General features: G+C 57.9%; 55 protein-coding genes (1 of these 55 cut by a window edge). 33 read left to right on the forward strand and 22 right to left on the reverse strand.

The features are described from left to right. Positions 1–39 precede the first annotated feature (39 nt). From MHM86_RS01655 to MHM86_RS01680, 6 genes are all read left to right on the forward strand, one after another. The gene (locus MHM86_RS01655; RefSeq protein ID WP_239195099.1) at positions 40–651 is read left to right on the forward strand and encodes a holin-associated N-acetylmuramidase; all 612 of its coding nucleotides are present in this window, start codon (positions 40–42) and stop codon (positions 649–651) included. After that, positions 642–1193 carry a holin family protein gene (locus MHM86_RS01660; RefSeq protein ID WP_239195100.1) on the forward strand — a complete coding sequence of 184 codons (552 nt, stop codon included), beginning with the start codon at positions 642–644 and terminating at the stop codon, positions 1191–1193. Before MHM86_RS01655 ends, MHM86_RS01660 begins: the two co-directional genes overlap by 10 nt. A gap of 85 nt (positions 1194–1278) precedes the next feature. Then, entirely contained in the window at positions 1279–3243 is a 1965-nt protein-coding gene (locus MHM86_RS01665) for a heme lyase CcmF/NrfE family subunit (RefSeq protein ID WP_239195101.1), read from the forward strand. Further along, positions 3240–3725, forward strand: coding sequence for a cytochrome c-type biogenesis protein (locus MHM86_RS01670; protein WP_239195103.1), 486 nt, complete (start codon positions 3240–3242; stop codon positions 3723–3725). Before MHM86_RS01665 ends, MHM86_RS01670 begins: the two co-directional genes overlap by 4 nt. A 76-nt stretch (positions 3726–3801) precedes the next feature. After that, positions 3802–4581, forward strand: a complete 780-nt coding sequence (locus tag MHM86_RS01675; RefSeq protein ID WP_239195105.1) for an enoyl-CoA hydratase-related protein — start codon at positions 3802–3804, stop codon at positions 4579–4581. A 160-nt stretch (positions 4582–4741) separates the two neighbouring features. Next, on the forward strand, positions 4742–5161 hold the full coding sequence (locus MHM86_RS01680) for a hypothetical protein (protein WP_239195107.1): 420 nt from the start codon (positions 4742–4744) through the stop codon (positions 5159–5161). 112 nt (positions 5162–5273) lie between these two features. Here MHM86_RS01680 and gltA read toward each other — a convergent pair whose 3' ends face one another. Further along, entirely contained in the window at positions 5274–6569 is a 1296-nt protein-coding gene (gene gltA / locus MHM86_RS01685) for a citrate synthase (RefSeq protein ID WP_239195109.1), read from the reverse strand. 106 nt (positions 6570–6675) lie between these two features. Beyond that, positions 6676–8076: a glutamate--tRNA ligase gene (gene gltX, locus MHM86_RS01690; protein ID WP_239195111.1), complete on the reverse strand. Its 1401-nt coding sequence runs from the start codon at positions 8074–8076 to the stop codon at positions 6676–6678. A gap of 77 nt (positions 8077–8153) precedes the next feature. On the opposite strand from gltX, the gene MHM86_RS01695 reads away from it, so the two are divergent. Beyond that, the gene (locus MHM86_RS01695) at positions 8154–10190 is read left to right on the forward strand and encodes a ComEC/Rec2 family competence protein (protein WP_239195113.1); all 2037 of its coding nucleotides are present in this window, start codon (positions 8154–8156) and stop codon (positions 10188–10190) included. Between the two features lie 6 nt (positions 10191–10196). On the opposite strand, the gene lexA is transcribed toward MHM86_RS01695, so the two are convergent. From lexA to MHM86_RS01725, 6 genes are all read right to left on the reverse strand, one after another. Beyond that, on the reverse strand, positions 10197–10895 hold the full coding sequence (gene lexA, locus MHM86_RS01700; RefSeq protein ID WP_239195115.1) for a transcriptional repressor LexA: 699 nt from the start codon (positions 10893–10895) through the stop codon (positions 10197–10199). A gap of 82 nt (positions 10896–10977) precedes the next feature. Next, positions 10978–12162: a gephyrin-like molybdotransferase Glp gene (gene glp, locus MHM86_RS01705; RefSeq protein WP_239195117.1), complete on the reverse strand. Its 1185-nt coding sequence runs from the start codon at positions 12160–12162 to the stop codon at positions 10978–10980. A gap of 7 nt (positions 12163–12169) precedes the next feature. Next, a complete protein-coding gene (gene moaC, locus MHM86_RS01710; RefSeq protein ID WP_239195120.1) occupies positions 12170–12646 on the reverse strand; it encodes a cyclic pyranopterin monophosphate synthase MoaC in 477 nt (158 codons plus the stop codon). Between the two features lie 2 nt (positions 12647–12648). After that, a complete protein-coding gene (gene trpC, locus MHM86_RS01715; RefSeq protein ID WP_239195122.1) occupies positions 12649–13464 on the reverse strand; it encodes an indole-3-glycerol phosphate synthase TrpC in 816 nt (271 codons plus the stop codon). A gap of 14 nt (positions 13465–13478) precedes the next feature. Beyond that, entirely contained in the window at positions 13479–14501 is a 1023-nt protein-coding gene (trpD, locus tag MHM86_RS01720; protein WP_239196868.1) for an anthranilate phosphoribosyltransferase, read from the reverse strand. Positions 14502–14503: 2 nt separating this feature from the next. Continuing rightward, complete coding sequence (locus MHM86_RS01725; protein WP_239195124.1) at positions 14504–15085, reverse strand: aminodeoxychorismate/anthranilate synthase component II; 582 nt, start codon at positions 15083–15085, stop codon at positions 14504–14506. A 143-nt stretch (positions 15086–15228) separates the two neighbouring features. On the opposite strand from MHM86_RS01725, the gene MHM86_RS17125 reads away from it, so the two are divergent. Then, the gene (locus MHM86_RS17125; RefSeq protein WP_239195126.1) at positions 15229–16638 is read left to right on the forward strand and encodes a divergent polysaccharide deacetylase family protein; all 1410 of its coding nucleotides are present in this window, start codon (positions 15229–15231) and stop codon (positions 16636–16638) included. 71 nt (positions 16639–16709) lie between these two features. Here MHM86_RS17125 and MHM86_RS01735 read toward each other — a convergent pair whose 3' ends face one another. From MHM86_RS01735 to MHM86_RS01755, 5 genes are all read right to left on the reverse strand, one after another. Then, positions 16710–18056, reverse strand: coding sequence for a branched-chain amino acid ABC transporter permease (locus tag MHM86_RS01735; protein ID WP_239195127.1), 1347 nt, complete (start codon positions 18054–18056; stop codon positions 16710–16712). Then, positions 18053–19063: a branched-chain amino acid ABC transporter permease gene (locus MHM86_RS01740; RefSeq protein WP_239195128.1), complete on the reverse strand. Its 1011-nt coding sequence runs from the start codon at positions 19061–19063 to the stop codon at positions 18053–18055. The genes MHM86_RS01735 and MHM86_RS01740 overlap by 4 nt, the downstream gene beginning before the upstream one ends. A 3-nt stretch (positions 19064–19066) precedes the next feature. Beyond that, positions 19067–19789 carry an ABC transporter ATP-binding protein gene (locus tag MHM86_RS01745; RefSeq protein WP_370643987.1) on the reverse strand — a complete coding sequence of 241 codons (723 nt, stop codon included), beginning with the start codon at positions 19787–19789 and terminating at the stop codon, positions 19067–19069. Further along, on the reverse strand, positions 19786–20568 hold the full coding sequence (locus MHM86_RS01750; protein WP_370643988.1) for an ABC transporter ATP-binding protein: 783 nt from the start codon (positions 20566–20568) through the stop codon (positions 19786–19788). Before MHM86_RS01750 ends, MHM86_RS01745 begins: the two co-directional genes overlap by 4 nt. Before the next feature lie 96 nt (positions 20569–20664). After that, positions 20665–21855, reverse strand: a complete 1191-nt coding sequence (locus tag MHM86_RS01755) for an ABC transporter substrate-binding protein (protein WP_239195129.1) — start codon at positions 21853–21855, stop codon at positions 20665–20667. A 292-nt stretch (positions 21856–22147) separates the two neighbouring features. Between MHM86_RS01755 and MHM86_RS01760 the strand changes: the two genes are divergently transcribed. Further along, positions 22148–23338 carry a PQQ-dependent sugar dehydrogenase gene (locus MHM86_RS01760; protein ID WP_239195130.1) on the forward strand — a complete coding sequence of 397 codons (1191 nt, stop codon included), beginning with the start codon at positions 22148–22150 and terminating at the stop codon, positions 23336–23338. A 32-nt stretch (positions 23339–23370) separates the two neighbouring features. Here the strand turns inward: MHM86_RS01760 and MHM86_RS01765 are convergent, their stop codons facing one another. Continuing rightward, the gene (locus tag MHM86_RS01765; RefSeq protein WP_239195131.1) at positions 23371–24375 is read right to left on the reverse strand and encodes a GlxA family transcriptional regulator; all 1005 of its coding nucleotides are present in this window, start codon (positions 24373–24375) and stop codon (positions 23371–23373) included. Between the two features lie 293 nt (positions 24376–24668). Here MHM86_RS01765 and MHM86_RS01770 point away from each other — a divergent pair, with 293 nt between their 5' ends. Then, positions 24669–26036 carry a class II 3-deoxy-7-phosphoheptulonate synthase gene (locus MHM86_RS01770; RefSeq protein ID WP_239195132.1) on the forward strand — a complete coding sequence of 456 codons (1368 nt, stop codon included), beginning with the start codon at positions 24669–24671 and terminating at the stop codon, positions 26034–26036. Positions 26037–26110: 74 nt separating this feature from the next. On the opposite strand, the gene MHM86_RS01775 is transcribed toward MHM86_RS01770, so the two are convergent. Beyond that, a complete protein-coding gene (locus tag MHM86_RS01775) occupies positions 26111–26863 on the reverse strand; it encodes a PAS domain-containing protein (protein WP_239195133.1) in 753 nt (250 codons plus the stop codon). Between the two features lie 299 nt (positions 26864–27162). Between MHM86_RS01775 and MHM86_RS01780 the strand changes: the two genes are divergently transcribed. The 10 genes from MHM86_RS01780 (at position 27163) to phoB (ending at position 36981) form a co-directional block, all read left to right on the forward strand. After that, the gene (locus tag MHM86_RS01780; protein ID WP_239195134.1) at positions 27163–28053 is read left to right on the forward strand and encodes a YicC/YloC family endoribonuclease; all 891 of its coding nucleotides are present in this window, start codon (positions 27163–27165) and stop codon (positions 28051–28053) included. A 6-nt stretch (positions 28054–28059) separates the two neighbouring features. Then, positions 28060–28719: a guanylate kinase gene (gene gmk, locus MHM86_RS01785; protein WP_239195135.1), complete on the forward strand. Its 660-nt coding sequence runs from the start codon at positions 28060–28062 to the stop codon at positions 28717–28719. Next, positions 28716–29243 (forward strand): gamma carbonic anhydrase family protein, encoded by a 528-nt coding sequence (locus tag MHM86_RS01790; RefSeq protein ID WP_239195137.1) that lies wholly within the window; start codon positions 28716–28718, stop codon positions 29241–29243. The genes gmk and MHM86_RS01790 overlap by 4 nt, the downstream gene beginning before the upstream one ends. A 33-nt stretch (positions 29244–29276) precedes the next feature. After that, positions 29277–30332 (forward strand): cell wall metabolism sensor histidine kinase WalK, encoded by a 1056-nt coding sequence (locus MHM86_RS01795; RefSeq protein ID WP_239195139.1) that lies wholly within the window; start codon positions 29277–29279, stop codon positions 30330–30332. 422 nt (positions 30333–30754) lie between these two features. Beyond that, positions 30755–31804, forward strand: a complete 1050-nt coding sequence (locus tag MHM86_RS01800) for a substrate-binding domain-containing protein (protein ID WP_239195142.1) — start codon at positions 30755–30757, stop codon at positions 31802–31804. A 99-nt stretch (positions 31805–31903) separates the two neighbouring features. Further along, positions 31904–33376: a phosphate ABC transporter permease subunit PstC gene (pstC, locus tag MHM86_RS01805; protein ID WP_239195144.1), complete on the forward strand. Its 1473-nt coding sequence runs from the start codon at positions 31904–31906 to the stop codon at positions 33374–33376. After that, positions 33373–34719 (forward strand): phosphate ABC transporter permease PstA, encoded by a 1347-nt coding sequence (gene pstA / locus MHM86_RS01810; protein WP_239195146.1) that lies wholly within the window; start codon positions 33373–33375, stop codon positions 34717–34719. The genes pstC and pstA overlap by 4 nt, the downstream gene beginning before the upstream one ends. A 25-nt stretch (positions 34720–34744) precedes the next feature. Continuing rightward, positions 34745–35542, forward strand: a complete 798-nt coding sequence (gene pstB, locus MHM86_RS01815) for a phosphate ABC transporter ATP-binding protein PstB (RefSeq protein ID WP_239195147.1) — start codon at positions 34745–34747, stop codon at positions 35540–35542. Positions 35543–35571: 29 nt separating this feature from the next. Then, a complete protein-coding gene (phoU, locus tag MHM86_RS01820) occupies positions 35572–36288 on the forward strand; it encodes a phosphate signaling complex protein PhoU (RefSeq protein WP_239196872.1) in 717 nt (238 codons plus the stop codon). A 3-nt stretch (positions 36289–36291) separates the two neighbouring features. Continuing rightward, positions 36292–36981: a phosphate regulon transcriptional regulator PhoB gene (gene phoB / locus MHM86_RS01825; RefSeq protein WP_239195148.1), complete on the forward strand. Its 690-nt coding sequence runs from the start codon at positions 36292–36294 to the stop codon at positions 36979–36981. A gap of 77 nt (positions 36982–37058) precedes the next feature. Here phoB and MHM86_RS01830 read toward each other — a convergent pair whose 3' ends face one another. After that, on the reverse strand, positions 37059–37979 hold the full coding sequence (locus MHM86_RS01830; RefSeq protein WP_239195149.1) for a LysR family transcriptional regulator: 921 nt from the start codon (positions 37977–37979) through the stop codon (positions 37059–37061). Positions 37980–38086: 107 nt separating this feature from the next. On the opposite strand from MHM86_RS01830, the gene MHM86_RS01835 reads away from it, so the two are divergent. Next, positions 38087–39307: an acyl-CoA dehydrogenase gene (locus MHM86_RS01835; RefSeq protein WP_239195150.1), complete on the forward strand. Its 1221-nt coding sequence runs from the start codon at positions 38087–38089 to the stop codon at positions 39305–39307. A 696-nt stretch (positions 39308–40003) separates the two neighbouring features. After that, the gene (locus MHM86_RS01840) at positions 40004–40759 is read left to right on the forward strand and encodes an autoinducer binding domain-containing protein (protein ID WP_239195151.1); all 756 of its coding nucleotides are present in this window, start codon (positions 40004–40006) and stop codon (positions 40757–40759) included. 556 nt (positions 40760–41315) lie between these two features. Here the strand turns inward: MHM86_RS01840 and tsf are convergent. Together tsf and rpsB are read right to left on the reverse strand one after the other, a co-directional pair. Continuing rightward, positions 41316–42194: a translation elongation factor Ts gene (gene tsf, locus MHM86_RS01845; protein WP_239195152.1), complete on the reverse strand. Its 879-nt coding sequence runs from the start codon at positions 42192–42194 to the stop codon at positions 41316–41318. A 78-nt stretch (positions 42195–42272) separates the two neighbouring features. After that, positions 42273–43043, reverse strand: coding sequence for a 30S ribosomal protein S2 (gene rpsB / locus MHM86_RS01850; protein ID WP_239195153.1), 771 nt, complete (start codon positions 43041–43043; stop codon positions 42273–42275). Positions 43044–43430: 387 nt separating this feature from the next. On the opposite strand from rpsB, the gene MHM86_RS01855 reads away from it, so the two are divergent. The 3 genes from MHM86_RS01855 (at position 43431) to MHM86_RS01865 (ending at position 46052) form a co-directional block, all read left to right on the forward strand. Next, on the forward strand, positions 43431–44336 hold the full coding sequence (locus MHM86_RS01855; RefSeq protein ID WP_239195154.1) for a PfkB family carbohydrate kinase: 906 nt from the start codon (positions 43431–43433) through the stop codon (positions 44334–44336). Next, a complete protein-coding gene (locus MHM86_RS01860; protein WP_239195156.1) occupies positions 44333–45250 on the forward strand; it encodes a pseudouridine-5'-phosphate glycosidase in 918 nt (305 codons plus the stop codon). Before MHM86_RS01855 ends, MHM86_RS01860 begins: the two co-directional genes overlap by 4 nt. 112 nt (positions 45251–45362) lie before the next feature. Then, positions 45363–46052 carry a DUF502 domain-containing protein gene (locus MHM86_RS01865; RefSeq protein WP_239195158.1) on the forward strand — a complete coding sequence of 230 codons (690 nt, stop codon included), beginning with the start codon at positions 45363–45365 and terminating at the stop codon, positions 46050–46052. Positions 46053–46062: 10 nt separating this feature from the next. Here MHM86_RS01865 and MHM86_RS01870 read toward each other — a convergent pair whose 3' ends face one another. Together MHM86_RS01870 and MHM86_RS01875 are read right to left on the reverse strand one after the other, a co-directional pair. Next, the gene (locus tag MHM86_RS01870; RefSeq protein WP_239195160.1) at positions 46063–47103 is read right to left on the reverse strand and encodes a patatin-like phospholipase family protein; all 1041 of its coding nucleotides are present in this window, start codon (positions 47101–47103) and stop codon (positions 46063–46065) included. Positions 47104–47128: 25 nt separating this feature from the next. Next, on the reverse strand, positions 47129–47899 hold the full coding sequence (locus MHM86_RS01875; protein ID WP_239195162.1) for a 3-hydroxybutyrate dehydrogenase: 771 nt from the start codon (positions 47897–47899) through the stop codon (positions 47129–47131). 422 nt (positions 47900–48321) lie between these two features. Here MHM86_RS01875 and MHM86_RS01880 point away from each other — a divergent pair, with 422 nt between their 5' ends. Together MHM86_RS01880 and MHM86_RS01885 are read left to right on the forward strand one after the other, a co-directional pair. Beyond that, positions 48322–50136, forward strand: a complete 1815-nt coding sequence (locus tag MHM86_RS01880; RefSeq protein WP_239195163.1) for an extracellular solute-binding protein — start codon at positions 48322–48324, stop codon at positions 50134–50136. 5 nt (positions 50137–50141) lie between these two features. After that, positions 50142–50255 (forward strand): entericidin EcnA/B family protein, encoded by a 114-nt coding sequence (locus tag MHM86_RS01885; RefSeq protein WP_239195164.1) that lies wholly within the window; start codon positions 50142–50144, stop codon positions 50253–50255. 104 nt (positions 50256–50359) lie between these two features. Here MHM86_RS01885 and MHM86_RS01890 read toward each other — a convergent pair whose 3' ends face one another. Further along, a complete protein-coding gene (locus MHM86_RS01890; protein WP_239195165.1) occupies positions 50360–50986 on the reverse strand; it encodes a helix-turn-helix domain-containing protein in 627 nt (208 codons plus the stop codon). 65 nt (positions 50987–51051) lie between these two features. On the opposite strand from MHM86_RS01890, the gene MHM86_RS01895 reads away from it, so the two are divergent. The 5 genes from MHM86_RS01895 (at position 51052) to MHM86_RS01915 (ending at position 55796) form a co-directional block, all read left to right on the forward strand. Next, positions 51052–52581, forward strand: a complete 1530-nt coding sequence (locus MHM86_RS01895) for a class I adenylate-forming enzyme family protein (protein WP_239195166.1) — start codon at positions 51052–51054, stop codon at positions 52579–52581. Positions 52582–52693: 112 nt separating this feature from the next. Then, on the forward strand, positions 52694–53356 hold the full coding sequence (locus tag MHM86_RS01900) for a DsbA family oxidoreductase (RefSeq protein ID WP_239196874.1): 663 nt from the start codon (positions 52694–52696) through the stop codon (positions 53354–53356). Between the two features lie 178 nt (positions 53357–53534). After that, complete coding sequence (locus MHM86_RS01905; RefSeq protein ID WP_239195167.1) at positions 53535–54767, forward strand: multidrug effflux MFS transporter; 1233 nt, start codon at positions 53535–53537, stop codon at positions 54765–54767. Positions 54768–54827: 60 nt separating this feature from the next. After that, the gene (locus tag MHM86_RS01910; protein ID WP_239195168.1) at positions 54828–55445 is read left to right on the forward strand and encodes a YitT family protein; all 618 of its coding nucleotides are present in this window, start codon (positions 54828–54830) and stop codon (positions 55443–55445) included. 15 nt (positions 55446–55460) lie between these two features. Next, positions 55461–55796, forward strand: a complete 336-nt coding sequence (locus tag MHM86_RS01915) for a multidrug efflux SMR transporter (protein WP_239195169.1) — start codon at positions 55461–55463, stop codon at positions 55794–55796. Between the two features lie 111 nt (positions 55797–55907). On the opposite strand, the gene MHM86_RS01920 is transcribed toward MHM86_RS01915, so the two are convergent. After that, on the reverse strand, positions 55908–56780 hold the full coding sequence (locus MHM86_RS01920; RefSeq protein WP_239195170.1) for an NAD(P)-dependent oxidoreductase: 873 nt from the start codon (positions 56778–56780) through the stop codon (positions 55908–55910). Positions 56781–56873: 93 nt separating this feature from the next. On the opposite strand from MHM86_RS01920, the gene MHM86_RS01925 reads away from it, so the two are divergent. Next, positions 56874–57066 carry the 5' end (the start) of a penicillin acylase family protein gene (locus MHM86_RS01925; RefSeq protein WP_239195171.1) on the forward strand. 2273 nt of this gene lie beyond the right edge of the window, so only the first 193 of its 2466 coding nucleotides appear in the window; its start codon is at positions 56874–56876; the stop codon falls past the right edge of the window.

Consider the following 57066-nt stretch of genomic DNA (forward strand, 5'->3'; position numbering starts at 1 on the left):
AGCCCCCAGTTTGAGAGCGCACTCAATCTGGGGGTTTCTATGCTGGACGTCAAACAAATCGCCAAGGATATCGTCGCCCGCGAGGGGGGGTATGTGAATGATCCCGATGATCCGGGGGGGATGACCAAACACGGGGTGACGCTGGGCACTCTGCGCAGGCTGGGGCTTGATTTGGATAGTGATGGCGACGTGGACGGTAGCGATCTGCGCCGCATCACTAAATCCCGTGCGGTCGAGATTTATCTGGATCATTACTACGCGCGCCCGCGCATTGACCAATTGCCAATGGTCATTCAGGCCAGCGTATTTGATATGTATGTGAACGCGGGCGCTAATGCGGTGAAGATCCTGCAGCGGCTGCTCAGTCAAATGGGCCAGACGGTCAGCGTCGATGGCGCCATCGGTCCGCAAACCATCGCTGCCGCGGAGGCCGCAGCCAAGATCGCACCGCAGCATCTGGCGGATGCCTATGGCATTGCGCGGCGCAATTATTACTTCCGTCTGGGGGATCAACGACCACAGTCGCGCAAATTTGCCCGCACGCGTACAGGGCAAAAAGGTGGCTGGATCAAACGCGCGGAGGAGTTCATTGACCACCGTTATCACCTGACCGACGCAGAGTTCCAGCAACGGGTGGCGGCATGGGTGTGATCTCTCATCTTCTCAACGCGCTTTTCGGTGGTGGCCTGTCAGAGGTGCGGCGTACGGTGGAGGTGTTTCGCGAGAACGCTGAAGCGGGGGCAGAGCGCGGCCATGATCTGCAACGTGCTGCGCTGGAACAGCTGACGCAGGAATTTACCCGTGATCAACGCGGGGTGTTTGATCGGATCATGGATGGGCTGAACCGCCTGCCGCGTCCCGGTCTGGCGCTCGGCACGCTGGGGTTGTTCATCGCGGCGATGGTCGACCCGGTGTGGTTTGCGGCGCGGATGCAGGGGATTTCACTGGTTCCGGAACCACTGTGGTGGCTCTTGGGCGTGATCGTCAGTTTCTATTTCGGCGCCCGTCATCAAGCCAAAGCGCAGGCGTTTCAGGTCCAACTGGGCCACAGCATGGCACGTCTGCCGCAGGTCATTGCGCAGATTGACACGCTGGAGGGGCAGGTCAAAAGGGCAGCGCCGCCGCCGCAACAGGTTGACGACCAAAATCCCGCGCTGACAGCATGGCTCCAGGTCGCAAAGGGCGCCCGTTGAACAGCGCCCAGCCCCGCGACAATGTGAACCCGTGGTTCTGCCGATTGCGATTGGCCGACTGCGCAGATCGCGATATATGAACCCCATGTTTACAGAGCTCGGTCACTTCGCCCTCATCCTAGCCTTTCTGGTCGCCATCGTGCAGGCCACTGTTCCCCTTATCGGTGCCGCGAAGCGCTGGCCCGGTTGGATGGCTATCGCGGAACCTGCTGCCAATGCGCAGTTCCTGCTGACGTCCTTTGCCTTCGTGGCGTTGACATATGCCTTTGTCACCTCCGACTTCTCGGTGGAGTTGGTGGTGTTGAATTCTCACTCGCTCAAGCCGATGCTCTACAAAGTGTCGGGCGTCTGGGGCAACCATGAGGGCTCTATGCTACTGTGGGTGCTGATCCTGACACTGTTTGGCGCCTGTGCCAGTTGGTTTGGCGGCAACCTGCCGCCCACTTTGCGGGCGCGGGTTCTGGCGGTGCAGTCGGCGATTTCGGTAGCCTTCTTTGCCTTTATCCTGTTTACCTCGAACCCGTTCCTGCGCCTGATGGCACCGCCGTTGGATGGCCAAGATCTGAACCCGCTGTTGCAGGACCCCGGTTTGGCCTTCCACCCGCCGTTCCTGTATTTGGGCTATGTGGGCCTGTCGATGACCTTCTCCTTCGCTGTTGCCGCGTTGATCGAGGGGCGCGTGGACGCGGCTTGGGGCCGTTGGGTGCGGCCTTGGACACTGGCAGCGTGGCTGTTTTTGACCATCGGCATCGCCTTGGGCAGCTGGTGGGCCTATTATGAACTGGGCTGGGGCGGTTTCTGGTTCTGGGATCCGGTGGAAAACGCATCCTTCATGCCGTGGCTGATCTCGGCCGCACTGCTGCATTCTGCCATCGTGGTGGAAAAGCGTGAGGCGCTGAAAAGCTGGACCATCCTTTTGGCGATCATGGCCTTCGGTTTCTCGCTGATCGGGACGTTCATTGTGCGCTCTGGCGTCATCACTTCGGTCCATGCCTTTGCAAATGACCCTGAACGCGGTGTGTTCATCCTCGCGATCCTTGCCGTCTTCATGGGCGGTGCGCTGACGCTTTACGCCGCGCGCGCCAGTGTGATGGAGGCGAAGGGCGTCTTTTCCGTGGTCAGCCGTGAAAGCGCGCTGGTGATCAACAACGTCCTGCTGGCTGTCAGCTGTTTTGTGGTCTTCATCGGCACGATCTGGCCTTTGGTGGCGGAATTGGGCATGGGACGCAAACTGTCTGTGGGTGCGCCGTTCTTTAACATGGCGTTCACGCCCTTCATGGTGATCCTTGCGCTCTTGTTGCCACTGGGGTCGATCATGCCGTGGAAACGGGCGCAGATTGCGCGCAGCTTCAAACCGCTGGTGCCAGCGCTGGTGTTGTCGCTGGCGATTATGGGGCTGGCCTATGCGATGCAATCGGGTCGATCGTTGTTTGGTCCCATAGGCATGTTCCTTGGCACATGGCTGGTGTTCGGGGCTGGTGTTGATCTGTGGCAACGGGCCGGGCGCAAGGACAAGCTGTCCCGCCTGCGTCGCCTGCCGCGCGCCGATTGGGGCAAGGCCGTGGCCCACGCGGGTCTGGGTATTGTGTTCCTCGGCATCTCGGGCCTGATGGCGTGGGAGCAGGAGGATATTCGTATCGTCCAGATCGGGGAGGAGTTTGAGATTGCAGGCTTTACCTTAACCCTGAATCAGGTGCAGGAGGTCGAAGGCCCAAACTACCTGTCCACCAAAGGCTGGGTCACGATCCGCAAGCAGGATCGGGTGATTTCCGTGGTTCATCCTGAAAAACGCATCTACCCAATCGCCCAGATGCCAACGACGGAGGCAGGGATCAACAACGGGTTCCTGCGTGATGTCTATGTGGTCCTTGGTGATGAACAGCAGGGCGGTGGCTATGCGGTGCGCAGCTACTATAAACCGTTGGCGAACTGGATCTGGGGTGGGTCTATCCTGATGGGCTTTGGTGGGTTGCTTAGCCTCACCGATCGCCGCCACCGCGTTGCTGCTGGCGCGCGGAAAGTGAAACCTGCCGGAGTACCTGCAGAATGACCCGTCTCCAGAAACACTGTGCGCTGAAAACCCTCGCGCTGGCCGCAACTCTGCTGCTGGCGCCGATGGCTGCCCAAGCTGTCCAACCTGATGAAATTTTGCCCGACCCGGCAATGGAACAGCGGGCGCGTGATATCTCTAAGGATCTGCGCTGTCTGGTGTGTCGTAATGAGAACATCGACGATTCAAATGCCGAACTGGCCCGTGATCTGCGCCTTTTGGTGCGTGAACGACTGGTCGAGGGCGACAGCAACGATCAGGTTATCGACTATGTGGTGGATCGCTATGGGGAATACGTGCTGCTGAACCCAACGACGCAGGGTGGAAACTGGATCCTCTGGGCTGCAGGGCCGATCATGTTGGTCATTGGTCTCGGGATCGCGATCAGCTTCACCCGTCGCCGTGCCTCGCAGGAGGAGATCGTGGTGCAGGCCCTGTCAGAAGACGAAGAGGCGCGTCTGCGCGAAATCCTCAAAGATTAAGTAATCTACATCTTGCAATCCCTTCAAATTGAACCAATCTTCGACTCATCCGCATGCGGCAGAGAAGGGTACCGTCATGAGTTATGAGACCATAAAACTGGACATCTCTGCCAATGGCGTAGCGATCCTGACGCTGAACCAACCCGATAGCGGCAACACCCTGACCAGTCTGATGCGGGCAGAGGTGACTGATGCCGCCCGTCAGGCTGAGGCAGCTGCGCGTGTTCTGGTCATCACAGGCTCAGGCGCGGTGTTCTGTTCCGGTCAGGATCTGAGCGATCGGGAAAATCTGGACAACCTTGATCTGGAACGCACCCTGCGTGATGAATACGGCCCAATGCTGAAGGCGATCTATGACTGCCGCATCCCGACGCTGGCAGCCGTCAACGGGTTGGCTGCGGGCGGGGGGGCTAATCTGGCGCTCGCCGCAGATGTGGTGATCGCCAAAGACTGCGCCAGTTTCCAGCAACCGTTTTCCCGCATCGGTCTGATCCCCGACGCTGGCGGCACCTATTGGATGACCCGAAACATGGGGCAGGCCAAGGCGATGGGCGCTGCCCTGTTTGGGGAGCTGATCAGTGCCACGCAGGCAGATCAATGGGGTCTGATTTGGGAGGCGGTACCTGATGAGGCGTTCACCTCAGCGGTGAAAGCACGGGCGCTGCAATTGGCCAAAGGGCCGACGCTGGCCTACAAACACATGAAGCGTGCGATCCGCGAAAGCTGGTCCAACGACCTGCAGACACAGTTGGAAAACGAGGCGCGCCATCAGGGGCGTGTCGGCAAAAGCCGCGATTTCAAAGAGGGCGTCGTTGCTTTCCTCGAAGGACGGTCACCGCATTTTGAAGGTCGCTGACCGCGGAGAAAACACCCGTCTGACCTGCGCCGATAGGGATCACTTTACATCCGAATATTGTCCCGCTGTGCGTGTGTGGTTTTTAGACCTATACTTTAGTGCCGTTTACACTGAATATATTCTCTCTGGACTATTTGACCGTGTAAATGGGGTGTGTGTTATGGCCGCTAGTTATCACGTTTATAATGATCAAAATTTGCTGTACGTGCGTTACGATGGCCATCATTCAACACGACAGTTAAACGATCTGGTGCCGTATTACAGTTTGGACCCGTATGTGCATTCTGGCTTGCGGATTGTGGTGGATTGTGCGCGGTTGAACAGTGCAAAGGTCGATCTGAAGGAACGACGCAAGCAGATGGTCGTCCTTTACGATTTGCTGAAATATCCGGGGGAAGCGTTGAATGTGACGTATTTCTGCCCGAACGCAGTGGGACAAGATCTGAGCAAGGTACAAGAAGCCCTCTGGGACGAATTTGAAGACGTCCAACTGATGGTGGCAAAGACGGTCGATGATCTTGCAGAGGTGCTGCGAGAACCTACTGATTTTCTGTATGCAATGCTGGGCCTGAACACCTGATCGACATCTGCCAATCAGGCATGGCGTCATCCTGTTTCTGGATACCTAGAAATCTCACATGAAAAGGGCCGCCCGGAGGCAGCCCTATATCTTGTCCCGTTGTGAATACCGCTTAGCGGGTTTCAACGTCGGTGTAGTCGCGCAGCGTTTCACCAAGGTACAGCTGACGCGGACGACCGATTTTGTTCTGAGGGTCGCCAATCATCTCTTTCCACTGGCTGACCCAGCCAACGGTGCGCGACAGCGCGAAGATCGGGGTGAACATCGAGGTCGGGAAGCCCAGTGCCTCGAAGATGATGCCCGAATAGAAATCAACGTTCGGGAACAGCTTCTTCTCGACGAAGTAGGGATCTTCCAGCGCAATTTTTTCCAGTTCTTTGGCAACCTGCAGCAGCGGGTTGTTTTCAACGCCCAGCAGTTCAAGAACTTCATCGGCGCTTTCTTTCAGAACTTTGGCGCGCGGATCGGTGTTTTTGTACACACGGTGGCCAAAGCCCATCAGACGGAACGGATCGTTCTTGTCTTTGGCACGCTCGATGAATTCAGGAATGCGGTCAACCGAACCGATTTCCTTCAGCATTTCCAGACACGCCTGGTTCGCGCCACCATGTGCCGGTCCCCAGAGACAGGCGATGCCTGCTGCGATACAGGCGAACGGGTTGGCACCGGAGGACGACGCCAGACGCACGGTAGAGGTTGACGCGTTTTGTTCGTGGTCTGCATGCAGGGTAAAGATGCGGTCCATCGCACGGGACACGATCGGGTTCACCTCATACTGTTCCGCCGGAACAGAGAAGCACATGTGCAGGAAGTTGGACGCGTAATCCAGATCGTTGCGCGGATATACGAAGGGCTGACCGATCGAGTATTTGTAAGCCATTGCAGCAATGGTCGGCATTTTCGCGATCAGACGGTGCGATGCGATCTCACGCTGGGCGGGGTCATTGATATCTGTGCTGTCGTGGTAGAACGCAGCCATGGCGCCGACCACACCGACCATGATCGCCATCGGGTGCGCGTCACGACGGAAACCACGGAAGAAGTTATGCATCTGCTCGTGGATCATCGTGTGACGGGTGATGGTGGTCTCAAACTCTTCCAGCTGCGCGGCGGTCGGCAGCGCACCGTAAAGCAGCAGATAGCATACTTCGAGGTAATGAGACTGACCGGCCAGCTGGTCGATCGGGTAGCCACGGTGCAGCAGCTCGCCTTTGCCGCCATCGATGTAGGTGATGGTGCTGTCACAGGACGCAGTGGAGGTGAAGCCCGGATCGTAAGTAAACACACCGCCCTGGGCATAGAGCTTGCGAATGTCGATCACATCGGGGCCAGCAGTGGGGCTGAACATTGGCAGCTCCAGTGTTTTCCCGTCAAACGTCAGCGTGGCGCTTTTGGTCGATTCCGTCATGGTGTTCCCTTCATCAGATGGCACAACGTGCCCCTGCAGGGGCACGCGGCGTGGCTGTTTTATATTGGCCGCGGTGTTTCAAGTTCTGGGCCATGTCGGCCCGAGCTTAAGCGGCAGCGTCGGTCAGACGGGCAAGGGTTTCGTCCTGCCCGAGGACCAGCATCATGTCAAAGACGCTAGGTGTTGCTGCGCGCCCAGCAAGGGCGGCGCGCAATGGTCCGGCCAGCTTGCCGAACTTCATCCCCTGCGCTTCTGCAAACTGGTTGGCTACAGCCTCCAGTTCGTCACGTTCCCAGCTAACATTTTGCAAATGCGGCGTCAATTGCTTCAGTATACCACGGGATACATCATCGAGGTGTTTGGCCGCTTTTTCCTCTACGTCAATTGGGCGCGAAACCAGCGCAAATGACGATTTTTCAATCAGTTGTGGGAAAGTTTTGGCGCCAGTCTTGGTGCAGTAGAGCGCCTTACGTAGAACTACGTTCTGCGCATCAGACAGTGCGTCTTTGCCGATTGCCGCCAGAAAGTCCTGCAATTCTTGATGCAGTGCAGCATCATCCGTTGCTGCAATGTGCTGCCCACACAGGTTTTCCAATTTTTTGAAGTCGAAGCGCGCTGGCGATTTACCGATACCGTCAAAGCCGAACCAGTCTTGAGCCTGCGCATCAGTAAAATATTCGTCATCACCGTGGCTCCAGCCCAGACGGGCCAGATAATTGCGCATGCCAGCCGCCGGATATCCCATCGCCTGATATTCCTCGACGCCCAACGCGCCGTGACGTTTGGACAGTTTTTTGCCGTCGCCACCGTGGATCAGCGGGATATGGCCCCAGACCGGCACGTCCCAGCCCATTGCCTCGTAGATCATCATCTGACGTGCGGCGTTGTTCAGGTGGTCATCGCCGCGGATCACATGCGTCACACCCATATCGTGATCATCCACCACAACCGCCAACATATAGACCGGCGTGCCGTCCGAGCGCAGCAGAACCATATCATCCAGTTGGTCGTTCTTGATCGTCACGTCGCCCTGCACCTGATCGCGGATCACAGTGGCGCCGTCCTGCGGGGCTTTGATGCGCACCACGTAAGGCGCGTCAGGGTGGGTGTCTTCCGCGGCATCGCGCCAGGGCGACCGGTAATGGGTCGATTTGCCAGCGGCGCGCGCCTCCTCACGGAAGGACTGGATGTCGTCCTGCGTGGCGAAACATTTATAGGCCTTGCCCTCTGCCAGCAGTTGATGCGCCACCTCGGCGTGGCGGTCGGCGCGTTCGAATTGGCTGATCACCTCACCATCGTGGTCCAGCCCCAGCCATTCCAGGCCCTTCAGGATCGCCGCCGTCGCCTCCGGCGAGGAGCGTTCGCGGTCCGTATCCTCAATCCGCAGCAGGAACTTGCCGCCCTGACCGCGGGCAAAAAGCCAGTTGAACAGCGCGGTGCGTGCGCCGCCGATATGCAGGAAGCCGGTGGGCGAAGGGGCGAAACGGGTCACGACATTGGAAGACATGCGGGCATTAACCTTTCGGTAAGCAAGTTATGCGAAGTTTGCGCCTGTCTAACTAGGCGATGCTTGGGGGGCAAGGCTTGGCGCGCGTTCTAGGTTTCTTCGCCGTTGCTTGGGCTGGGATTGAGGCAGGGTTGCTGATGCAGCGCGGCCATCTGTTCAGTTGGGCGCCGGTGTGTTTCGCCACTGGTATCGGCGGCTATTTCTCATTGAGGTTTGAACCGGACCTGACGTGGCTGGGGGGGGCTGTGCTGTTCATGGGGCTGGCGCTATTCGTGCGGCGCTGGGTGCCGTTGGCTTTGGCACCGTTTTTCCTGGGTGTGGCGCTGGTTGCACTTGGGGTGTTGTTCGCCAGTGCGCGGGCCCATTACGTTGCCGGACCGGTCCTTGATGGGCGCTATTACGGGGCGATTGAGGGGCGGGTTCTGGCGCTCGACCAATCTGCCTCCGGCGCGGTTCGCCTCACCTTAAGCGATGTGGAACTGGCGGGCCGTTTGGCCCCCGCGCCAACGCGGGTGCGCGTGGCGCTTCATGCAAAGATTGCGGGCCATACCCCACAAATCGGCCAGCGGGTCATGTTGACCGGCCACCTCAGCCCGCCGCCCCGCGCGGTCGAGCCGGGCGGGTTCGATTTTCGCCGCCATGCGTGGTTTCAGCGTCTCGGCGCAATTGGATATACGCGCAGTCCGGTGGTCTTGTTGCAGCCAGGGCAGGGCCCCTTGGTATCCCGCCTGCGACAGATGTTCGGCGCGCGCATCCGCGCAGCATTGCCCGGTGATACGGGGGCGGTTGCTGTCGCGCTGATCACTGGCGATCGATCGGCCCTGCCAGAGGCGCGGGTGGAGGATTTGCGTCGCTCAAACCTGGCGCATCTCTTGGCTATTTCCGGTCTGCATATGGGACTGGTCAGCGGATTTGTTTTCTGGCTGATCCGGATACTGCTGTCGTGTCACGCGTGGATCGCACTGCGTTGGCCGATCAAAAAACTGTCCGCAGGCGCGGCCCTTTTTGCCGCCGCCGGATACCTTGCCCTCTCCGGCGGCGCGATCGCGACGGAGCGAGCGTTCATCATGGTGGCGATGGCACTGCTTGCGGTGATGCTGGACCACCGCGCCTTGACGTTAAGAGCCGTGGCGCTGGCGGCCTTGGTGGTCTTGATCTTGCGGCCAGAGGCGTTGGTCAGCCCGGGATTTCAAATGTCCTTTGCGGCGACAACATCACTGGTTGTGGTGTTCTCAATGTTGCGCGGGGCGGCGGTGATGCGCGTGCCTGTGTTGGGTGGGGCGCTGTCGCTGTTTCTGTCCTCAGCTGTGGCGGGACTGGCGACCGCGCCAATTGCGGCGGCGCATTTCAATATGGTGTCTCAACTAGGCTTGATCGCGAATTTAACCACTGTGCCATTGATGGGGCTTTTTGTGATGCCTGCGGCCGTGCTTGCCGTGTTTGCGATGCCTTTCGGCATGGAGGCGATGCCGCTCTGGGCGATGGGCGCAGGCATTGATTGGATTTTGGCCGTGGCACAACGGGTCGCGGATCACCCGCTTGCTGTGCGCTATGTTGCGAGTCCCGTGGCAGGTGTACTGCCTGTTCTGAGCTTTGGCGGTTTGTTCGTATGTCTTTGGCGTGGCGGGGCGCGATGGCTGGGATTGTTGCCTGTGGCCTGTGCTTTCGGAATTTGGGCACAAGGCACGCGCCCTGATATACTGATCGCAGACCAAGGCGCCTTGGTTGGTGTGATGACTGATGCAGGCAGGGCCTTATCAGCATCACGCGGAGCGGGCTTCATCGCAGAGGTCTGGCTGGAAAACGACGGCAGTCCGCGCCCACAGGTCGAAGCTGCTGCACTTTGGCCGGATCGGGTGACAATTGGAGAGGGGGAGTTGTTTGCAACAAAGGGAAAACGGGCAGCTCAACGCATTGAGTGCAAGACTGATGATTGGATGATCAGCGATCAGTGGCTGAAGGTCGCTCTCCCCTGCAGGGTTTGGGACGCAGCTGCGCTGTCCGCCACTGGCAGCGTTGCCATCTATGACCTGAAAACCCAGCCGTTCATTGTGACAGATCGGGCGGTTAGCGGAGAACGGCTGTGGTCACGCTGGCCCAACGTCGGTCGCTAGCGCACATCAATAACTGCGGATAAGACCGACCAATCGGCCCTGTACCTTTACCATATCCGACGGCAGGGTACGGGTTTTATAGGCCGGGTTCGCAGCTTCCAGCGCGATGGAGCTGCCTTTGCGGCGCAGGGTTTTCAGCGTGGCTTCCTGATCTTCGACCAGTGCGACAACGATATCGCCATCGTTTGCGGTCCGTGTTTCGCGGATGATCACCACGTCACCATCATTGATGCCCGCGTTGATCATCGAGTCGCCACGCACCTCCAATGCATAGTGCTCACCGCCAGACGATAACATGGAGCCAGGCACAGCGATATTATGGCTGACTTCGCTAATCGCCTCGATTGGGACACCGGCGGCGATACGGCCCATCACGGGCAGTTCTAAGGCATGCAGGTCGTTAAGCAGGCTGGATGCAGGCGCCTCAGGGGATGCTGTGTTGTCGTCCTCAACCACTTTCGGGCGCACCGCTGCGCTGTCACCGCCCATGCTATCGGGCAGCTTCACGATTTCAATCGCGCGGGCGCGGTGGGCGAGGCGGCGGATGAATCCCCGTTCTTCAAGCGCGGTGATCAGACGATGGATGCCAGATTTAGACCGCAGATCCAGCGCCTCCTTCATTTCATCAAACGATGGAGGCACGCCGTCGTGTTGCACGCGACTGTGAATGAACTGTAGCAAATCCAGTTGTTTTTTCGTCAACATATACCGCACCCTTCGCCTGATGGTTTGGGTTTGTTCTACTCATGTTCTCGTTTTGTGTCAAGCGGTCAGAATGAGCGGTTGTCTAAAATTCGATGTATTCCACCGTTGACCCAGCGGATTTCGCGTCCGAATTTGGTGGGCACACCACCAGTGCGTTCGCTGCCGCCAAAACCGAAAGGAGGGAGCTGTCCTGACGATCAAATACTGTGATGTTACCGTTCGCCACATGGCCCCGCATGTAATGTTCACGCGGGCCGTTTGAGCGCAGATCTGCGGTGAGCGTTGCGGTTTTACGCGGCTGAGATTCGGCCGGCAAACCCTGCATTGCGCGCACGACAGGTTGTAAGAAGATCGCTCCGCAAACCATTGCGGATACAGGGTTTCCCGGCAAGCCAACCATCATCGCGCCACCGTGATCAGCGGCCATTTGGCCCGCCATCAGCGGTTTGCCTGGACGCATGGCGATTTTGTAGAAGCTGCGTTCAGTGCCGAGGTCTGCCAAAACTGGTGCAACAAGATCGTGATCGCCGACGGAGGCCCCGCCGATGGTAATCACCAGATCAGCACCCTGCGCCAGTTCAAAGGCCATTTTCAGGCTGTCCACGTCATCGCGGGCGATCGGCAGGATGCGGCAGTGCGCGCCGTGTTGGTCCAGCATCGCCTTAAGGCCAAAGGTGTTGGAAGCGATGATTTGATCCGGCCCCGGTGTCTCACCCGGCATGACCAATTCGTTGCCGGTGGAGATCAGCGCCACATCAGGGCGTTTGGCGACGGGGACCTCTGCGATGTTCATCGCCGCCAAGATGGCAATGTCCGCGGGGGTGAGGATGCGCGGCGCGCTCAACACAGTGCCTTTGGTGAAATCGCCGCCTGCGGGGCGAATATTGTCGTTTGCGCCTGGGTCTCGCGCAATTGTGAAAGTATCTGCGCTTCGATCCACATCCTCTTGGATTACGACGAAAAAATCGCCATCAGGTAGCGGCGCGCCGGTGAAAATTCGGATGGCTTCACCCGCCCCGATGGTGCCATCAAAACGCTGCCCAGCGGCCGCCTCGCCAACCACGGTGAAGGAGGCGGCGATGGCAACCTCATCGCGGTGCACCGCATAGCCGTCCATCGCAGAAGCGGCGAAGGGCGGTTGAGTGCGCTTGGCCGCGACATCTTCTGCCAAAACGCGTCCCGCGGCCTGCACCAGCGGTAGGGTTTCGCTGCCCAAACGAGGTGTCAGCGCGAATAGATGGGCAAGGGCGTCGGCGACAGGGATCATGACGAGGTCATTCCGCGATGTAGCGGCCAGATTTGCCGCCGTCTTTCAGCGTTACATGAATTCCACCAATTTCCATCGCCTTATCAACGGCTTTGATCATGTCGTACACCGTGAGTGATGCGGTGGAGACCGCGGTCAATGCCTCCATTTCGACGCCCGTTTGGCCAGTGGTTTTCACCGTTGCCTCCACCCGCACGCCGGGTAGATCGGGGTCAAGGGTCAGGTCGACGGACACTTTCGTCACCGGCAGGGGGTGGCACAATGGGATGAGGTCAGGCGTCTTCTTGGCCCCCATGATGCCGGCCAGACGGGCTACCCCCAGCACGTCACCTTTTTTCGCGGTGCCATTGGCGATCATCTGATATGTCGCGTCCGCCATGCGGATCCAGCCCGCCGCGGTGGCGATCCGGCTGGTCACGGCCTTGTCGGAAACATCGACCATATGGGCGTCGCCCTTGGCGTCAAAATGGGTGAGGCCAGGCATGCTTACATCCCCGACGCAGTCAAAGGGTTCGCCAGCAGGCGACGGGTGGCGCTGGCGACGTCGTCGTTGCGCATCAGGCTTTCGCCAATCAGGAAGGTGCGGGCGCCGAAACGGGCCATGTCGGCCAGATCTTCGGGGGTGTTGAGGCCGCTTTCACTGACCAGCATCCGATCTGCGGGCACCAGTTTTGACAGCTGGCGGGTGGTGTCCAGCGTGGTTTCAAAGGTTTTCAAATTGCGGTTGTTGATGCCGATGAGATTCGATTTCAGTAGCGTGGCGCGCTCCAGCTCATCGGCGTCATGCACTTCGATCAGGGCGTCCATGCCCCAGTCAAACGCCGCAGTTTCCAGTTCTGCCGCCTGCGTATCAGAGACGGAGGCCATGATGATCAGGATGCAGTCGGCGCCAAGCGCACGGGCCTCGGCCACCTGATAGGTGTCATACATGAAATCCTTACGCAGAACCGGCAGGCTCACCGCATTGCGGGCGGCGACCAGAAAGTCTTTGGCACCCTGAAAAGAGGGGGTGTCGGTCAGCACGGACAGGCAGGTTGCGCCGCCGTCTTCATAGGCCTTTGCCAATTCAGGAGGATTGAAGTCCTCACGGATTAAACCCTTGGAAGGGCTGGCTTTCTTCACTTCGGCAATCAGGCCGTAGCCCTGTCTGTTGGCCTTTGCCAGTGCCTCTCCAAAGGGGCGCACGGGTGAGGCGGCGCGGGCCTCTGCCTCGACCTCTGCCAGCGGTTTGGCCGCTTTGTCGGAGGCGACTTCTTCTAGCTTGTAGGCTTTGATTTTGTCCAGAACGGTTCCGGTGCTCATATCGGCGTTTTCCTTCAAGCTGTGGTAAGGGCGGCCAGTTTCTCAACCGCCTGCATGGCTTTGCTGCTGTCGATGCTTTCAGCAGCAATTTCAACACCTTCTTTGAGGGTGCTCACCTTATCCGCAACGATCAGCGCGGCGGCAGAATTCAGCAGAACCGCGTCACGGTAGGCACCCTTTTCACCGGCCAGCAATGCGCGCATTGCAATAGCGTTTTCTGTGGGGGATCCGCCAAGGATGTCGCGCAGGCGATGCACGGGCAGGCCGGCATCCTCCGGATGGACCTCCAGCGGGGTGATTGTGCCCTGATCCAACACGGCAACCTGTGTGGTGCCGGTGATGGTCAGTTCATCCGTGCCGTCTGATCCGTGCACCAGCCAGGCTTTTTCGCTGCCCAGATCCAGCAGTGTTTCTGCCATCGGGAAAATCAGATCCAGCGCAAAGGCGCCGGTCAGCTGGCGTTTCACGCCGGCAGGGTTGGTCAGCGGGCCAAGGATATTGAAAATCGTCTTGCAGCCCAGCTCCTGACGCACCGGCATCACGTGTTTCATCACTGGATGGTGCATCGGTGCCATCATGAAGCCGATGCCCGCCTGCGAAATGGCACGTTCGACCACATCAGGCTGCACCATCACATCGATGCCCAGCTCGCTCAGCGCGTCAGCTGCGCCGGATTTAGAACTGAGGTTGCGGTTGCCGTGTTTGGCAACCGGCACACCTGTGCCCGCCACAACAAAAGCGGCCGCGGTGGAGATATTCAGCGTGCCGATGCCGTCACCGCCAGTGCCGACGATGTCAATCGCGCCTTCGGGCGCGGTCACGGGCACACATTTGGCGCGCATCTGTGCGGCGGCTGCGGCGTATTCGGCCACTGATTCACCACGGGCACGCATGGACATCAACAGACCGCTGATTTGCGCGGGGGTTGCAGCGCCCTCGAACATGATCTCAAACGCCATATCGGCCTGTGCACGGCTGAGCGGGCCTTCTGAGGCGGCGAAAATCAGCGGTTTGATTTGCGAAGCACTGTCAGTCATTTTCATGCCGGGGCCTTCATGATGTCGAGGAAGTTCTGCAGCAGTTTATGCCCATACTCTGACGCAATCGATTCCGGGTGGAATTGCACGCCCTGAATGGGCAGGTCGCGGTGCTGCAGGCCCATGATGGTGCCATCTTCCAGCGCGGCAGTGATTTCCAGACACTCTGGCAGGGTTTCGCGTTCTACCACCAGCGAGTGGTAGCGCGTCGCCTCAAACGGGCTGGGCAGACCTTTGAACAGGCCGAGGTTGTCGTGGTGCATTGTGCCCATCTTGCCATGTACAATCTCATGGCAGCGCACCACGTTCCCGCCGAAGGCCTGACCGATGGTCTGATGGCCCAGACACACCCCCATCAAGGGGGTTCTGGTTTCCGCCGCCGCCTCTGTCAGCGCCAGACAGATGCCCGCCTGATCAGGGTCACAGGGGCCAGGCGACAAGAGGATGCCGGTGGGATTCATGCCCATCGCCTCTTGCACGTCCAGTGCGTCATTGCGTTTGACCACCACTTCGGCGCCCAATTCGCCCAAGTAATGAACCAGATTATAGGTAAAACTGTCGTAATTATCGATCAGAAGCAGCATCGCGCCCATCTTTGTTCTTGGCAGGGGCTGGTGTGCCCCCTCAGTCGCGGTATACTTGTTCAGGCTTGCGCCCCAGCGTCAAGGGGGGCAGGGGCGTCAAAGGGTCGGAAAACGACCTAATCGCAGATCATGAGGGGGCAGACGTGGCACGGGGCACGATTGGTGGATTTCTCTTGGGCACAGTGGTGGCCTTGGGTGGGGTTGCAACAGTATCGGTGATGCAGACGCTCAATGCGCCGCTGCCGGAAAATGCAAATATCAACGCAAATCTAAGTGCGCCGACAGAGGTGCCAGCGGCAGATCCTGTAATGGAAAAACCGTTGGAACCCGGTACGGCGCAGCAAGAGGACAGCGCGCCTGAGGGCGTGTCTGAAGCTGTTCTGGAAACCGGGCCAGCGGTTGCTGATGAAACGCCCGACAAGCCAGATGGCGATACCGCAGAAGCACCAGCCGCTGAGGTCGCCGCAGTTGAGGACGCTCCGGCTCAGACGGGCGTACCTGCGGCGCCTGAAGTTTCGGTGAATGCCGATGCCGCGCCAGAAACATCCGCAGATGATCCGCAGCGTCCCGATCCCACCGCTACAGAGGTGCCGGAGGCCGAGGCACCACCCGCTGAAATGGCCGCGCCGGATGCGCCTGAGGCGTCAGCAGACACCGCGCCCGCAATCACAAACATCCCGCGTCCCGAGGTAGGAACACAGCGAGAGCCTGCTGTGATTGTTGAGATCCCAGAGGATGAGGCTCCCGTACGGCCAGAGGCCAGTGCGCTGCCCAAGGTTGGCGAAACAGTAGAGGTCACGCCGCGTATCGGCACCCCGGCCACCCGTCTGACAGATGACGACGCGCTGGAAGGGGGCGCTGCACCTGTTGAAGAAATGGCGGATGTGCCGCCGTTGCAGAAATACGCTGTTCCCTTTGCAAACCCTGACAACAAACCGCTGATGTCGATTATCCTGCTGGATCGTGGCGACACCGCGCTGGGAGTGGAGGCGCTGTCTGCCTTCCCTTATCCGTTGAGCTTTGCCGTGGATGTCACCAGCCCCGAAGCGCTGGCGCGGATGGAAACCTACCGCGCGGCTGGCTTTGAGGTTCTGGCGCTGAGCGATATTCCTGTGGGTGCAACGGCGGCCGATACCGAAACCCTACTGCGCGCTGGTTTGCGTGAATTGCCGGAGGTGGTCGCCGTGATGGAAGGCGATGACACCGGTCTGCAATCGGATAAAGCCGTGTCGGATCAGGTCAGCGCCGTTTTGCAGGAAAGCGGCCACGGCGCAGTCTTTTTTGCCAAGGGCCTTAACACAGCGCAAAAGCTGGCGCGCAAAAACGGCGTCGCGTCCGCCTCTGTCTTCCGTGATTTTGATGGCAATGGGCAAAGCGCGGCGGTGATGCGCCGTTTCCTTGATCAGGCGGCGTTCAAGGCGCGTCAACAGCCCGAGGGTGTTGTTATGGTTGGCCGGTTGCAGCCAGAAACGATTTCTGCGCTGCTCCTTTGGGGGTTGCAGGATCGCGCATCGCGCGTTGCGCTGGCGCCTGTTTCGGCGTTGTTGAGATAAACGATAGACTGGTCGGCCCAACACAAAAGGCCTCCCGCAATGGGAGGCCTTTTTCGTTTCGTGTGGTGTTTTTACTTCTCGGGGATCAGACCGCGTGGGCTGAACCTTAGCACCAACAGCAGGACAACCCCCATCGTCATCAGGCGCATATAGGCGACGCCGCCTTGCAGGTGTTCTTTCACGGGATTGCCATCGGCCAAACCAGAGGTCAGCACCCCAATCAGCCACGCCCCCATCGGTTCTACCTGAATCCACAGGAAGTAGATCAGGAACCCCCCAAGAACTGCACCGAAGTTGTTGCCGGACCCGCCAACGATGACCATCAGCCAGATCAGGAAGGTAAAGCGCAGCGGTTGATAAGTGCCGGGTGTCAGCTGGCCGTCCAGCGTCGTCATCATCGCGCCCGCAATGCCACAGATGGCAGAGCCAAGGATGAAGATTTGCAGATGCCGTTTCGTCACATCCTTGCCCATCGCCTGCGCTGCAACCTCATTGTCGCGAATGGCGCGCATCATTCGGCCCCATGGGGATTTTAACGCCGCCTGCGCCATCACCAACAAGAGGATCAGCACAACCGCAAACAGCCCCGCGTAAAGCGTTTTGACCCAAAGGGTGGAGGCGGTGGTGGCATCCAGACCAAGCCCCGCAGCGCGGTCTACAAAGCTGGCGCTGTCCTGCAGCGTCACCTCATAAGGCACCGGCCGCGGCAGGCCGGACACGTTTTTAACGCCGCGGGCCAGCCAGTCCTCATTTTTCATGATGGCAATGATAATTTCGGCAATGCCCAACGTCGCAATGGCGAGGTAATCGGATCGCAGACCAAGGGCGGTTTTGCCGATGATCCACGCCGCACCCGCCGCCAGTAGTCCGCCCACGGGCCATGCCAGCAGAACAAACAGATCCGCCTGACGCACGGAACTGTCGCGCGCGGCCGCCAGCCAGTTCAAACCACCAAGGTTGCCGTTGGTCGCGGGATTGATCGCCTCGACCGCTGCGACGCCGGGATCGAACACAGCACGGTAGACGAAGAAGCCGACCAGCAAGATCGCCAGAACGCCAATGTTGCGTATGCGGCCTGCAGGCAGTTTGGCGTAGGCCAGAATGGCCGCCACGATGGTCGCCGCGCCCAGCACCAGGGCCAGTAGAATCTGGAAACCGCCAGCGGTCCACGCGCCTTCAACCGGTTTGGCGCCGATTAGCACGGTGGCCAGACCACCAAGGGCGACAAACCCCATGACACCCACGTTGAACAGTCCGGCAAAGCCCCATTGCAGGTTCACCCCCAGTGCCATGATCGCACTGATCAGTGCCATGTTCAGGATGGTGAGCGAGGCGTTCCAACTCTGCATCATGCCGGTTGCAATGAACAGACCGGCGACGAGGGCAAAGAGGGCGATGTTTTTTGTTGTCTCGCTCATACCGATTTTCCTTTGAACAGACCGGTCGGCTTGAACAGCAGGACGATCACAAGGATCGCAAAGCTGACAGCGAATTTATAGTCGGTGGAAATCAACTGCATCAGACTGGAGGGTTCCAGATTTTCCGGCAGTAAATACTTCAGCACTTTTTTCCATGCGTAGGTAATCGTCACCTCGGAAAAAGCGATGACAAAACCGCCAGCGATGGCGCCCAGCGGATTGCCAAGGCCACCCACAATAGCGGCGGCAAAGATCGGCAGCAGCAGCTGGAAATAGGTGAAGGGTTTGAACGTCTTGTCCAGACCGTAAAGGGTGCCCGCCACAGTGGCCAGCGCGGCAACGATCAGCCATGTATACAGAACAACACGTTCGGGGTTGATACCGGACAACAGCGCCAGATCCTCGTTATCGGAATAGGCACGCATGGATTTTCCGGTGCGGGTACGGTTCAGGAACCAGAACAACAGTGTCACCACGACCAAGGCGGTCACAACGGTGATGCCTTGGGTGGTGCGGATCGCCAGACCTTCGGACAGGCCGGTCAACTGTTTAAACTCACGTACAGAGATGATGAAACGCTCACCATCGGCAAAGCGCTGATCGTTGGGTCCGATGATGAAACGCACCAGACCGTTCATGATGAACATCACGCCCATCGACACGATGACCAGCACGACAGGCTTGGCCTTTTGCTGGCGATAGAACCGATAGACCGCGCGGTCAGTAAACAGCACCAGCAGCATACAGCCAAGAATGCCAAAGGGCAGCGCCAATAGCGCAGTGGGCAGCGGGCCAAGGCTGATGCCCCAGCTCTGAAACAGGTAGGTCACCAGCACAACAATCATTGTGCCAAAGGCCATGGTGTCACCATGGGCAAAGTTTGAAAAGCGCAGGATGCCGTAGATCAGCGTCACGCCAAGCGCGCCAAGCGCCAGCTGGCTGCCATAAGCAACGGCCGGGATCAGCACAAAGTTGGACAGCACCACAAGGGCGTTCAGGAAGTCCATGGTTTAACCCCCTAGGAAAGATTGGCGCACTTCCGGATCAGCCAGCAGGTCCTTGCCGGTTCCGGTGTGGGCGTTGCGGCCGGTGACAAGGACATAGCCTTTGTCTGCGATCTCAAGCGCTTGGCGGGCGTTCTGTTCCACCATCAGGATAGAAATACCCGTGCGCGCCACCTCGATGATGCGGTCAAACAGCTCGTCCATCACGATGGGGGAAACGCCTGCGGTCGGCTCATCCAGCAGCAGCACCTTGGGCTGGGTCATCAGCGCGCGGCCCACGGCCACCTGCTGACGCTGACCGCCGGACAATTCACCCGCCGCCTGATTGCGTTTTTCCTTCAGGATCGGGAACAGGTCGTAGATCTGCGCGATGGTGTCGCGGAAATCGTCCCTGCGGATGAAGGCACCCATCTCAAGGTTTTCCTCCACCGTCATCGAGGTGAAGATGTTCGATGTCTGCGGTACAAACCCCATGCCAGCCGCCACACGGGCCTGCGGGGTCAGGTCGGTGATGTCACGCCCGTCCAGACGGACCGATCCCTGACGCAGGTTCAGCATGCCAAAGGTGGCCTTCATCGCGGTGGATTTGCCCGCGCCGTTGGGGCCGACGATGACGGCGATTTCACCCTTGTTCACCGCGATGGTGCAATCGTGCAGAATGTCGGGGCCGGATTTGCCATAGCCGCCGGTCATTCCGTCGCCGATCAGGAACGCGTTTTCGGTACTCATGCGCCCACTTTGTCCTTGTTTTTCAGGCCGGTGCCCAGATAGGCCTCGATCACCTGTTCGTTCGCCTTGATCTCGGCCAGGGTGCCCTCGGCCAGAACCTTGCCTTCGGCCATGCAGATGACCGGATTGCAGAGGCGTTCGATGAAATCCATATCGTGTTCAATCACCACAAAGGTGTAACCACGTTCTTCGTTCAACTGCTTGATCGCGTCTGCAATCGTGTAAAGCAGGGTGCGGTTCACACCAGCGCCCACCTCATCCAGAAACACGATCTTGGCGTCCACCATCATAGTGCGCCCCAGTTCCAGCAGTTTTTTCTGGCCGCCGGAAATTTCGCCCGCCTTCAGGTCGGCAATGTGGCTGATGGTCAGGAATTCCAGCACCTCATCGGCTTTGGCGCGCAGGGCGCGTTCCTCATCGGCGATGCGTTTGCGGCCAAACCATGTGTTCCACAGTGTTTCGCCCGACTGGCCACCCGGCACCATCATCAGGTTTTCGCGGCAGGTCATCGAATAAAACTCATGCGCAATCTGAAAGGTCCGCAGTAGGCCCTTGTGGAACAGTTCATGTGGCGCCAGACCAGTGATGTCTTCGCCATCCATCAGGATACGGCCCGAAGTCGGCGGCAACACGCCCGCAATGGTGTTGAACAAAGTGGTCTTGCCCGCCCCATTCGGGCCGATCAGCCCGGTGATGGAGCCTGTCTCAATGGTGAGTGACGCGCCATTTACCGCGCGAAATCCCCCGAAATGCTTATGGACGTCTTCTACGACGATCATCAGCGTCCCCCGTCTTGGTGCGTTTTGCACCGTTGTTGATATAGCACAGCCCGGCACAGTGGCCGGGCTGACTGGGATTACAAGAAAGTGATCGGATTAACGGAACTTAACCGTTTCGATCTTGCCACCTTTGAGTTCGATTTCGCGGTAGCCACCGGCTGCTTCGCCGGGGCCGATCAACTCCACAGCGGTCGCACCAACGTAGTCGATGTCACCACCAGCAGCCAGAATTTCCAGACCTTTGGCCAGTTCACCGGCGCCGATTTTTTCACCCGGTGCGTTTGCGACCATTTCGATCTTGGATTTGTATTCACCCGGCTCAACCGAACCTGCCGCCTGCATGGCCAGCAGGATCAGCGCGGCTGCGTCGTAACTTTCGCCGATATAGGGGCCGGTTACGTCTTCGCCTGTTGCGGCAACCTTGTCTTTTACCATGGTGCTATCGGCAGCGTCGCTGCCGGGCGTGGTCCCGATGGAACCGTCGATTTCGCTGCCGAATTTCTCTTCCAGACCGGCACCGATCATCCCATCAGGCAGTACGAAGGTATCAAAGGCACCGGTGTCCAGTGCTGCGCGGATAACGCCGGGGCCACCCTGGTCAACGTAGCCCGCAACAACCAGTGCGTCGCCACCAGCCGCTGCCAGTGCGCCCACTTCGGCAGAATAGTCAGCCTTACCGTCTTCGTGCGCGGTGGTGCTGGTGATGGTGCCACCGTTTGCAACGAAATATTTGGCAAAACTGTCGGACAGGCCCTTGCCGTAGTCGTTGTTGGTGTAGGTTACGGCGACTTCTTCGATGCCGCGCTCTTTCAGAACCTCAGCCAGAACCTGACCCTGACGTTCATCAGAAGGGGCGGTGCGGAAGAACAGGCCGTCATCTTCGGCCGACGACAGTGCGGGCGAGGTTGCGGAAGGTGAAATCATCACAACGCCGTTCGGCAGCGCAACGTTCGACAGAACCGCGCCGGTTACGCCGGAACAGTCGGCCCCCATGATGCCCTTGACGCCATCGGATGTGACCAGACGTTCTGCAGCCGCCGCAGCGGCACCGGAATCGACACAGGTCGAGTCGGCGCGTACAGGCATGACCTTCTTGCCGCCCAGCAGCTTGCCACTTTCGCTGACCTCTGTCATTGCCAGTTCTGCGCCGGCCGCCATTGCAGGCGTCAGCGATTCAATCGGGCCGGTGAAACCCAGCATGATGCCCAGCTTAACGCTGTGGTCATCTGCCATCGCGCCGCCGGCCATAAGTGCGGTCGCGGCCGACGCCATCAAAAACTTTTTCATGATCTTCTCCCAAGTTGGCAGTCTAATGCTGGAGTCGACACTATCCCTGCGATTCAGAAAAGAAAAGCGCGGAGAGACGGGAAAATACCGTAAAAATAAGGGATATAGCATGCCTTTTGGTCGCAAGGCCGTCCGAGGATGTCGGTTCTGCTGCATGGGGTGCACGAGGAGTCGCAAACATGCGGTGCTCTATCTTAAGGCAGCGCAGAAAGTGTGCTATCATAGGTCTATTATTTGTAGACAATTTTTCCATGGTTCCCGATCCGACGCAGCTAAAGGCGAGGAGGTCGCTATGCCAGGTCGAAGATCTCAAAGGGCCGAAACCCTGACCCGTCGCAGTCTGTTGCGGGGCTGCGCTGCTGGCGCTGCGACGTTGTCGTTCGGGCTGCCCAGCGCAGGGCAGGCGGAGGCGGTGCGTTACCGTATTGATCAGATTGCCGAAGGGTTTGATGTACCGTGGTCGCTGGCCTTTCTGCCGGATGGCGCCATGCTGGTCACAGAGCGCGATGGTCGGCTGCTGCGGATTTCCCCTGAGGGCGACGTGACTGCGATCAGCGGTTTGCCGGCGGTGGCAGCGATCGGACAGGGTGGGTTGCTGGATGTGGTCGTCGCGCCGGATTATGCGCAATCAAACCTGATTTACCTCAGCTATAGCCGCCATATGGCAGGTGGGGCCGGTGTTGCGATCAGTCGCGCCACACTGCGGCCCAAGGCGACAAAACTGCAAGGCTTGCAGCAGATTTTCAGCGATTTTCGCGGCAGCGATACCGGTCGCCATTTTGGCGGACGTTTGGTTTTGCAGGGTCGGGATTACCTTTTCCTGACCATCGGCGATATGGGTGTGCGTGATGTGGCACAGGATGTTGGATCGCTCTGGGGCAAAGTGCTGCGTTTGACACAAGAGGGCCGGGTGCCGGATGGCAATCCGTTCAACATGCGTCGTAAGGGACGGCAAGAAATCTGGAGCCTTGGCCATCGCAACCCGCAAGGGGCGGCGCTGGACGACAGCGGTCAGCTGTGGACGTCGGAACATGGCGCCCGTGGCGGTGATGAGGTCAACCGGATTGAGGCCGGTGCGAATTACGGCTGGCCGGTGATTTCCTATGGTCGTCATTACAGTGGCCGCAAGATCGGCGAGGGCACTGCAAAGCGTGGCATGCAGCAGCCACAATATTACTGGGATCCCTCCATAGCGCCCTCTGGTTTGGCGATCAATCGCGGGGAGATGTTCCCCGAATGGCGCGGAGATTTGTTTGTCGGATCATTGAAGCTGGATCATATCGCCCGCCTCAGTGGTCGCGGTCGTGGACAGGTGGGCGGCGTGTTTGGGGGGGCGTTTGGCAGCGCGGATGCAGGATTTTCCGAGGCACGCATCCAGACACCGGAAACCAACCGTGTGCGCGATGTGCGCGTCGGCCCTGATGGGGCGTTGTGGTTTCTGAGCGAGGGGAACGGCGCGCTCTATCGTTTGTCGCGCCGCTGATCTGTTTTCTTAGCCAATAGCGTGTGATCAGATCACTCTGGCGTACGAACGGTCTGGCTGCCGCGTTCGCGGTAGGGGGTGGTGTTGTAATGTGACCGGTAGCATTTGGAGAAATGAGAAGGCGAAGCAAAGCCGCAGGCCAGCGCCACGTTGATCACACTCATATCCGTCTGCATCAACAGATTGCGCGCCTTTTGCAGGCGCAGTTCCATATAATATCGCTTCGGGCTGCGATTCAGGTAGCGGCGGAACAGGCGTTCCAGCTGACGCGTGGACATGCCAACCTCTTTGGCCAGCAGGGAGGGGCTGATCGGCTCTTCCATGTTGGCTTCCATCATCTGGATGACCTGTGACAGTTTCGGATGGCGTACGCCGATCCGCGTCGGCACTGACAGGCGCAGCGGGTCCTGATCAGTGCGGATTGACGAATATATCAACTGGTCGGCTACCGCGTTCGCCAGCTCTTCACCGTGGTCAGAAGCGATCAGTGACAGCATCAGGTCAAGCGAAGCCGTGCCGCCCGCCGCTGTCATCCGGTTGCCGGAAATCACGAAAACCGATTTGGTCAGCTCAACATCGACAAACTCCTCCTCGAAGCTGTCCTGATGTTCCCAGTGAATTGTCGCCCGCTTGCCATCCAACAAGCCAGCATGCGCGAGGCTGTAGGCGCCGGTGCAGAGGCTGCCGACCACAATGCCCTTGCGCGCCTCGCGGCGCAGCCATGAAACCAACCGCTTGGAGGTGTTCTGGCGCACATTCACGCCGCCACACAGCAGCAGCCGGTCATCCCGCCCCAATTCACCCAAGTCGTTGTCCAGATTGAACGCCACGCCAGCCGAAGAGGTAACGCTTTCTCCGCCTTCGCCCTGCAATTCCCAGGAATACAGCTCCTTGCCGGCCGTATAGTTGGCGATCCGCAAGCAATCCAAGGCCGAGGCAAAGGGCAGCAGCGTAAACTGTTCCAGCAGCACAAAGACAACCTTGATCGGGGTGTCACCTTCGCTGCGGCCGGCACGGGCGGGGCGGGTTGTTTCCATTTAGACGTCCTTGGAATGGGTGATCTGGTGTGCGATGCTTATATGTGGCGCCCGATCGAAGAAACGACGCCACGTAACAGCATAGCTTAGACAGACCCTTGATGTCACACAATAGTACAGATGAACGATGATGTTCAGGACTGTATTTTTCGCCTCTTAACCGTGATTTGCGCGCGTTTCCAGCAGAGATTTCATATAAATTTCATATCTGTTTTGGGCGCTGTTTTTCATGGCCTCCATCGTCGATTGCAGCTATAGAACCGCAACGCCTAAATACCCGACCGGAGGATCGCATGAACGACTGGCAAAAATCCAACTGGCGCGGCAAACCGCGTATTCAGATGCCTGATTACACGGATCAAGCCGCTTTGAATGCCGTTGAAGGGCAGTTGTCGAACTATCCGCCGCTGGTTTTTGCCGGTGAGGCCCGCAAACTGAAGTCACAGCTGGCCGCCGCGTCACGCGGCGAAGCATTTCTGCTACAGGGTGGCGATTGCGCCGAGAGCTTTGAACAGTTTTCCGCCAACGGGATTCGCGACACTTTCAAAGTAATGCTGCAGATGGCGATGGTGCTGACCTATGGCGCCAAGGTGCCGGTGGTAAAGGTTGGGCGCATGGCCGGTCAGTTCGCCAAGCCGCGTTCGGCCCCGACAGAAACCATCGATGGCGTGGAACTGCCCAGCTACCGTGGTGACATCATCAACGAGCTGGACTTCACCTCCGAGGCCCGTATTCCTGATCCTAAGAAAATGCTGCAGGCCTACACACAGGCCGCTGCAACGCTGAACCTGTTGCGCGCGTTTTCAACCGGCGGCTATGCGGATGTGCATCAGGTGCACAAATGGACGCTGGGTTTCACTGAGGGCGAAAACGCCGCCAAATATCGCGATATGGCCAACCGCATCAGCGACACGCTGGACTTTATGCGGGCTGCAGGTGTTGACAGCGATATGGCGCACACGCTGCAAACCGTGGATTTCTACACCAGCCATGAATCGCTGCTGCTGGAGTATGAAGAGGCGCTGACGCGTGAAGACTCGACTTCTGGCAAGTGGCTGGCGGGGTCTGGCCATATGATCTGGATCGGCGACCGTACTCGTCAGCCCGACGGCGCGCACGTTGAATTTGCCCGTGGTGTACTGAACCCGATCGGTCTGAAATGTGGCCCGACCACCACAGCCGAGGATCTGAAGGTTCTGATGGCCAAGCTGAACCCTGAAAACGAGGCAGGTCGCCTGACCCTGATCGCCCGTTTCGGTGCCGGTCAGGTCGCTGATCACTTGCCGCGCCTGATCAAAGCGGTTGAGGAAGAGGGTGCCAACGTGCTTTGGACCTGTGACGCGATGCACGGCAACACCATCAAATCCGCCACAGGTTATAAAACCCGCCCATTCCAATCGGTTCTGACGGAGGTGCAGGAATTCTTCCAGATCCATCGCGCCGAAGGAACCGTGCCGGGTGGTGTGCATTTCGAGATGACCGGGCAGGATGTCACCGAATGCACCGGCGGCGTGCGTGCTGTGACCGAAGAGGATCTGTCAGCCCGCTACCACACAGCATGTGACCCGCGCCTGAACGCCAGCCAATCGCTGGAACTGGCTTTCCTCGTGGCCGAAGAACTGTCCACGCTGCGTCAGGAAAAGCAGGCAAAGGCCAGCTAAGCGCGCAACGGTGATTTGCAAAAATGATCCAAAGCGCCCCGGTCTCTCCGGGGCGTTTTTCATTTTTGAGCGCGCTAGGTTTTCGGTTTTGTCTCGCTCACCAGTCGCAGATGGCTGGGGCGTTTAGATGCGTCGCGCGTGGTGGCATGACCGAAGGGCAGGGGGCCTTCGGCGAAACCTTCAGGCGTTGGGTCGGCAGACGTGGCAGTATTTGTCTTATAAGGTGCGGGCAATGGCGGCGGCAAAATGCTGGCTGTTTCCAGCATCCGCAGCCGGTGCGACACCAGTTGCAACGAACGCGGTGCAGCCCCCACAGAACCGCGGTAACTGATCCCGCCCAGAAGGCGCGTTGTGTAGCCCTGATCATCCAGCAACGGCCAGAGCGCCAGCCGTCCCTCCAGCGCAGGCTTGCCGGGGCCACGGGTGGCGCTGACCTCCGCCTGTAAAAGCGCGGGTTGGGTGCAGACCGCCTCGCATAAGGTGTTGAGTTCGCCTTGGTGGCGATTGGAAAACAGAGCGGTGGGGGGCATTCCGCGCACCTCCATTCCCATCAGATCGTTCAGCGCATGTCCTGCCAAACGCAGGCGGAACATGCCCTCCTCTAGCCGTTCAAGGATAAAACTGTTTGCCAGCGCGCCGACAATACCGCGTGGGTCAATATCGGCACGCGCAGGCAAGCCTGCGGTGCCCCGATCGGCCCGTCGTTTGGCGTGCCAATAGGCGTCCAGCTCCGCCAGTTCGGGGAAGTGTCCTGAGTTCAAAAAAGGTGTCATCTCTAGCACGTTCCCCCGATCTGTCGCTGCGCCCTGCGCTGCTGCTTTGCTCATGTTAAACATTCTGCGACCCTAATCCGTTACGCCCATTATATGTCCCCCAGTCTGCGCAGCGGATCAGGTGTCAGCCTCATCGCTGATGGTGGTTAAAGAATCCTTAACGCAGCAAAGGTTACTGATGAGTTAACCTGTCACAGTTTTCTGCAAATTTGCGCTAAATCCGGTGGGCTGGTTAATCGCGGCCATAATGGCGCGCCACAGTGGTACAGATAAATACTGCCTGCTGCCGCAATCCTCTTGCCCGACCTCGCGCAACAGGGCCATAACGGGCGCGAAACAGAAGGAGATCGCAAGTGCTGCAGTCGATGACGGGATTTGCCTCAGGCAAGGGCGCTCTGGCGCCGCACAGCTGGACGTGGGAACTGCGGTCAGTAAACGCCAAAGGTCTGGATCTGCGCCTGCGGGTGCCTGACTGGATCGAGGGATTGGAGACCGCTCTGCGCGGCCAGCTTGGGACTGCCTTGGGCCGTGGCAATGTCACGCTGTCGCTGCGAATCCAACGTGAGGAAACCGGCAGCGTGCAAGTGCTGAACGCGTCCGTTCTGGACAGCACGCTGATCGCGTTATCCCAGATCACCGCTCGCGCCGCCGCACAGGGTGTGGAACTCGCCCCAATGACGGCTGCTGATTTGATGGCCCAACGTGGCGTAATGGAACAGGCCAGTAGCGAGGATGAGACAAAGGCGCTCTCTGCCGCGTTGCTGGCAGAATTTCCGGCGATCCTGCAGGCTTTCACGGACATGCGCGCCACCGAAGGCAGGGCGCTGCATCAGGTGCTGACCCGCGCGGTGGATGAGATTGAGACGCTGACCGATCAGGCAGAGGCTGCGATTGGCGACCGCAAGGTTGCGATGGAGGATGTGCTGCGCAGCGCCCTGACCCGCGTAATGCAAAATGTGGACACGATGGATGAAGACCGTCTGGCGCAGGAGATGGCGCTGATCGCGGTGAAATCCGACGTGACCGAAGAATTGGATCGTCTGCGCGCGCACATCGCAGCGGCGCGTGATCTGTTAAATGTAACAAAACCCGTTGGCCGCAAGCTGGACTTCCTCATGCAGGAGTTCAACCGCGAAGCCAACACGCTGTGTTCTAAATCCCAGAACACTGCGCTGACACGCATTGGTCTGGACCTGAAAACGGTGATCGATCAGATGCGTGAACAAGTCCAAAATGTGGAGTAACCCAAAATGACTGCCCCCGAGGCCACCCAAAACCGCCGCGGCCTGCTGATTATCCTGTCTTCACCCTCTGGTGCAGGCAAATCCACCCTGACGCGTCACCTGCGCGAGTGGGATCCGACGATCCGTTTCTCGGTATCCGCCACCACCCGTCAGCCGCGTCCGGGCGAAGAGGACGGGGTGCATTACCACTTCCTGACCGAAGATCACTTCAAGCGTGATGTGGCGGACGGCGAAATGCTGGAACATGCCCATGTTTTCGGTAATTTCTACGGCTCCCCCAAGGGGCCGGTGCAGGCCGCGATTGAAGCGGGCGAAGATGTGCTGTTTGACATCGACTGGCAGGGCGCACAGCAAATTTGCCAGTCCTCGCTGGCGCCGCACACGCTGTCGATCTTTATCCTGCCGCCGTCGATCAAGGAACTGCACCGTCGTCTGGTCAATCGAGGTCAGGACAGCGAAGAGGTGATCGCCAAGCGGATGCAGAAAAGCTGGGACGAGATCAGTCATTGGGGCAGTTATGATTATGTGCTGGTCAATGATGATCTGGAAAAGACTGCAGAGGATCTGAAAACCATCGTCGCCGCCACCCGCCTGCGCCGGTTGCAGCAACCTGCGTTGATGGAACATGTGCGCAGTCTTCAGGCCGAATTTGAGGATTTGCAATGACACTCTACGCTCTTGATGGCCTTGCGCCGCGTCTGGCTGAGGATGGCGATGTCTGGATTGCGCCGGATGCCAATGTGATTGGCAATGTAGTGGTCGAAAGCGGTGCATCGGTCTGGTTCGGCTGCACTATTCGTGGTGACAATGAGGAAATCCGCATTGGTCAGGGCAGCAACGTGCAGGAAAACACGGTGATGCACACCGATCCCGGTTGTCCGCTGACCATCGGGCAGAACTGTACCATCGGGCACAAGGCGATGCTGCATGGCTGCGTCATTGGCGATAACTCCCTGATCGGAATGGGGGCGACGGTGCTGAATGGCGCCAAAATCGGTAAAAACTGCCTGATCGGTGCGGGTGCGCTGATCACCGAAGGCAAAGAGATCCCCGATGGCTCGCTGGTTATGGGCGCGCCGGGCAAGGTGGTGCGCCAGTTGGACGAAGCCGCCATTGCGGGCCTCACGCGGTCTGCGCTGCACTATCAGAACAACATGCGCCGGTTCCGCGCAGGTCTGAAACCCATCTGAACCTTCTCTGCCCCTCATAAAGGCCTATTTCTCATGCGACCATCGGATCAAATCACTGCAGCGCATTCCCTTCTTGCGGCGTTACCGCAACCGGCGCTGCTGATCGTCGGCACTGACCGGATCCTTAGTGCCAATGACAAGGTTGAGGCGCTGCTGGGAGAGGGGTTGTCTGGGCGGCACCTTATCACGGTGATCCGGCAGCCGTCCGTTTTGGAAGCCATTGAACGCTGCGAGCAGACCCGTGCCAAGCAACAGGCGCGCTATCTGGGCCAGGACGTGCGCAATGAACTGACTTACCGAGTCACCTGCGGTTATGTGGACATGCGGGAAATCCGTGGGGTTCTGGTCAGTTTCGAGGATATTAGCCAAGCAGAGGCGATGGGCCAGATGCGCCGTGATTTCGTCGCCAACGTCAGCCATGAACTGCGCACGCCGCTGACCGCGCTGATGGGGTTTATCGAAACCCTGCAAGGGCCGGCAGCTGCGGATGCGGGCGCGCGGGACCGCTTCTTGTCAATCATGTCGAATGAGGCCAGCCGAATGAACCGTCTGGTCAGTGATCTGTTATCGCTGAGCCAAGTGGTGGCAGAGGCGCGACTGCGGCCGTCGCAACAGCTGGACCTGAACATGCTGCTGGTTGAAACGCTGAACGGACTGGGGCCAGTTCTGGAGGAGGCGAATGTTACAATTGACCGACAGCTGCCAGATGGCCCCGTGATCGTTCCCGGCGATCATGATCAGCTGCGGCAGGTGTTCACCAACCTGCTGGAGAACGCCATTAAATATGGCGGCCGCGACAACACTGTCACCCTGCGCCTTTCACAGAACCCGCGCGACCCGGTTCTGCGGGGGGCAGGCGTGCGGGTGGATGTGATTGATCGTGGTCCGGGCATTGAGGCGGTGCATCTGCCGCGTCTCACCGAACGGTTTTACCGCATCGACAGCCACCGCTCCCGTGAAATGGGGGGCACCGGTCTGGGGCTGGCGATTGTGAAACACATCGTTAATCGCCATCGCGGTCGTTTAAAAATTCAAAGTGTGGAGGGGCAGGGCAGCACCTTCTCCGTATTGCTGCCGCTGGATCTATGATCCGGCAATAGTACGTCAGGCCGTCGGATGGCATAATTCCCCCGTTTCAGCACGGCAATCACGTCATCGTCACAGTTTCGAGATTCGAATTTCAGTGTCATTGTTACAAACCCCCTACGAAAGGGTGTGTGTCCTGCGCTTTTCACGGCAGTGTGTCACAACAACTAACCTGATTTGTCTATTTATTTCAGTTTGCGTCCATCTCGACGCGCAAATAATGCATAATGCTAATAAAAATTTATGCAATAAAAACAATATTTTGGTTATTTTATTTGGCTTTGTATGACAGTGGCCCCGGAAAAGGGCGACCTCTGTCATACAGCTGTTACACAAGCGTCACAAAAGCATCGCGCAAGACGCTTAGATGCGTTTCAGAGGTCGTCGTGGGGACGACCCAGAGACTGAAATCAGGAGAGTTTTTCATGTCGTTCGTGAAACTGACCGCCTCGACCCTGGCCATCGCGGCCGTATCCGCAACCGCCGCTGCCGCCCGTGATCAGGTACAGGTAGCCGGTTCGTCCACCGTTCTGCCCTATGCGTCGATCGTAGCAGAAGCCTTTGGCGAAAACTTCGACTTCCCGACCCCGGTTGTTGAATCGGGCGGATCCTCCGCTGGCCTGAAGCGTTTCTGCGAAGGCGTTGGCGAAAACACCGTCGACGTTGCAAACGCATCGCGCAAAATCAAAGACAAAGAAGTTAAAGCCTGTGCCGAAAACGGTGTCACCGACATCATCGAAGTGCGCATCGGCTACGACGGCATCGTATTTGCTTCTGACATTCAGGGTGAAACCTTTGAATTCACCCCGACCGATTGGTTCCTGGCCCTGTCCGATAAGGTTCTGGTTGATGGCGCACTGGTTGCCAACCCGAACAAAACCTGGGCCGACGTAAACGCCAGCTACCCTGCACAGAATCTGGCCGCGTACATCCCCGGCACCAAGCACGGCACCCGTGAAGTGTTCGAAGACAAAGTCATTCTGGCTGGCTGTGAAGCCACTGGCGCCTTCGATGCCTTCCTCGCTGGTGCTGAAGGCGACACCGACAAGGCCAAGCACAAAGCCGCTGAGAAAGCCTGTATCGCTCTGCGTACCGACGGCGTATCGGTCGACATCGACGGTGACTACACCGAAACCCTGGCCTCCATCGAAAGCAACAAAGACGGCATCGGCGTCTTCGGTCTGTCCTTCTACGAGAACAACACCGACAAGCTGAAAGTTGCCACCATGTCGGGTATCGTTCCTTCGACTGAATCGATCGCAACTGGCGAATACCCGGTATCGCGCCCGCTGTTCTTCTACGTGAAGAAAGCCCACATCGGTGTCATCCCCGGCCTGAAAGAATACGCAGAATTCTTCATCGCTGATGAGATCGCAGGCTCCGACGGCCCGCTGGCAGAATACGGTCTGGTTGCCGACCCCGAGCTGGCCGACACGCAAGGCGCGGTCGCTGACGAAAAAACTCTGGGCATGTAATCACAGCCCCCAGATCGGTTCCAAGGGATCGATAAGAAAACGGGGGCTGCGTTTCGACGCAGCCCCCAAGATGTTTCAACCTCTACAATCGGAGAGATCATGCCTGTTTCGTGGCTTGTCTTACTGCTGATCGGACTATCGGTGATCGGCTACATCCTCGGGCGCCAGCGGGCGCTTGCTTCGGCGGGCGGCGATAGCCGGGCGCTGCATTCTCTTCCGAATTTCTATGGCATGAATGTCGCGATGAGCGCTCTGGTGCCTGCAGCGCTGATCTTTGGCGTCTGGATGCTGGTACAGCCCAGTCTGATCAATGGTTCGGTATCGGGCAGCATCCCTGCCAGCGCAATCACCGAAGGATCCAGCCTGGATCTGGTGATGAGCGACGTGAAGCGTGTCGCGGAGGGTATTGATTTTGCAGTCACTTCCGGCGCTATGAGTGCCGCAGATGCAAAATCGCTGGACGCTGCAACCACCGACGTGCGTACGGTGCTGGCCGAGGTTGGTGTCGCCCTTGGCAGCGACGTTCGTCCTGAAATTTTGCAGGCTGCGCAGGACTACCGCGCCATGACCGCAACCGGCACAACAGGGATGACGATCATCGTCCTGCTGGCCGCAGTGGCGGGTTTTGCCATCTCTTACAGCAAGACAAATCTACATTACCGCGCCCGCAACGTCGTAGAGCGCGGCATTCTGGCGCTGCTGATTGGGGCCGCATCACTGGCGATCCTGACCACTGTGGGCATCGTGTTTTCGATGCTGTTTGAAACGGTAAACTTCTTCGGCCTGCACGACTGGAAAGATTTCTTCTTTGGCACCGTCTGGGCGCCGAACTTCCGCGGTGACTCGGAGTTGGCAATTCTGCCTCTTTTGTGGGGCACGCTGTATATCTCGGTCGTAGCGCTGCTGGTTGCGGTGCCGATCGGGTTGTTTGCTGCGATCTACCTGTCAGAATATGCGTCAAAGCCCGTGCGTGGCTTTGCCAAACCGCTCTTGGAAATCCTCGCCGGTATTCCGACCATCGTCTACGGTCTGTTTGCGCTGGTGACCTTTGGTCCCTTCCTCCTCAGCATGTTTGGCGAAGGTGGCAGCTTTGGGGTGAACTGGATGTCTGACGCGCGTTCGGTTGCGACCGCTGGTATCGTTATGGGGATCATGTTGATCCCATTCGTCAGCTCGCTCAGCGATGACATCATCAATGCCGTGCCGCAGGCGATGCGCGACGGATCCTATGGTCTGGGTGCAACGAAATCGGAAACCATCCGTCAGGTGGTTCTGCCCGCCGCACTGCCTGGCATCGTTGGCGCAATCCTGCTGGCGGCCAGCCGTGCAATTGGCGAAACCATGATCGTGGTACTGGGGGCAGGGGCCATCGCGCGCCTTGCCGTTAACCCGCTGGAGGCACTGACCACCATCACCACCCGTATCGTCAGCCAGCTGACCGGCGACGGCGATTTTGCATCGCCCGAAACGCTGGTGGCCTTTGCCCTTGGCCTGACGCTTTTTGTTTTGACCCTGGGTCTTAATGTCCTCGCGCTCTACATTGTGCGCAAATACCGGGAACAGTACGAATGACCGACATTTCGCAAACCCCGTCTACGCCACCGAAAACCTCGATCCATAAAACGGATGCGCGAACCAAGAGACGCAACGCCGCCGAACGCCGGTTCAAGGCCTACGGTATCGCGGCAATCACCGCCGGTCTGCTGGTTCTGGTCGTGCTGGTTGGCACCATCCTGAACAACGGTCTGGGGGCGTTTCAACAGACCTTCGTGTCGCTGAACGTCGAGTTGAGCGAGGCCAAGCTGGACAAAAAAGGCAACCGTAATCTTGAGGACGTCAAGAAGGTCTCTACGTTCGGCTATGCGCCGTTGTTGAAGACTGCCTTTGAGACCAAGATCGAAGAACTGGGTCTGGAAACAGAGCTGAAGTCCAAAGACATGGCCGCGATCCTGTCGAAATCTGCGGCCGCTGAGTTGCGCGATTTCGTACTGGACGACGTGAGCCGTATTGGCACCACGGTAGAGTTTACCTTTCTGGCCAACAGCCGCGTTGACGGCTACCTGAAAGGCCGCGTCACCCGCGAAAGCATCGCGAATGACAAAAAGATTTCTGCCGCGCAGCTGGATTTTGTCGATCAGATGGTTGCCGCTGGCGTGGTCGAGAAACGCTTTAACGCCGATTTCATCTTTGGCGCGGATGCCTCGGACCAACGGCCAGAGGCCGCAGGCATCGGCGTGTCGATGATGGGCAGCTTCTTTATGATGCTGGTGGTTCTGGCGCTGGCGCTGCCCATCGGTGTTGCCGCCTCTATCTACCTAGAAGAATTTGCACCGAAAAACTGGATCACGGACCTGATCGAGGTAAACATTTCGAACCTCGCCGCAGTGCCGTCTATCGTGTTTGGTATTCTGGGTCTGGCCGTGTTCATCAACTACATGCACCTGCCACAATCAGCACCGCTGGTCGGTGGTCTGGTGCTGACGCTGATGACCCTGCCAACGATCATCATTTCCACCCGCGCCTCGCTGAAGGCTGTGCCGCCGTCGATCCGTGACGCCGCACTGGGTCTGGGCGCGTCGAAAATGCAATCGGTATTCCACCACGTTCTGCCGCTGGCCGCACCGGGGATCCTGACCGGCACCATCATTGGTCTGGCACAGGCCTTGGGCGAAACTGCGCCTCTGCTGTTGATCGGGATGATCGGTTTTATTGCCTCGAATGCGCCCGACAGCATCAGCGCTGGCTTGCTGTCGCCGAACTCTGCCATGCCGGCCCAGATCTACGAATGGGCCAAACGCGCCGAACCGGCGTTCTATGAACGCGCCTGGGGCGGCATCATCATCCTATTGATTTTCCTTGTGACCATGAACACGATTGCGGTGATCCTGCGCCGTCGGTTCGAACGTCGCTGGTAATACGTGCGAGAAAGGGATCTTCGCCATGTATGACTCACCTGCTCTGGAGGCCGCATTGGACCAGAAAGAAAACAAAATCGCCGCCAAAGACGTACAGGTCTTTTACGGGGATACCCACGCGATCAAGGATGTCTCTGTCGACATTCCGGAAAAAACGGTCACCGCCTTCATCGGCCCGTCTGGCTGTGGCAAGTCGACCTTCCTGCGTTGCCTGAACCGGATGAACGACACCATTGATATCTGCCGCGTGAAGGGCGACATCCTGCTGGATGGCGAAGACATCTACGACAAGCGCGTCGATCCGGTGCAACTGCGCGCCAAGGTGGGTATGGTGTTCCAGAAACCGAACCCGTTCCCCAAGTCGATTTACGACAACATTGCCTATGGCCCCCGTATCCACGGCCTGGCTAAAACCAAGGCGGATCTGGATGAAATCGTAGAGAAATCCCTACGTCGCGGGGCGATCTGGGATGAGGTAAAGGATCGTCTGCATGCGCCGGGCACCGGTCTTTCTGGTGGTCAGCAGCAGCGTCTGTGCATCGCCCGTGCTGTCGCCACCCAGCCTGAGGTTCTGTTGATGGACGAACCATGTTCCGCGCTGGACCCGATCGCAACCGCACAGGTCGAAGAGTTGATCGACGAGCTGCGCCACAAATTTGCGGTGGTGATCGTCACCCACTCCATGCAGCAGGCGGCGCGCGTCAGTCAGAAAACCGCCTTCTTCCACCTCGGAAATCTGGTTGAATTTGGCGACACAGGTCAGATTTTCACCAATCCGGTGGATCCGCGCACGGAAAGCTACATCACCGGCCGTATCGGTTAAGGACTAGTATCATGAACAGCGAAAACATTATGGACGAAAGCCACATCGTCTCCGCCTTTGACCGCGATCTGGAAACCATTCAGGCGCAGATCATGAAGATGGGCGGTCTGGTCGAAGAGGCGATCCTGAAAGCTGCACAAAGCTTGAACGACCGCGACGAAGAGGCGGCTGAAAAGGTGCGCAACGGCGACAGGGCCATTGATGCACTGGAAAATCAAATCAACGAGGCAGCCGCGCAGGTGATCGCGCTGCGCTCGCCCGCCGCGTCTGACCTGCGGGTCGTTTTGTCGGTGATGAAAATCTCCGGCAACCTTGAACGTATCGGGGACTACGCGAAAAACATGGCCAAACGGACCGGCGTTCTGGTGCAGATGGCCCCGATTAACGACAGCCACGCAGCGATCCGCCGCATGGCGCGTGAGGTCCAGCTGATGCTGAAGGACGCGCTGGACGCCTATATCCAACGTGACGCTGATCTGGCCCGGGATGTGATTCAGCGCGACGAAGAAGTGGATCAGATGTACAACGCGTTGTTCCGCGAATTCCTGACCTTCATGATGGAGGATCCGCGCAATATCACCGCCTGTATGCACCTGCATTTCATCGCCAAAAACACCGAACGCATGGGCGACCATGTGACCGCGATTGCTGAACAGGTGGTCTATCTGGTTGAAGGCACGCTGCCCGAGGATGGCCGCCCGAAGGGCGATAAAACCTCGCTTGATGCGGAATTGGGTGAGGTCTAAGCCATGACTGCCAGTCAACCAACCGTTCTGGTGGTCGAGGATGAACCGGCACAGCGTGAGGTGCTGGCCTACAACCTTGAAGCTGAAGGTTTCCGTGTGGTGAAGGCCGAAAACGGCGAGGAGGCATTGATGTCGGTGGCCGAGGAGAGCCCTGACATCATCGTTCTGGACTGGATGATGCCCTCTGTGTCTGGGATTGAGGTCTGTCGCCAGCTGAAAACCCGCAATGAAACGCGCAACATTCCGATCATCATGCTGTCTGCCCGCTCTGAGGAAGTGGACAAGGTGCGTGGTCTGGAAACTGGCGCCGACGACTATGTGGTCAAACCCTATTCGCTGGTCGAACTGATGGCGCGTGTGCGTGCGCAGCTGCGCCGTACGCGTCCGGCCACTGTGGGCGAACGTCTGGAATATGATGACATCATTCTGGATGCCGAGACCCACCGCGTGACCCGCGCTGGCAACGCGCTAAAGCTTGGCCCGACCGAGTTTCGCCTGTTGTCCACCTTCATGGAAAAACCGGGCCGCGTCTGGAGTCGTGAACAGTTGTTGGACCGGGTCTGGGGCCGCGATATCTACGTCGATACCCGCACCGTGGATGTCCACATCGGCCGGTTGCGCAAGGCGCTGACCAAGACAGGCGGCAACGATCCGCTGCGCACAGTGCGTGGCGCAGGCTACGCACTCGGCTAGAGGTAAGGGCAGGGGACTTACCTCTCTTGTCTCATGATAAAATGGCATAAGGCTGCGGTATTCCCGCAGCCTTCTTTTTATCTGGGCAGGGCGTCTTCATCCTCTGCCTGCGTCGCCAACCACTCACAAAAAGTCCGCAGCGCCGGATCGCGGGAGTGTTCTACTGGCCAGACCAGATAATAGGATCCCAGCGACCGCGTCGCCGCGCCATAGGCATGCACCAACCGACCCTGTGCCAGATCCTGCGCCACCAGATAATCCGGCAGCAATGCGACCCCCAAACCATGAATGGCGGCCTGCGTGATTGTAGAAAACTGATCGTAGAGCGTGCCTGCAATGGCTGTTTCCTCAACCCCGTAGCTGGCAAACCACTGCGCCCAGGCATCGGGACGGGTTTCGATGTGAAGAAGGGGCAGGGACAGCAGATCGCGGGGGTGTGCCACCACCTCACCCGCAAGCAAGGATGGCGCGCAGACTGGCACAACATGTTCCGGTTTCAGCAGTAGCGCCTCACAGCCCGGCAGTTCTCCGGCGCCGAAATGTAGAGCTGCATCAAAGGGTTCATCCGCAAAGCTAAATGATTTGATCCGCGTCGACATGTTGATCGTGATCTCTGGGTGCAGCTTGGCAAATTCTGCCAGTCGCGGCACCAGCCAGCGCATACCGAAGGTCGGCAAAATGGCAAGATTCAGCGATCCGCTATCGGGGTTGACCTGCACTTTGAGCGAGGATTTGGCGATGATGTTTAATGCTTCCCGCAGGCTAGCGGCATATTCACTGGCCGCTGGCGTCAACTTCATCTGTTTGCGGTCGCGAATGATCAACGTGGTGCCCAGCTGCGTTTCCAATGCTTGTAATTGACGGCTGACCGCGCTTTGTGTTTGCGATAGCTCGTCGGCGACGGCCGTTGCACTTCCCAGACGGTCCAGCGCCTCCAGCGCACGCAATGATGCAATCGAGGGTAAATAACGGCGAGCTGTGAGGTGCTGGTTACTCATGTATGACTTTTCCTCATGACATAATGCCAAACACTTGTTGTTATCTGAGAAAAACACTGTGTAACCAAGAGGAAATTGATCAAAATACTCATGAAGTGGAGTTCCAAATGACCGACCGCCCTGCATTGCGCGCCAAAGATGCCCCTGATCTTTCGGCTTTTGATTGGGCTGATCCGTTCAAACTGGACCAGCAGCTGACCGAAGATGAACGCATGATCCGCGACAGCGCGGCGGCCTATTGTCAGGAAAAACTGCAACCGCGTGTTCTGTCTGCCTTTGAGAACGAAGAGACTGATCCAGAGATCTTCCGTGAAATGGGGGCTATGGGGCTCTTGGGGTCTACAATTCCCGAGGAATACGGTGGGATCGCCGCCGGTTACGTGGCTTACGGTCTGGTGGCCCGTGAAGTAGAGCGTGTGGACAGCGGTTACCGCTCGATGATGTCCGTGCAAAGCTCTCTGGTGATGTATCCGATTTATGCCTACGGCAGCGAAGAACAGCGCAAGAAATATCTGCCCAAACTGGCATCCGGTGAATGGATCGGCTGTTTTGGCCTCACGGAGCCTGACGCCGGCTCTGATCCTGCTGGTATGAAAACCCGCGCTGTGAAAACTGACGGCGGCTATGTGCTGAACGGGTCCAAAATGTGGATCTCCAATAGTCCGATCGCGGACGTTTTTGTCGTCTGGGCGAAGTCCGAGGCGCACGGTGGCAAAATCCGCGGTTTCGTTCTGGAAAAAGGTGCCAAAGGCCTGAGCGCCCCCAAGATCGGCAATAAAATGTCGCTGCGCGCCTCGATTACTGGTGAGATCGTATTGGACAACGTTGAGGTTGGTGAAGACGCGCTGCTGCCGCATGTTGAAGGTCTGAAAGGTCCGTTCGGCTGTCTGAACCGCGCTCGCTACGGCATCAGCTGGGGCGCACTGGGGGCAGCTGAATTCTGCTGGCACGCGGCGCGCCAATACGGTCTGGATCGTCACCAGTTCAAAAAGCCGCTGGCCCAAACCCAGCTGTTCCAGAAGAAACTGGCTGACATGCAGACCGAGATTGCACTGGGCCTACAGGCCAGCCTGCAAGTGGGCCGCTTGATGGACCGCGCCGAAGCTGCGCCGGAGATGATTTCCATCGTCAAACGCAATAACTGCGGTAAGGCGCTGGAAATCGCACGCCACGCCCGTGATATGCACGGCGGCAATGGTATCAGCCTGGAGTTCGGTGTGATCCGCCACATGGTGAACCTTGAAACCGTGAACACCTACGAGGGCGCCCATGACGTCCACGCGCTGATCCTTGGGCGCGCACAAACCGGTTTGCAGGCGTTCTTCTGATCCATGCTGTGATTTGAGCTTCGAAAACGGGCGCTGCGGCGTCCGTTTTTGTGTGAGGTGTCAACGTGAAACCTGCGTTGTGATGGCGTCCGGATCCCAAACACAGGTCGCCCGTGGCACCAGATTTTCAGCGGTGGGCTGGGTCTGACGATATTCTGCACGTTTAATGTGGCCATATTGACGGCAGGCGAGACTGGATTGGAAGCCGGGTTCGCGCCAGATTTCGGTACAGCTTTGTGGCCCATCGGTGATTGGGGTACATAATATAAACACCAGGGTGTAAAGCATTGACCAATATCCCATTTTGTCGCTTGGGCGTTGATACCATCCATCAACTTACTTTGCGCAACGGCGCGGTAAAATCGCTTTATGGATTGGTCATATGCTTAAAGTATAAACAAGTGGTTAAAATTCTTCATGCACTGTGGGTGGAGGTGAATTTTATGTTCTGATAGCGACTTTTGGCATGCACAGCCCGAAAATAGCACAGATCCAGTTAGGGTATGATCTAGCAACCAAGTTCGTATAAATATCTCATAATTGGTATTATGTTAAATATACACTACCCATGTGATGGACGCAGACCGATTTGTGCAACATCGTCTCGACATTCTCTGATAGAAAGCTGTAGCATACTCTCTAGGGGCCTGCGAAATTTCGGCGCGGACTCTGGGGATGTGATTACTTGAGGTTGGTATGCAAACGAGCAAATACCTCCTGGCTCTGACCAATGCGCAATCCATTGAAGAGCTGTGGGACATGCATACGCGCAAGATGGCGAGTTATGGGTTTGATCGTTTGATCTATGGCTTTACCCATTTCCGCACATCAACATCGTTGGGCGATCCGGATGACTTTATTGTTTTGACCAATCATGATGCGTCGTTTCTGGAAGAATTTTTGGGCAAAGGTCTGTACTTCAACGGACCGATGTTTCGATGGGCGCTAGATAATGAAGGCGCTGCCAGTTGGCGGATGATGACGGATATGATTGACCAGAACGTGCTGACTGACAGTGAGCGCAAGGTCTTCGAGTTTAACAAAAAAATGCAGATTACTGCGGGCTATTCGATCAGCTTCCGCTCTATCTCTCCACGGGCTAAGGGGGCGATTGCGCTGACTGCGCGGCCGGGTTTGGATCAGGATGAAGTGGATGCGATCTGGGCCGAACATGGCGATGATATTCTGGTGATGAATAACCTCTGCCATCTGAAGATAATGACCCTGCCCTACGCGCGTCCGAACCAGACGCTGACCCGTCGGCAGCGCGAAGCGTTACAATGGGTCGGTGACGGGAAAACCACACAGGATATTGCGTTGTTGATGGGGTTGACGCCGGCGACGGTGGAAAAACACCTGCGTTTGGCGCGGGATTCCTTGAAAGTTGAGACCACGGCGCAAGCAGTTTTGAAGGCCTCGCTACAAAACCAGATGTTCGTGGTTGAGGCATGATATCGTTGCGCACCATGTCTGGCTGGTATGGAAGGTGGTTAACGTAAAGGTGCGCCTTATCCTCCTGAGAATATACGGTATTTTCATTCTATAATTGCGAGCAAATAAAGATTAACAGCCTGAGACTGAGCGCAAGGTACGGAAATCCCTACTTTCACTTAATGACGAAAAAGTGCATTCTACCAACAGTTCCGTGAGTGGTTAATTAATGGGACCAAGGGTTGGAAACGTTGGATATTAGACGTGAATGACCCGGCCAGCTTGCTGGTTGCTGCTCTGTATACTTATTGGTCGTATGCAGTTGGCGTATCGGAAGCTCCCCAGCTCATCCCCAATCGTCCTTGGGGGGCAGCCGGTTTAATAGAGGCGGCGTCGCTTTATAAGCGGCGCCGTTTTCTTTTATCGCGGTCGTTTCTTCAAGCCGTTTGGTGAAGCGGAACCTGTACCCGCCCTTCCCTGCACCCTGCCCCAAAATGAAAACGCCCCGCGCGATTGCGCAGGGCGTCTGTCGTAAAGATTCTGAAATCAGTGTTGATCTCAGGTCTGTCGGGCCAAATTAGGCACCCTTGACAGCTGCGGCCACTTCGGCTGCGAAATCTTCTTCTTTTTTCTCGATGCCTTCGCCCACTTCCAGACGCACGAAGCCGAGGATCTCAGCGCCAGCTTCTGCAGCCGCTTTTTCAACGGTCAGATCGGGGTTCACAACGAACGCCTGACCCAGCAGGGTGCTTTCGGCGATGTATTTTTTCATGCGGCCAACGATCATTTTTTCGATCACGGCGTCGGGCTTGCCCGATTCCTTGGCGATGTCGATCTGAACCTGACGCTCTTTTTCAACAGCGGCCGGATCCAGGTCTGCTTCGCCCAAGCCCAGCGGGGCTGCGGCTGCGATGTGCATTGCAACCTGCTTGCCGAACGCTTCGTCGCCACCTTTCAGGGCAACCAGAACACCGATCTGGCCCAGGCCAGCGGTGGCTGCGTTGTGCACGTAGGAGGCAACAATATCGCCTTCAACAGATGCCATGCGGCGCAGCGACATGTTTTCGCCAATGGTAGCGATTTTGTCGGTGATGGTGTCAGCAACGGTTTTGCCGCCCATGTCCGCACCAGCCAGTGCTTCAACGTCGGAAACGTTGATGGCTGCGGCTGCGATGCCTTTTACCATTTCTTGGAAATCAGCGTTTTTCGCAACGAAATCGGTTTCCGAGTTCACCTCAACGGCAACACCCTTGCCACCTTCTACCGACAGGCCAACCAGACCTTCAGCGGCGGTACGGCCGGATTTTTTGGCGGCTTTCGCCAGACCTTTGGTGCGCAGCCAGTCAACCGCTGCTTCCATATCGCCATCGGTTTCGGTCAGCGCTTTTTTCGCGTCCATCATGCCTGCGCCGGTCGAGTCGCGCAGTTCTTTCACCATCTTTGCAGTGATCGCCATGGGAGAATCTCCTTAGGTATAAAATGAAATGTCCGGGGGCGGCTTTAGCCGCGCCCCGTGTCACTGTGATGACGAAGCTTACGCTTCGGCGCCTGCTTCGGCGGCAACTTCTTCGACCATGGCCTCTTCCAGAGCGCCCAGGTCAACGCCAGCGGCGTCCATCTGTGCCGACATGCCGTCCAGAGCAGCGCGGCTCATCAGGTCGGTGTAAAGAGCGATCGCGCGGGCCGCGTCGTCGTTGCCGGGAATGATGTAGTCAACGCCTGCGGGCGAGCAGTTGGTGTCCACAACAGCCACAACCGGGATGCCCAGTTTGTTGGCTTCAGCGATGGCCAGCGACTCTTTCTTTACGTCGATGACGAACAGCAGGTCAGGAACGCCGCCCATGTCACGGATACCACCGAGCGAAGCCTGCAGCTTGCCCTGGTCGCGTTCCATGTTCAGGCGCTCTTTCTTAGTCAGGCCTTCGGCGCCCGATGCCAGCTTCTCGTCGATCTCTTTCAGACGGTTGATCGACTGGGAAACGGTCTGCCAGTTGGTCAGCGTGCCGCCCAGCCAACGGTGGTTCATGTAGTACTGCGCGCATTTTTCTGCGGCTTCAGCAATCGGGCCCGCGGCCTGACGCTTGGTGCCTACGAACAGAACGCGGCCGCCTTTGGCAACGGTGTCACGTACAACTTTCAGAGCCTGATCCAGCAGCGGAACGGTCTGGGTCAGATCCATGATGTGGATGCCATTGCGCGAGCCGTAGATGTACTCGCCCATGCGGGGGTTCCAACGCTGGGTCTGGTGACCAAAGTGAACGCCGGCTTCCAGCAGCTGGCGCAGAGTGAATTCGGGAAGAGCCATGTCTAGTTCCTTTCCGGTTTATGCCTAAGCGGGGCTTTCAAGGGCATTCGCCCAACCGGCGGACCTGTGCAGGATGTCTCCCTGCAAGGCCCAACCCCGCCTGTGAAGTGACGCGCGTATAAACCGGCTTGGCGGCATTGGCAATTCCAAATGGCCAGAAAATGACCGGAAACCGCAAATTAATCGCGCTGTTGCCGGGTGCGGCCCCTTTGGTCCGGTCTAGGCACCCTAGAAAAACCCGCTTGAGGCCATCGGAAATCTCTCTATGGTGTGACGCTTCGCCTGCTGACTGATACAACAGATCCAACAGTCAAACCAGCGGAAAGGGTGCGGGTGCTTTGCCCACGACCCTTAGCGTGAACCCCTACTGTCAAGGTGACAACAGGCATGGATCAATCAACAGAAAACAAACAGGAAATCCTGTGCATCGGCTCCGTCCTATGGGATGTTGTGGGTCGGGCAACAATTGCAATGCGCACGGGCTCTGATGTGCCTGGCCGCATCCAACGCATTCCCGGTGGGGTTGCGATGAATATTGCGATGGCATTGAGACGGTTCGGGCTGGCGCCCTCTGCTCTCACCGCCATCGGTACCGACCCCGAGGGTGAGGAATTGATGGCTGCCTGCACCCGTCTGGGTGTGGACACCACCCACGCTTATCGTTCGCCCGATCTGCCGACCGATCAATATATGGCGATCGAGGGCGCCAATGGCCTGATCGCTGCCATTGCGGATGCCCATTCGCTGGAAGCGGCGGGGGCGCGTATCCTGACGCCATTGCGCGACGGGCCGCTCGGCACCACCGAGGTCCCGTATGAGGGAACCATTGCGCTGGACGGCAATCTGACCCACGCGCTGCTGGAAGAGATCGCAACCGATCCTGCCTTTGCGCGTGCCGATTTGCGCGTCGCGCCCGCATCGCCGGGCAAAGCAGAGCGGCTGTTGCCGTTCCTGCGTCATGGTCGGGCAACGCTTTATGTGAATCTCGAAGAGGCGGGGCTGCTGTGCCAGCAGTCGTTTGATGCCTCCGACGAGGCTGCGGGCGCACTGGTTGCCCGCGGTGCCAAACGCGCCTTGGTCACCAATGGTGCGAAATCCTGCAGCGATGGCAGTGCCGAGGGCGTCATAACCGCCAGTCCGCCAGAGGTGCTGGTCACCCGCATCACCGGCGCGGGTGATACCTTTATGGCCGCTCACATGGCCGCTGAAATCAACGGTGCATCCCGTGACGTGGCCCTGACCCGTGCATTGGAAGCTGCCGCAATATACGTATCCGGAGAACTCCCCTCATGAGCAGAAAACAGGCTCTGACCCCGACCTTTTCACCTGAAGTTGCCGACGCATTGGCCACCGGTCAGCCGGTGGTGGCGCTGGAAAGCACCATCATCACCCACGGCATGCCCTACCCCCAAAACCTGCAAACCGCCCGCATGGTCGAAGAGGAAATCCGCAAAGCCGGTGCCGTCCCTGCGACAATTGCTGTGCTAAACGGTGTGCTGCATGCGGGCCTGACCGATGAGCAGCTAGAGGATCTGGCGCAAGCCAAAGACGTCGCCAAAATCAGCCGTGCTGACATGCCGGTGATCATGGCTGAGAACCGCACAGGTGCCACCACAGTTGCCGCAACAATGATCGCCGCACATCTGGCAGGCATTCATGTATTCGCCACTGGTGGCATTGGCGGCGTGCATAAGGGCGCTGAGGACAGCTTTGACATCTCCGCCGATCTGATGGAATTGGCTGCCACCCCCGTGACTGTTGTGGCAGCGGGTGCAAAGGCCATTCTGGATGTGCCCAAAACGTTGGAAGTGCTGGAAACTCAAGGGGTTCCAGTGATTACTTACGGTCAGGATAGTTTTCCTGCGTTCTGGTCGGCCACTTCACCGTTGGTTTCTCCATTGCGACTGGACGATGCGGCGGCAATCGCCAAAGCTCAAAAAATGCGCACTAAGCTGGGCCTGCCCGGCGGGCAATTGATCGCCAACCCCATTCCGGCTGAGGAAGAGATTTCGCAGGCAGAAATGAACCCGATCATCGAGCAGGCCACCGCAGAGGCCGACGCGCAGGGCATTACCGGCAAGGCGGTCACGCCCTTCCTGTTGCAGCGGATTTATGAGTTAACAGAGGGTCGCTCGTTGATCGCAAACATCGCCTTGGTGCTAAACAACGCACGTCTGGGGGCGGAAATCGCCAAAGAAATGCGTTAAACGCACATAAAATCAAAGTTTTCCCCCGTGATGCGTAATCCTTCATTGTGATAACGGGGGAAAATTCCTAACTAGTCGGAAGCATCTGAAATAATCGCGACCCGACTGTGTTATGACCACGCCTTCTGACGAAAACACTCCCCTTGTCCGCAAGCCCAGCATTTTTGCGCGGCTGCGATCGTCCTTTCTGACGGGTATTGTGGTGATTGCACCAGTGGCGCTAACGATCTGGTTTCTTTGGACGTTTGCAGGTTGGGTTGACAGTTTTGTACTGCCGTTGGTGCCTGATCAGTTCAAGCCGCAGCCCTACCTTGGTGTCAATCTGCGCGGTGTCGGGATTGTCTTCTTTTTGCTGTTCACAGTGATTGTCGGCTGGATCGCAAAGGGCCTGATGGGCCGGTCGCTGATCCGGTTCGGCGAAGGCATCGTCAATCGCATGCCGATCGTGCGGTCGATTTATTCTGGCGTCAAACAGATTGCCGAAACCGTGTTCGCCCAGTCCGAACGCAGCTTTGAGCGCGCGTGTCTGATCGAATATCCACGCAAGGGAATCTGGGCCATCGGCTTCGTCTCTACCCCCGCGAAGGGAGAGATCATGCAGCGTGCCGGTGGTGAGGATGACGATCTGCTCAGCGTCTTCGTTCCGACCACGCCAAACCCCACCTCAGGCTTTCTGCTGTATTTTCCGCGCAAAGATGTGATGGAATTGGAAATGAGCGTGGAGGATGCGGCGAAGCTGGTAATTTCCGCCGGTCTGGTCTATCCGAATGAAAAAGATCCAAGTCAAATCGCAAAGGATTGATTTATAACATCTAATCCGGAACGATATGGCTGTACATCTGCGCCAGATCGACGGTCGATTGGGTGTTTAAGTCGTCCTTATGTGCAGTAAGGAATTGCTTGGCCGCGATCTGGCCAGCCTCTTTCAGCTGCTTCAGAACAGACGGGATCGGCCAGCTTTTGGTCGCAACAGACAGGCTGTTCATCAGCTCATCATCTGCGATCATATGCACCTTCACATCCCGCATATCGTTTGACTGCAGCGTGCCCTGTGCGATCAGGCGCTGCACGAAAGCCACAGCGCGCAGTTCACTCAGCAGCGACGCATTGAAGCTTATCTCATTGATACGGTTGCTAATTTGGCGCGGGGTGATCGGCAACTCATTGCGCCGCAACGGGTTGATGTTGATGATCACCACATCCTCTGGCAGCGCACGATCAAACAGTGGCCACAGTGCAGGGTTTCCAGTGTAACCACCATCCCAATAGGCTTCCTTGGTGCCGGTCTTGGGGTCGACCATCTCCACCGCCTGGAACAGTGTCGGCAGGCAGGCCGAGGCCAAAAGCGCATCTGTCGAAATCTCTGTCCCGCGGAACACGCGTGCCTTGCCGGTGCGCACATTGGTGGCACAGACAAACAACGCCGGACCCTCGTCCGCACAGACCAAATCGTAACTCAGCTGATCCACAGTGCCGCGCAGAGGATGGCTGTAAAGCGGGCCCATTGCGTAGGGCGATGTCATGCTTTGCAGCATGTCCATTGCCATAAAGGGCCAGCTCAATTCCATCCCATGCGACACCCACCCGGGCGGCAAGGCCCCAAGCCACAGATCAAGGCCAGGCAGGTTGCTGCCCCCCAACTGGTCCCAGAACCAATCCAGCATACGGATCGCGCCGTCGCGCCCATCCTGCAGCAGTCCCGCTTTCAACGCCGCGCCATTCATCGCACCAGCAGAGGTGCCTGTGATACCCGCGATCTCTACATCTTCATCCTGAAGGATTGTGTCGAGCACACCCCACGTGAACGCGCCATGCGCACCACCGCCCTGAAGGGCCAGATTGATCCGTTTCATATCTGTGCCCTCCGCAGGCGGTCCATTAAAGCGCGGTCCAGCCACCATCGACAGACAGCGTCGTGCCAGTCATCTGCGCCGCCGCATCCGAACACAGGAACACACAGGTGCCACCCAGTTGTTCGACCGTGGCCATTTCCTTCGACGGCTGGCGTTCCAGCAGCATCTCCAGCACTTCTTCGCGGCTCTTGCCGTATTTCTCCATCGTGTCGGGGATCTGTGATTCCACCAGTGGCGTGGACACATAGCCCGGACAGATGGCGTTGCAGGTGATCGGCTCCCGCGCGGTTTCAAGGGCTGTCACCTTGGTCAGACCCACAACCCCATGTTTCGCCGCCACATAGGCCGATTTGAACGGCGAGGCGGTCAGGCCGTGGGCCGATGCGATATTGATCACCCTGCCCCAGCCAGCGGCGCGCATGCCCGGCAACGCAGCGGCTGTGGTGTGAAAGGCAGAAGACATGTTGATTGCGATAATTGCATCCCATTTTTCGACCGGGAAACTATCGATCGGCTCCACATGCTGAATGCCTGCATTGTTGACCAAGATATCGCAGGCTCCGGCCTTTTCAATCAGCGCGCGACACTCGTCAGCTTTGGACATATCGGCCTTGATATAGCGGGCTTCTACGCCGAATTCTTTTGCAATATCAGCAGCTAATGCGTGGTCTTCATCGCGATCAGTGAAGGAGTTCAGAACCACATTCGCCCCTGCCCGCGCGAGTTCGCGCACCACACCTAGACCGATGCCTGAGTTTGACCCTGTAACGACCGCAGTTTCTTTCGATAATTTCACTTTTGTCCCACCTTTTGCTCTGGCCTTTACTTTGCGCATAAAGCATACCCCATGCTCAGCACTGCGGCGAGTCAGCATAACTACGATGATTCGATCAACCGGATCGCAATGGGATTCGGAGATGAGAATCAGGAGTGAAAGCGGTGCTCAATCGCCCTGCGGTTGGTGCAAGGAGGACGTGCGCAAGGCACGCAATCCCCAGCAAAATATCGCTTATCGGTAAGGCTGCGGCCAAAAAAAAACGCCGGCACAAGGCCGGCGTAAAGTTATTGAGGCAGGTTTCATACAGGCAAGAAACCTATCGAGCAGTGCATCCTTTATAAGCAATCCCGCGCCGGGTTCCAAGCTAAAAATTGAAATGATCAAAAAGCCGCTTTAGGCTAAGCCTACAGAAAATAAGGCAGAGTAGGATTGTTGCCAGAATGCGACCAGTGATTTTCCCCCGAACAAAATGGCTGAGTGCCGTGACGGCACTTGTTTTATTGGGCTCTGCGGCTCAGGCTGAACCACAACATGGCATCGCGATGTATGGTGATCCCGCCCTGCCCGCGGATTTCACCGCGCTGCCATATGTGAATGCCAACGCTCCCAAAGGTGGCCGCTTCGTCGAAGGCAATACCGGTGGATTTGATTCACTGAACCCTTACGTACGCAAAGGAACGGTGCCGTGGCAGCTGCGCTTCTTTACATCTGAATCGCTGATGGGGCGCAGCTGGGATGAACCTTTCACCCTCTATGGGCTGCTGGCCGAAACCATTGAGGTTCCCGAAGATCGCTCTTGGGTCGAGTTTACGCTGCGCGAGGAAGCGCAGTTCAGCGATGGCACGCCGATGACGGTCGAGGACGTGATATGGTCCTATGAAACGCTGGGGACCATAGGCCATCCGCGCTACCACGGGTTCTGGAAGAAGATCGACAAGATCGAACAGACTGGTGAACGCAAGGTGCGTATCACCTTCAATGTCGAGGATCGCGAGTTGGCGTTGATCGCCGGTCTGCGCCCGATTTTGAAAAAGGCTCAGTGGCAGGATAAGGCACTGACAGAGGGCACGCTGCAGGATGTGCCTGTGACCTCTGCCCCCTATGTGGTCGATAGCTACGAGGCGGGGCGCTACGTGTCGCTGAAACGTAATCCGGACTATTGGGGCAAAGATTTGAACTTTCGCCGTGGGACCGGCAATTTTGACGAGCTGCGCATCGAATTTTTCGGCGATCAGGCGGTGCTGTTTGAGGCATTCAAAGCCGGTGAAATGAACTTCTACCGCGAAGGCAATGCCGAAAAATGGGCCAGTCAGTACGACTTCCCTGCGGTGGCCAGCGGTGACGTCGTGAAATCAGAGGTTCAGCATCAACGTCCCAGTGGCATGGTCGGCTATGTGATGAACAGCCGTCGCCCGCAGTTTGCTGACTGGCGCGTGCGTCAGGCGATGATCACTGCGTTCAATTTCCCCTATGTGAACGACACGGTGACCGGCGGTCGTCAGTCACGCATTCCTTCTTACTTCTCCAACTCTCACCTTGGTGCCCAGCCTGGCGAAGCAACTGGCAAAGTTCTGGCAGTGTTGGAACCGTTCAAGGACCAGCTGCTGCCCGGCACACTTGAGGGCATCACCCTGCCCGCAGGTGATACCAGTCCGCGCAATCGCAAAGACGTGCGCGCCGCGATGGACCTGTTTGAACAGGCCGGCTGGACTGTGCAGGATGGTGTGATGAAGGATGCAGGCGGTGCACCCTTCACCTTTGAAACCGTGATCCGTCAGGGCGACAAAGAAGCTCAGACGATTATGGAAATTTACCGCAGCTCCCTTGATCGCCTTGGCATCACGATGGAGATCGCGCAGGTTGACAACGCTCAGTTTGCCGAACGTCGCGACAGACAGGATTTCGACATGATGCCCTACGTGCGCTATCTGTCGCTAAGCCCCGGCAACGAACAGAACCTTTACTGGGGATCAGCGCAGGCGGATATCGAAGGGTCGCGCAACCTGATGGGGATAAAATCCCCCGCCATCGACGCCACCATCACCGCCATGCTGACCGCACAGTCCAGCGACGATTTCACCGCAGCCACCCGCGCGCTGGACCGTCAGTTGATGGCTGGACGCTATGTGATCCCGCTCTGGGCTGGTGGTCCAGCGCGTTTGGCGCATCGCAAGAACTTGCACTTCCCGCAAAACACCCCAATTTACGGGGATCGCATCGGCTGGACTCCCGACGTCTGGTGGCATGAGGAGTAAGTGAGATGAAAAAACTGTTCGTTATCGCAACCCTGACTCTACTCGCAAGCTGCGCCACAATTGATGGCATAGGACAGGACATTTCCGGTGGGTCGCGCCGGGTGCAAAGCTGGCTGTAAGTCACTGAGATAAAAGAAAGCCGCGCCAGTTGGGGCGCGGCTTTCACATTTTTACGCTCCCGCCGGGAGTGTTTGAGACGTCTTGAGGGCGCCTTCGAAGCCCCCTACACCAAAGAAGTGACCCAAAGGATCGTCGCATCCTCAGGGCTGAGCGAAATCACGTTGTGCCCCATCGTGGCGTCATAATAGGCGCTGTCGCCGCGCTTCATCTCTACCGGCTCATAAAATTCTGTGTAAAGCCGCACCACGCCGGTCAGCACATACAGGAACTCTTCGCCGTCGTGGCGGACCCAGCCGTCAAACTCATCCATCGACCGTGCGCGCACGCGGGCGCGGTAGGGCAGCATCTGCTTCTTGGTCAGGCTGCCGCCCAGCATTTCGTGTTCATAGGTGGTGGTGGCTTGACCGCTGCCCTCGTCAAAGCGGGTGATCGCCATGCGCCCGTTTACCTTTTCACGCTGTGGCGGGGTGAACAGCTGCGGCACCGAAATTTCTAGGCCAGAGGCCAGCTTTTTGAGCGCCTCATAGGTCGGGGACATCAGGCCGTTTTCGATTTTGGACAGAGTGGATCGTGCCAGACCGGCCTGAGTTGCGGCCTGTTCCAGTGTCAGGCCGCGGGATTTGCGCAATTCGCGCACACGGCTCGGCAGATCCAGTGGTTCGGGACTGTCCTGCGTGCCATTTTCACGGGCAATACGAACGATGGAGCCTTGCGGTTTCTGATCAGTCATGGCGCATCTCTTACGCCGCAACGCCGCTTCTTGCAACACGTGCAGCCACCGCGTATCCAAAGGATATGAAAGCAATCTTTGACATGGGTGGTTTTACACCCTGCCCTGCGCCCTTCAATCTGGCCGCGCATGTCCTGACGAAGGCCGATGAAAACGCAGATAAAACCGCGCTAAGTGTGATTTCAACCACTGGCGCTGACAGCTGGTCTTATCGGCGGTTGAAACAGGCGGTTTTGGGCGTCGGAACTGGCCTGTTGCGGCGCGGCCACCAGCCCGGTGACATCCTGCTGATGCGGCTGGGCAATACGGTGGATTTTCCGATCGCCTATCTGGGCGCGATTGCTGTCGGGCTGGTGCCAGTCCCGACATCCGCCATGCTGACCACGCCCGAGGTGGCCAGGATGATTGCACAGCTGCGCCCGCGGGCGGTGCTGCGTGATCCGGCAGTCGCCTGTCCTGAATTGACGGATCTGGGGTGTGATGAGGTCTGCACCCGCGATCTGGATATGATGCATACCTTGCCTGCGGCGCGGTTTCACATGGGCGATCCGAACCGGTTGGCCTATCTGATCTATACCTCTGGTACATCAGGGCAGCCGCGCGCAGTGATGCATGCGCACCGCGCTATCTGGGCGCGGCAGATGATGCATCAGGGATGGTATGGATTGCGCGCTGACGACCGTTTGCTACATGCGGGTGCGTTCAACTGGACCTTTACGCTGGGCACCGGATTGATGGATCCATGGACCGCTGGCGCCACTGCACTGATTCCTGCAGCAGATGTATCGATATCGGCTTTACCCGGTCTTCTGGCACAGCATGAAGCAACGCTTTTTGCAGCGGCTCCAGGGGTTTATCGCAAAATTCTTCAGGACCACACCACGCTTGATCTGCCGTCATTGCGTCACGGACTGGCCGCCGGTGAAAAACTATCCGCAGCGATCCGCCAGCATTGGGCGCAGGCCACAGGCGGCAAGCCAATCTTTGAGGCTTATGGCATGTCGGAATGTTCCACACCGATTTCGGCCTGCCCCGACTATCCTGCCACCGAGGGGGCGCTGGGTCGACCTCAAACCGGCCGCATCCTGTCTCTTAGGAATGAGGATGGACCTGTAAAGATAGGTGAAGATGGAGTTATTTCCATTCATAAATCCGATCCCGGCCTGATGCTGGGCTACTTCGAAGCCCCGGACGCCACCGCGCGCCGCTTTGACGGAGATTGGTTTTTGACCGGCGACCATGGCGTTATGGATGTGTCGGGTCAGATCCACTACACAGGCCGCGCCGACGATATGATGAATGCTGGCGGTTATCGCGTCTCCCCACTGGAGGTAGAGGCGGCGCTGCATGGGGTGCCCGGTGTCAATGCGCTGGCAGTGACCGATGTCGAGGTAAAGGCGGACGCGTGCCTTATAGTTGGCTTTTACACTGCCAATGAACCCCTTGATCCCGAAACACTTTCCGGATTTGCACAAACGCGCTTGGCGCGCTATAAACAGCCCCGTGTTTGGGTGCATGTTGATGCTATGCCAACCAATCCGAACGGCAAATTATCACGCCAGAAGTTGAAAGAACTTTACCATCGCAACATCTGAATAAGCGCAGGCGCAGACCCTTTGTGCGGGGATTGTGGTTTTCTTGGGCGTGATTTAGCGGTATCAGCCAGTTTCGACCAAAAGGAGCAGCAGGATGAGCGCAGTTGAAAACATGGAGCAGGCGGTAAAGCTGGACATTTTGTCCGATCCCATCTGTCCATGGTGCTATATCGGCAAGACCTATCTGGATCGCGCGCTGCAACAGCGCCCCGGCCATCCCTTTGTGATCGAATGGCACCCTTTCCAGCTGAACCCCGATATGCCCGCCGCAGGCATGGATCGCCGCGCCTATCTGGAAGGCAAGTTCGGCGGTCAGAAAGGTGCCGTACAGGCCTATATGCCGGTGCATCAGCACGCCGAAAATGCAGGGATCGAAATCAACCTTGAAGGTATCAAAACCACGCCCAACACTCTCAACGCTCATCGGCTCATCCACTGGGCGGGCCTAGAGGGCAAGCAGACCCCGATCGTTTCTGCCTTGTTTCAAGCCTACTTTGTTGATGGCCGCGACATTGGCGATATTGAGGTGCTGGCGGATGTGGCCGACGCCGAAGGCATGGACGCCGCCGTGGTGCGCCGCCTATTGCAGGGGGCCTCTGATGATGCTGAGATCCAAGAGCGTGACAAAGCCGCGCGTCAGATGGGCGTCACCTCTGTCCCGACCTTTATCATCGCCAGCCAACACGCTGTGCCCGGCGCTCAGGCCACCGATCTGTGGCTGAAAGTGATTGATGAAATCATCGAAAACCATCAACAGGCCCAAGCTGACGCCTGACGTCAGTTCGGGTTCTGGCCTCATCGACGTCATTTGCTGCACGGCGTGCGTACCGTAATAGTGCGGATGGTGTATTACGATGCGCTGCGCTACCTTAAATGCGCATTCCCGCTCCGCCTGATGTCTGTGCGCATTCTCGCATCCTGTCAGGCGCGGCGCTGATTTTGAAAGCGAACTCATGTCGAACCCCAACCGCCTGTCCCGTGCGGAGTTTATTGCGCTCTTGGCAATGCTTTTTGCCACGGTGGCGTTTTCAATCGATTCTATGTTGCCCGCCTTGCCGGAGATTGGTCGTGCGCTGAGCCCGCAAGACGTCAATCAGGCGCAATTGGTGCTGACCTCTTTTGTGTTCGGCATGGGTGTGGGCACGTTTTTCACCGGTCCTCTATCCGATAGCTTCGGCCGAAAGAGAGTGATTTTTTGGGGGGCTGTCCTCTATATCATAGCCTCTGCGGTGGCGATTTTTACGCAAGGGCTGGAATTGCTGTTGGTCGCCCGTGTGGTTCAGGGGGTCGGCGCGGCGGCACCACGGGTTGTCGGGTTGGCGATTGTGCGTGACCTTTATTCGGGACGCGATATGGCGCGGATCATGAGCTTTGTGATGATGATCTTTACCATTGTGCCGGCCGTCGCCCCGCTGCTGGGGGCAGGTGTGATTGCGTTGGTCGGATGGCGCGGGATCTTTGGCTCGTTCATTCTGTTTTCAACCCTTGCTACCGGCTGGTTGATGATACGCCAGCCGGAGTCGCTGCCGGTAGACAATCGTCGTCCTTTCCGTCTTGGCCGGATCACTGCTGCAGTGCGCGAGATGATGGGGCATCGCACAGTGCGCTTGGCGATCATGGTGCAAACGCTTTGTTTTTCCACGCTGTTCATGGCGATCAGCCTGATCCACCCGATTTTCGAGGTGGTCTTTCACCGCGCTGACAGTTTTCCCTTGTGGTTTGCGCTGGTTGCGCTGGCCTCTGGCTCTGCCAGCCTGCTCAACGCCTCGCTGGTGATGCGGTTGGGCATGCGGCGGATGGTAAGCGCGGCGATTGCGGGGCAGTTGGTCCTGTCGCTTGCGATGTCGCTGATCTGGATGGGGTCCGGCGCGGCGGCTGCGACGCCGTGGATGTTCTATGTCTTTGTGATCTGGATCACCTCCGTGTTTTTCAATGCCGGTCTGACCATGGGCAATCTGACAACGATCATGCTGGAGCCGTTGGGCCATATCGCCGGCACCGCTGCCTCTGTTTCGGGCGGGCTGGCAACGGTGGTTTCTGCGGCCATCGCGGCCCCTGTGGGGTTGACGTTCAACGGCACGCCCCTGCCCCTGACACTGGGCGTCATGACGGCCATGGCAGTGGCACTCATCGGGATGTTGGCGATGCCGCGCTATGACGCAGAGGCAGAAGCGGCGACACCTTGAGGTGTTACCGTAATCTCCCGGCGCTGGATTTTCCTCACGCCGCAGGCTAGAGCGTCAGATATGGCTGATTTTCCGAACCAAAACCCACAGAAACATGGCGTCCTTGCGGACGTTCAGGGCTTCTTGTTTGGCACCACGATGGCGTCGTTTGCGATGGTCCTGCTGACTCATCTGGGCCTTGTGACGGGGCAGACCGCTGGTTTGGCGGTGTTGCTGTCTTATTTGACGGGATATGGGTTTGGCCCGATATTTTTTGTGGTGAACCTGCCGTTTTATTGGCTCGCACTCAAACGGATGGGCTGGATATTTACCGCCAAGACCTTTGCCGCAATTGCGGTGATGTCAGTGACGACTGAACTGCTGCCGAGCTACATCAGCTTTGATACGGTGAACCCAGTTGTCGGCGCAGTGCTGGTTGGCATGCTGTCAGGCATGGCGCTGCTTGCACTGTTTCGGCATGGCGCGTCGTTGGGTGGCGTGGGGATCTTGGCGCTTTACCTGCAGGACAAAACCGGATTTCGCGCGGGTTACACGCAGCTTCTGTTTGATGTTGGCGTCTTTGCCGCAGCCTTCTTTGTGATTGACGTGCCGTTGGTTCTCTACTCGCTTCTTGGGGCGGTGGTGCTGAACCTCAATATTGCGGTGAACCACCGCAAAGACTGGTATATCGCCAGCTAACGCTTGAGACATGTGATGCCCAAAATCTACCTGATCCTCCTCCTTGCTGTGCTGGCAGAAACCATCGGGACCTCCGCCCTACAGGCCAGTCAGCAGTTCACGCGACTGGTGCCATCGGTTCTGGTGGTGCTGGGGTATGGCGTCAGTTTCTGGCTACTGTCCCTGACGCTGAAGACGCTGCCTGTTGGGATCGTCTATGCGCTGTGGAGCGGCTTGGGTATCGTGCTGATCGCCATCATCGGCTATCTGGTTTTTGGCCAGAAACTCGATTGGCCCGCCGTATTTGGGATTGCGATGATCCTGTGCGGCATCGTGGTGATTAACCTGTTTTCCAAAGCGTCCGGGCATTAAGCCGACCAACCGGCCGTCACCAACCATTCTCAAATCACAGCTGCTGCCTCTCCTTATCAGACAGTCAACAGCAGGCGCGCCGAGCTGAGGGCCAGGCGCGCCCTTTCAGCCTTACCCCAAAGCGCGCAGACGTTTGATCAGGCTCGATGTGTCCCAACGACCGCCGCCCAGTGCCTGCACATCCTTGTAATACTGATCCACCTGTGCGGTGACAGGCAGTGAGGCGCCAATCTCGTCCGCAGTGTCCAGACAGATGCCCAGATCCTTGCGCATCCAATCAACGGCAAAACCGTGCTCAAATTCATCATCCGCCATGGTGCCGACTCGGTTCACCATCTGCCAGCTGCCAGCGGCGCCGCCGCCGATCACCTCAACCACCGCGCGGGGATCAAGGCCTGCTTTTTCAGCAAAGTTCAGGCCTTCAGAGAGCGCTTGAACCAGACCAGCGATACAAATCTGATTGACCATCTTGGTTTTCTGTCCTGCACCGCTATCACCCAGACGGTTGCACAGTTTAGCATAAGAACCGATTATCGGCTCTGCACGTTCATAATCCGTCTGATCGCCACCACACATCACGACCAACTGGCCGTTTTCCGCCCCTGCCTGACCGCCAGACACCGGCGCATCGACAAAGGCCACGCCCTGCCCTTTGGCCATCGCAAACAGCTCTGCCGTGACCTTGGCCGAAACAGTGGTGTGATCCACAAAAACACTGCCCGCAGCCATACCAGCAAAAGCGCCATCATCCCCAACACAGACAGAGCGCAGATCGTCATCATTGCCGACGCAGGCCATGACAAATTCCGCGCCCTCCGCCGCCTCGCGCGGGGTCAGCGCCATTGCGCCGCCGTGTTCAGCGACCCAAGCGTCAGCTTTGGCAGCGGTACGGTTGTAAACGGTGACCTCATGGCCCGCTTTCACCAGATGCCCCGCCATCGGGTAGCCCATCACGCCCAGTCCCAAAAACGCCACTTTTGCCATCTCACACCTCGTTCTTGCTGCGGTTCATGTTTGTCTTTCCTCTGGTTTGTGGCTAGCTAGCGGTGAAAAGGCAAGTGTGAACAGGATAGCGGTATGGGTTTGATCTTTCGGTGGCTGATGCGACTGGCTGGAACGATGATTGCGGTCATCGTGGTGACCATGCTGGGGATCTACTATCTGGCGTCCCGGTCCCTGCCGGAATACGACAAGGATCTGACTGTCGCAGGACTTGAGGCACCGCTGGAGATCGTGCGCGACAACGCCAATGTGCCGCATATTCTGGGGG

Origin of the sequence: Thalassobius sp. Cn5-15, from assembly GCF_022347685.1 — a bacterium.
Taxonomy (GTDB): domain Bacteria; phylum Pseudomonadota; class Alphaproteobacteria; order Rhodobacterales; family Rhodobacteraceae; genus Thalassobius.

Bases quoted from the DNA above. Each gene is read 5' to 3' on its own strand.
- MHM86_RS01655 (WP_239195099.1), top strand. From the start codon at position 40: ATGCTGGACGTCAAACAAATCGCCAAGGATATCGTCGCCCGCGAGGGG.
- MHM86_RS01660 (WP_239195100.1), top strand. From the start codon at position 642: ATGGGTGTGATCTCTCATCTTCTCAACGCGCTTTTCGGTGGTGGCCTG.
- MHM86_RS01665 (WP_239195101.1), top strand. From the start codon at position 1,279: ATGTTTACAGAGCTCGGTCACTTCGCCCTCATCCTAGCCTTTCTGGTC.
- MHM86_RS01670 (WP_239195103.1), top strand. From the start codon at position 3,240: ATGACCCGTCTCCAGAAACACTGTGCGCTGAAAACCCTCGCGCTGGCC.
- MHM86_RS01675 (WP_239195105.1), top strand. From the start codon at position 3,802: ATGAGTTATGAGACCATAAAACTGGACATCTCTGCCAATGGCGTAGCG.
- MHM86_RS01680 (WP_239195107.1), top strand. From the start codon at position 4,742: ATGGCCGCTAGTTATCACGTTTATAATGATCAAAATTTGCTGTACGTG.
- gltA (WP_239195109.1), bottom strand. From the start codon at position 6,569: ATGACGGAATCGACCAAAAGCGCCACGCTGACGTTTGACGGGAAAACA.
- gltX (WP_239195111.1), bottom strand. From the start codon at position 8,076: ATGTCTTCCAATGTCGTGACCCGTTTCGCCCCTTCGCCCACCGGCTTC.
- lexA (WP_239195115.1), bottom strand. From the start codon at position 10,895: ATGTTGACGAAAAAACAACTGGATTTGCTACAGTTCATTCACAGTCGC.
- glp (WP_239195117.1), bottom strand. From the start codon at position 12,162: ATGATCCCTGTCGCCGACGCCCTTGCCCATCTATTCGCGCTGACACCT.
- moaC (WP_239195120.1), bottom strand. From the start codon at position 12,646: ATGCCTGGCCTCACCCATTTTGACGCCAAGGGCGACGCCCATATGGTC.
- trpC (WP_239195122.1), bottom strand. From the start codon at position 13,464: ATGAGCACCGGAACCGTTCTGGACAAAATCAAAGCCTACAAGCTAGAA.
- trpD (WP_239196868.1), bottom strand. From the start codon at position 14,501: ATGACTGACAGTGCTTCGCAAATCAAACCGCTGATTTTCGCCGCCTCA.
- MHM86_RS01725 (WP_239195124.1), bottom strand. From the start codon at position 15,085: ATGCTGCTTCTGATCGATAATTACGACAGTTTTACCTATAATCTGGTT.
- MHM86_RS01735 (WP_239195127.1), bottom strand. From the start codon at position 18,056: ATGAGCGAGACAACAAAAAACATCGCCCTCTTTGCCCTCGTCGCCGGT.
- MHM86_RS01740 (WP_239195128.1), bottom strand. From the start codon at position 19,063: ATGGACTTCCTGAACGCCCTTGTGGTGCTGTCCAACTTTGTGCTGATC.
- MHM86_RS01745 (WP_370643987.1), bottom strand. From the start codon at position 19,789: ATGAGTACCGAAAACGCGTTCCTGATCGGCGACGGAATGACCGGCGGC.
- MHM86_RS01750 (WP_370643988.1), bottom strand. From the start codon at position 20,568: ATGATCGTCGTAGAAGACGTCCATAAGCATTTCGGGGGATTTCGCGCG.
- MHM86_RS01755 (WP_239195129.1), bottom strand. From the start codon at position 21,855: ATGAAAAAGTTTTTGATGGCGTCGGCCGCGACCGCACTTATGGCCGGC.
- MHM86_RS01760 (WP_239195130.1), top strand. From the start codon at position 22,148: ATGCCAGGTCGAAGATCTCAAAGGGCCGAAACCCTGACCCGTCGCAGT.
- MHM86_RS01765 (WP_239195131.1), bottom strand. From the start codon at position 24,375: ATGGAAACAACCCGCCCCGCCCGTGCCGGCCGCAGCGAAGGTGACACC.
- MHM86_RS01770 (WP_239195132.1), top strand. From the start codon at position 24,669: ATGAACGACTGGCAAAAATCCAACTGGCGCGGCAAACCGCGTATTCAG.
- MHM86_RS01775 (WP_239195133.1), bottom strand. From the start codon at position 26,863: ATGAGCAAAGCAGCAGCGCAGGGCGCAGCGACAGATCGGGGGAACGTG.
- gmk (WP_239195135.1), top strand. From the start codon at position 28,060: ATGACTGCCCCCGAGGCCACCCAAAACCGCCGCGGCCTGCTGATTATC.
- MHM86_RS01790 (WP_239195137.1), top strand. From the start codon at position 28,716: ATGACACTCTACGCTCTTGATGGCCTTGCGCCGCGTCTGGCTGAGGAT.
- MHM86_RS01795 (WP_239195139.1), top strand. From the start codon at position 29,277: ATGCGACCATCGGATCAAATCACTGCAGCGCATTCCCTTCTTGCGGCG.
- MHM86_RS01800 (WP_239195142.1), top strand. From the start codon at position 30,755: ATGTCGTTCGTGAAACTGACCGCCTCGACCCTGGCCATCGCGGCCGTA.
- pstC (WP_239195144.1), top strand. From the start codon at position 31,904: ATGCCTGTTTCGTGGCTTGTCTTACTGCTGATCGGACTATCGGTGATC.
- pstA (WP_239195146.1), top strand. From the start codon at position 33,373: ATGACCGACATTTCGCAAACCCCGTCTACGCCACCGAAAACCTCGATC.
- pstB (WP_239195147.1), top strand. From the start codon at position 34,745: ATGTATGACTCACCTGCTCTGGAGGCCGCATTGGACCAGAAAGAAAAC.
- phoU (WP_239196872.1), top strand. From the start codon at position 35,572: ATGGACGAAAGCCACATCGTCTCCGCCTTTGACCGCGATCTGGAAACC.
- phoB (WP_239195148.1), top strand. From the start codon at position 36,292: ATGACTGCCAGTCAACCAACCGTTCTGGTGGTCGAGGATGAACCGGCA.
- MHM86_RS01830 (WP_239195149.1), bottom strand. From the start codon at position 37,979: ATGAGTAACCAGCACCTCACAGCTCGCCGTTATTTACCCTCGATTGCA.
- MHM86_RS01835 (WP_239195150.1), top strand. From the start codon at position 38,087: ATGACCGACCGCCCTGCATTGCGCGCCAAAGATGCCCCTGATCTTTCG.
- MHM86_RS01840 (WP_239195151.1), top strand. From the start codon at position 40,004: ATGCAAACGAGCAAATACCTCCTGGCTCTGACCAATGCGCAATCCATT.
- tsf (WP_239195152.1), bottom strand. From the start codon at position 42,194: ATGGCGATCACTGCAAAGATGGTGAAAGAACTGCGCGACTCGACCGGC.
- rpsB (WP_239195153.1), bottom strand. From the start codon at position 43,043: ATGGCTCTTCCCGAATTCACTCTGCGCCAGCTGCTGGAAGCCGGCGTT.
- MHM86_RS01855 (WP_239195154.1), top strand. From the start codon at position 43,431: ATGGATCAATCAACAGAAAACAAACAGGAAATCCTGTGCATCGGCTCC.
- MHM86_RS01860 (WP_239195156.1), top strand. From the start codon at position 44,333: ATGAGCAGAAAACAGGCTCTGACCCCGACCTTTTCACCTGAAGTTGCC.
- MHM86_RS01865 (WP_239195158.1), top strand. From the start codon at position 45,363: ATGACCACGCCTTCTGACGAAAACACTCCCCTTGTCCGCAAGCCCAGC.
- MHM86_RS01870 (WP_239195160.1), bottom strand. From the start codon at position 47,103: ATGAAACGGATCAATCTGGCCCTTCAGGGCGGTGGTGCGCATGGCGCG.
- MHM86_RS01880 (WP_239195163.1), top strand. From the start codon at position 48,322: ATGCGACCAGTGATTTTCCCCCGAACAAAATGGCTGAGTGCCGTGACG.
- MHM86_RS01885 (WP_239195164.1), top strand. From the start codon at position 50,142: ATGAAAAAACTGTTCGTTATCGCAACCCTGACTCTACTCGCAAGCTGC.
- MHM86_RS01890 (WP_239195165.1), bottom strand. From the start codon at position 50,986: ATGACTGATCAGAAACCGCAAGGCTCCATCGTTCGTATTGCCCGTGAA.
- MHM86_RS01895 (WP_239195166.1), top strand. From the start codon at position 51,052: ATGAAAGCAATCTTTGACATGGGTGGTTTTACACCCTGCCCTGCGCCC.
- MHM86_RS01900 (WP_239196874.1), top strand. From the start codon at position 52,694: ATGGAGCAGGCGGTAAAGCTGGACATTTTGTCCGATCCCATCTGTCCA.
- MHM86_RS01905 (WP_239195167.1), top strand. From the start codon at position 53,535: ATGTCGAACCCCAACCGCCTGTCCCGTGCGGAGTTTATTGCGCTCTTG.
- MHM86_RS01910 (WP_239195168.1), top strand. From the start codon at position 54,828: ATGGCTGATTTTCCGAACCAAAACCCACAGAAACATGGCGTCCTTGCG.
- MHM86_RS01915 (WP_239195169.1), top strand. From the start codon at position 55,461: ATGCCCAAAATCTACCTGATCCTCCTCCTTGCTGTGCTGGCAGAAACC.
- MHM86_RS01920 (WP_239195170.1), bottom strand. From the start codon at position 56,780: ATGGCAAAAGTGGCGTTTTTGGGACTGGGCGTGATGGGCTACCCGATG.